Source organism: Streptomyces alfalfae (assembly GCF_004127445.1).
Classification (GTDB): domain Bacteria; phylum Actinomycetota; class Actinomycetes; order Streptomycetales; family Streptomycetaceae; genus Streptomyces; species Streptomyces alfalfae.
The window spans coordinates 113,328-169,207 of sequence record NZ_QEXM01000040.1; the positions used below are offsets into that span (position 1 = coordinate 113,328).

Here is a 55,880-nt window from a genome sequence, read left to right on the forward strand (position 1 = left end):
GCGGCAGTCCGCCGAGCAGGGCCACACCCTCGGGGCGTACGCGCTCGCCGATCTCCTGGAGCACCGCGGGGACGTCGGGGCCGAGCGCTGGATGCGGGTCGCCGCCGAGCGGGGTCACCGCGAGGCCGCGTACCGCCTGGCCCGCGCGCTCGACCGGCGGGCCGCCGCCGAGCGAGGCGAGGCCGTGGAGCCGGGCGAGGACCCCGTACGAGTGATCCGCGAGACGGAGAGCGGCCAGCGCGCGGGCATCGGCAAGGGCGACGACGAGGAAGTACGGGGACCGGCCGGCGAGGCCGAGCAGTGGTACCGCCAGGCCGCCGCGCGCGGGCACCGGCGGGCCGCCCTGCACCTCGGCGCGATCCTGGAGCGGCGCGGCGACCTCAAGGAGGCCGGGCGCTGGTACCTGAACTCCGCCAAGGACGGCGAGCCCAGGGCGGCCTGCGCCCTCGGCTTCCTGCTGCGGGACGCCGGCGATCAGGAGAGCGCCGCCGTGTGGTGGCTCAAGGCCGCCCAGGACGGTGACGGCAACGCCGCGAACGCGCTGGGCGCGCTGCACGCCGAGCGCGGCGAGACCCAGACCGCCGAGCGCTGGTACCGCGCGGCCATGGACGCGGGCGACGTGAACGGCGCGTACAACCTCGGCCTGCTCTGCGCGGAGCAGGGCCGCACCGCGCAGGCCGACCAGTGGTACCGCAGGGCCGCCTACGCGGGACACCGCGAGGCGGCGAACGCGCTGGCCGTGCTGCTGCTCCAGGGCGGCGACGCGGCCGGGGCCGAGCCGTGGTTCGCCAAGGCCGCCGAGGCGGGCAGCGTCGACGCGGCGTTCAACCTCGGCATCCTGTACGCGAGCCGGAACGACGAGGCGTCCGCCCTGCGGTGGTACGAGCGCGCGGCTGCCGCCGGGCACACCGACGCCGCCCTCCAGGTCGGCACCGCGCGGCTGCGCGAGGGCGACGACCAGGAGGCCGAGCGCCATCTGCGGTGCGCGGCGGGCGGCGGCAGCGCCGAGGCGGCGTACCGGCTGGGCACGGTGCTCGACGCCCGCCGCCCGGCGGAGGCGCCGCCGGCGCTCGGTGAACCGGCCACGGAGAAGACCGAGTGTGAGGAGTGGTACGAGCGGGCCGCCGAGCAGGGCCACCGGCGGGCCCAGGTCAGGGTCGGCATGCTGGCCGCGGCGCGGGGCGACGTCGTCGAGGCCGCGCGGTGGTACCGCAAGGCCGCGGAGGCGGGCAGCCGCAACGGCGCGTTCAACCTCGGCCTGCTGCTCGCCAGGGAGGGCAGCGAGCCCGAGGCCGCGCTCTGGTGGACCAGGGCGGCCGACGCGGGTCACGGCAGGGCGGCGCTCCGCCTCGCCCTGCTCTACGCACGGCACGGGCAGCTCGCCCAGGGCCAGCGCTGGGCCACGCGCGCGGTCGAGCTCGGCCCCGCGGAGGTCGCGGAGCGCGCGGGTCGCCTGCGGGAGGCCCTGCGGCAGGAACTGTCGGCATAGACCTTCCGGGGCGGGGCTCTTCCGCCCCGCCCCGGAGGCGCTCCTCGGGTGTTCCACGGGCGCTCCGCGGGTGCCGCGGAAACGAATTTGCACTGGTCGTAGCCGTGACGTACTGTTGTGTTTACCGACGCGGGGTGGAGCAGCTCGGTAGCTCGCTGGGCTCATAACCCAGAGGTCGCAGGTTCAAATCCTGTCCCCGCTACTGAAGGCCGAAGGCCCGGAACCGACAAGGTTCCGGGCCTTCGGTGTTTTCCAGAACCCCGGCGCGACGGAACCTCAGCGCGACAGAACCCCGGCGCGAGGTGACGCGGCCCGGCACGGCCAGGGCATGGTGGTGGCGGCGGACGCCCGCTATCCGTGCCCCACCGCCTCCTCTTACAGCTCGCGGTCGACCGCCTCCGGCTCCGGGACCTTCTCGCCCTCGTGGACGCCCGCCGCGCGGTACGCGTCCTGGAGCCGGTCCAAGGTGCCCGCGCGGATCTCCCGGTCCATGCGGAGCGACGGCGTCGAGAGCAGCACCTCCTCGTCGGTGTCGAGCAGATGGGCCAGTTCCTTCGCGAAGGACTCGTCGGTCTTGTAATCGCCCGCGAAGTAGGTGTTGACCGTACGGATGTACGCGCGCAGCGGCGCGACGCGCGCCTCCGGGTCCTTCTGCAGGAGGTTCGGGCCGAAGAGGAGCCCGCCCAGGGGCTCGCCGAGCGGCTGGCCGCCGAGGAACGCGTACCTCTCGTCGCCGTCGACCTTGCGCCAGACCGGGTCGAGCAGCCAGGCGGCGCCGGTGCCGACGACGCAGGTGAACTCGCCGGGGGCGACGGTCAGGTCCACGGGGCCGAGGGCGTGCACCGCGCGGGCGGCTCGGCCGAAGGCGCGTGTGAGGGCGTGGGCTTCTATCTTCGGGTGCGGATCTCCCACGGGTGTCTCCTCGCGGAGGGCGTGCGGACAGGGGGCCGCCGACCATGTGACGCGCCGTCAGATACTGGAAGCCCGCGGAGTGCCCCGAAGCCCCCGGTGGTCACCGGACGGCATGCCGAAGCCCCCGGCGACCACTGTGGCTGCCGGGGGCTTTCGTGAACGTATGAAAAAGGGCGCGGGAAAGGCGGCGCTACGCCGACGCGCAGTTCGGGCAGACGCCCCGGTAGGTGACCTCGACGTCCTGGACCGTGAAGCCGAAGCGCTCCGAGTCGGGGAGGTCGGTCAGCGGGTCGCCCGTGGGGTGGACGTCCCTGATGGCGCCGCACTGGGCGCAGACCAGGTGGTGGTGGGGGCGGTGCGCGTTCGGGTCGTACCTCTTGGCGCGGCGGTCCGTGGAGACCTCCAGGATCTCGCCGAGGGACACCAGCTCGCCCAGGGTGTTGTAGACGGTCGCCCGGGAGATCTCGGGCAGCTTGCCGACGGCGCGGGCATGCACCTCGTCGGCCGTCAGGTGGACGTGGTCGCCGTCGAGGACCTCGGCCACGACGCGTCGCTGCGCCGTCATGCGCCAACCGCGTCCGCGCAGTCGTTCCAACAGGTCACTCATGAAAACCAGCCTAACAGGCGAGGGAACAAGTCCCGAACAGGTGTGACTTTGGATGTTTGCTTGACTTAGACATTGTCCATTGTAGGATCGGAGTCATCGCAAGCCAAGGGACAGGACCCGAAGGAATGACGCAGGAGGCGCACGTGACGCAGGGACCGCTCACCACGGAGGCCGGAGCACCGGTCGCCGACAACCAGAACAGCGAGACCGCGGGCCTCGGCGGTCCGGTGCTCGTGCAGGACCAGCTCCTGCTGGAGAAGCTGGCCCACTTCAACCGCGAGCGCATCCCGGAGCGCGTCGTGCACGCCAGGGGCGCGGGCGCCTACGGCACGTTCACGCTCACCCGTGACGTCTCGCAGTGGACGCGGGCGAAGTTCCTCTCCGAGGTCGGCAAGCAGACCGAGACGTTCCTGCGCTTCTCCACCGTGGCGGGCAACCTCGGCGCGGCCGACGCGGTGCGCGACCCCCGCGGCTGGGCGCTGAAGTTCTACACCGAAGAGGGCAACTACGACCTCGTCGGCAACAACACCCCGGTCTTCTTCATCAGGGACGCCATCAAGTTCCCCGACTTCATCCACACCCAGAAGCGCGACCCGTACACGGGCTCGCAGGAGGCGGACAACGTCTGGGACTTCTGGGGTCTCAGCCCGGAGAGCACCCACCAGGTGACCTGGCTCTTCGGTGACCGCGGCATCCCCGCGTCCTACCGCCACATGGACGGCTTCGGCTCGCACACGTTCCAGTGGAACAACGAGGCGGGCGAGGTCTTCTGGGTCAAGTACCACTTCAAGACCGACCAGGGCATCAAGAACCTCACGCAGGACGAGGCCAACAAGCTCGCCGGTGAGGACCCCGACTCCCACCAGCGCGACCTGCGCGAGGCGATCGAGCGCGGCGAGTTCCCGTCCTGGACCGTGCAGGTGCAGATCATGCCGGCGGCCGAGGCGGCCACGTACCGCTTCAACCCGTTCGACCTCACCAAGGTGTGGCCGCACGCGGACTACCCGCCGATCGAGATCGGCAAGCTGGAGCTCAACCGCAACCCGGAGAACGTCTTCGCGGAGGTCGAGCAGAGCATCTTCTCGCCCGCGCACTTCGTGCCCGGCATCGGCCCGTCCCCGGACAAGATGCTCCAGGGCCGTCTCTTCGCGTACGGCGACGCCCACCGCTACCGCGTCGGCATCAACGCCGACCACCTGCCGGTGAACCGCCCGCACGCCACCGAGGCGCGCACCAACTCCCGTGACGGCTTCCTGTACGACGGCCGCCACAAGGGCGCGAAGAACTACGAGCCGAACAGCTTCGGCGGCCCCTTCCAGACGGACCGGGCGCTGTGGCAGCCCGTCCCCGTCACCGGCGCCACCGGCAACCACGAGACGCCCCGGCACGCCGAGGACAACGACTTCGTGCAGGCGGGCAACCTCTACCGCCTGATGTCCGAGGACGAGAAGGGCCGTCTGATCGGCAACCTGTCGGGCTTCCTCGCCAAGGTCTCGCGCGAGGACATCGTGGACCGCGCGATCAACAACTTCCGTCAGGCCGACGGAGACTTCGGCAAGCGGCTGGAGGCCGCGGTCCAGGCCCTGCGCGGCTGACCTGCGCCACTTGTCGTAGGAAGACGGCGGGCCGGTTCCCCTTCGGGGGGCCGGCCCGCCGCCGTGCCGTCACCCCGTCAGCTGGGCCGCCGCGCGCCGGACGGGCGCCCAGCAGCGGATGATGTCGCGGACCGAGACGATGCCCGTGGGCTCGTTCCGGTCCAGGACGACGAGGTGCCGGAAGCCGCCGTGCGCCATGGCGTCCGCCGCTTCCTCCAGGGACCACGCCGGGGTGGCGAAGACGACCTCGGTCGTGGTGTGCGTGCCGGCCGTCTCGGTGTCGGGGCACTGGCCGAGGGCGAGCGAGTTGAGGACATCGCGCTCGGTGAGGATGCCGAGGCCGCAGGTGTCGGGGTCGAGGACGACGGCCGCGCCGACGTGGCGCGCGGACATCAGCCGGGCCGCCTGGCGCAGGGTGTGGGTGGGGCCGATGGTCAGGACCACCGTGCTCATGGCGTCGCGGACGAGCATGGGCGTGAGCCACCTCCTTGGTGGAACCACGGCCTCCCGGTGGGCGAAGGATTGCCTCCGTTACCGGCTCGGAGAACGGGTTCACAAGTTCACAAGTGGGAGAACTCCCAGAGTCGCAGCCGAGCCGGATGCCAACAAGGGGGTGCGTGCGGTCAGTTCGGGGCGCGCCCCGCCGCGCCCGCGCCCCCGGGACCCGCGGTGCCCCCGGGACCCGCGGTGCCCCCGGGGGCGGGGGCTCAGTAGCGCTGGTTCAGATGCCCGAGCAGTTCGTCGTGGAGGAGGCCGTTGGAGGCCGCCGCGTTGCCGCTGTGCGGGCCCGGCCTGCCGTCGAGGCCGGTGAACGTGCCGCCGGCCTCCGTCACCACGATCGCGGTCGCCGCCATGTCCCAGAGCGAGAGCTCGGGCTCCGCGCACATGTCCACCGCGCCCTCGGCCACCATCATGTACGGCCAGAAGTCGCCGTACGCCCGGGTGCGCCACACCGAACGGGCCAGGTCCATGAAGCCGTCGAGGCGCCCCTGCTCCTCCCAGCCGGTCAGCGAGGAGTACGCGAAGGAGGCGTCCTCGACACGGGAGACCTTCGAGACGCTCAGCCTGCTCGCCGAGGTGAGGCTGCGCCCGGTGTAGGCGCCGCCGCCCTTCGCCGCCCACCAGCGGCGGCCGAGCGCGGGCGCGGAGACGACGCCGACGACCGGCTGGTAGCCGCCCTCGCCCGCCTCCATCAGGGAGATCAGCGTGGCCCAGACGGGGACCCCCCGTACGTAGTTCTTGGTGCCGTCGATCGGGTCGATCACCCAGCGGCGCGGGCCCGTCCCCTCGACCCCGTACTCCTCCCCGAGGATCGCGTCACGGGGCCTCGTGCGCTTGAGCGAGGTACGGATCAGCTCCTCGGCCGCCTTGTCGGCCTCGCTCACCGGCGTCATGTCCGGCTTGGTCTCGACCTTGAGGTCGAGAGCCTTGAACCGGTCCATGGTCTGGGCGTCGGCGGCGTCCGCGAGGACGTGGGCGAGACGCAGATCATCGTGGTAGTCGGGCATGCATGAACAGTATCGATCTCGAAAGTGCCGAGCCACCACCCCGTGTCGGACGCCATCGGCCGCCTCGCGCCGCAACTATTGACAGTGCCTTAGAGCCCGTCAACTCTGGCACCCGGAGCCGTTGCGGCCCGGGGAGGCGACGATGCCTGCGGCACGGGAATCTCTGCTCGACGCGGCCTACACCGCGCTCGCCCGGCGGCCCTGGCCGGGTGTCCGCATGGTCGACGTCGCGTCCGTCGCCGGGGTGTCCCGGCAGACCCTGTACAACGAGTTCGGCAGCAAGGACGGCCTCGCCCGCGCCCTGCTGAGGCGCGAGACCGACGGCTATCTGCACGGCGTCGAGCGCGCGCTCGCCGAGGAGCGCGAGCCCGCCGACCGGCTCGCCGCCGTGGCCGCCTGGACGGTCGGCGCCGCCCGCGGCAACCCCCTGGTGCGGGCCGTGCTCACCGGCTGCTGGGGCGAGCGGCTGCCCGCGCCGAGCCGGGTCGCCGGCTCCTCGTCCCCCGTGCCCGCGCAGCGCCGCGCGGACGCCGGGGTGCCCAGCTCCGCCGAGCTGCTGGCACTGGTGCGCGACCGGGCGGTGGCCGCGCTCGGCGGCCGTGACCGCGCCGGGGCGCCCGGCCTCGCCCTGGCCTGTGAGAGCGCCGTCCGGCTCGCCCTGTCCTACGTCGTCGCGCCCGCCGGGAGCGACGACGACCCCGCGGAACTGGTGCGCGGGGCCATCGGGCGGTGGGTGGGAGCGGTGTAGGCCGGCCGGGTCAGTGCGCGGAGCCGGAGAGCTGGAGGCCGATCACACCGATGATCACGAGCGAGATCGAGACGATCTTCAGCGTGGAGACCAGGTCACCGAGGAAGACCATGCCGTAGATCGCGGTGCCCGCGGCGCCGATGCCGGTCCACACCGCGTACGCGGGCCCGACGTCCAGCTTCTTCAGCGCGAGCGTGAGCAGGCCGAAGCTGCCGAGCGCGAAGCTGGCGAACGCGATGGTCGGCCAGAGCCTGGTGAAGCCGTGCGACAGCTTCAGACAGACCGCGAAGCCGGTCTCCAGGACTCCCGCCACTATGACCAGCAGCCACGCCATGTCCCTGCCTCCCGCACTACGTTCGGTGACCGCTTCGCCCGGCCGGTTCCGGCTCGGTGCGATTATGCCTTTACCGGTCCCGCGAAGGCGCAAACAACGGGGAGGTCAGTCCTCGTCGCGCCGCTCCCGCGTGGCGAGCAGCCGTCGCAGGGAGTACAGCCGCGCCGGATCCGCCCGGCCGTCCGCCACCCAGGCGTCCAGGGCGCAGTCCTTCTCGTCGTGGCTGCAGCCGCGCGGGCAGTCCACCGTCCCGGGCTCCAGGTCCGGGAAGGCGAGGATCACGCGGGAGGGGTCGACGTGGTTCAGCCCGAAGGACCGCACGCCGGGAGTGTCGATCACCCAGCCGTCCGAGCCCGCGAGCGGCAGGGCCAGCGCGGAGGTCGTGGTGTGCCTGCCGCGGCCGGTCACCGCGTTGACGTGGCCGGTGGTGCGCCGCCGCTCCAGCGGCACCAGCGCGTTCACCAGCGTCGTCTTGCCCACGCCCGAGTGCCCGACGAAGGCCGTGACCTTGCCGTCGAGGAGTTCGTGGACGCGCGCGAGCTCCGCGCCGTCGGTGAACTCCTCGCGGCTCGTCACCACGTAGGGGATGTCGAGCGTCGCGTACGTCTCCAGGATCTTGTCGGCCGAGGCGAGGTCCGACTTGGTCAGCACGAGGACCGGTTCGAGACCGCCGTCGTACGCGGCCACCACGCACCGGTCGATCAGCCGCGGGCGCGGCTCGGGGTCGGCGAGGGCGGTGACGATGGCGAGCTGGTCGGCGTTGGCGACGACCACCCGCTCGTACGGGTCGTCGTCGTCGGCGGTGCGCCGCAGGACGGAGGTGCGCTCCGCGATCCGCACGATCCGGGCGAGGGTGTCCTTCTTCCCCGAGAGGTCCCCGACGACGGCGACCCTGTCGCCCACCACGGCGGCCTTGCGGCCCAGCTCACGGGCCTTCATGGCCATCACGACCCGGTCCTCGACGAGGACGGTGAGCCGCCCGCGGTCCACGGTGAGGACCATGCCCTCGGCCGCGTCCTCGTGCTTGGGCCTGATGTGGGTGCGCGGGCGGTTGCCCTTGCGGTTGGGGCGGACGCGGATGTCGTCCTCGTCGGGGTTCTTGCCGTAGCGGCGCATGGTTCTCGATCCGCCCGTTCAGTTCCCGAGCATTCCGGTCCAGAGCTCGGGGAAGTCCGGGAGCGTCTTCGCCGTCGTGCCGACGTTCTCGATCCGCACGCCGTCCACCGCGAGGCCGATCACCGCGCCCGCGGTCGCCATGCGGTGGTCGTCGTAGGTGTGGAAGACGCCGCCGTGCAGCGGGCGCGGACGGATGTGCAGGCCGTCGGCGGTCTCGGTGACGTCGCCGCCGAGTTCGTTGATCTCCTTGGTGAGCGCGGCCAGGCGGTCCGTCTCGTGCAGCCGCAGGTGGGCGACGCCGCGCAGCGTGGAGGGCGAGTCGGCGAGGGCCGCTGCCGCCGCGATGCCGGGCGTCAGCTCGCCGACCTCGCTGAGGTCCACGTCGAGGCCGTGGATGGACCCCGTGCCGGTGAACACCAGGCCCGCCTGCGTCAGTTCGCAGGAACCGCCCATCTCGGTGAAGATCTCCCGCAGCGCGTCGCCGGGCTGCGTGGTGTGCGCGGGCCAGTCGGGGATGGTGACCGTGCCGCCGGTGACCAGGGCCGCGGCGAGGAACGGCTGCGCGTTCGAGAGGTCGGGCTCGATGGTCAGGTCACGGCCCAGCAGCGCGCCGGGGGTGACCCGCCAGACGTTGGGCTCGCCGCCCGCCTCGGGGGTGTCCACCTGGGCGCCGACCGCGCGCAGCATGTCCACCGTCATCCGGATGTGCGGCATGGAGGGCAGGGCGCCCCCCACATGACGCACCTCCACGCCCTGGTTGAAGCGCGGGGCCGAGAGCAGCAGGGCGCTGACGAACTGCGAGGAGGACGAGGCGTCGATCTCGACGGAGCCGCCGTCCAGCGCCCCGGCGCCGTGCACCGTCAGGGGCAGCGCGCCGCGGTTGTCGTCGTCGATGCGGGCGCCGAGCACCCGCAGGCCGTCGATCACACCGGTCAGCGGCCGCTCGTACGAACGGGGGTCGCCGTCGAAGCGGATCGGGCCGTCGGCGAGGGCGGCGACCGGGGGGAGGAAGCGCATGACCGTGCCGGCGTTGCCGACGTCGACCGTGGCGGGGCCGTGCAGCCCCGAGGGGATCACGCGCCAGGCCTCGCCGGAGCCCTCGGGGGCGCCGGCCACGGTGGAGCTGGAGGAGACGGTCTCCTCGATGCCGACGCCCATGGCGCGCAGTGCGTCGGCCATCAGGAGGGTGTCGCGGGAGCGCAGCGGGCGGCGCAGCCAACCGGGCTCGGCGGCGAGCGCGGCCAGGACGAGCGCCCGGTTGGTGACCGATTTCGAACCGGGTACGTGGACCGTCGCGGTGACGGCTCCGCTTGCGTGCGGGGCGGGCCAGAGGGCGGTGTTCGCCGGGGTTTCGGTCATGCCCTCACTTTAAGGGCTGTCAGCGGCCCCGCTCAGACGGCGAGGAGCCAGCGGGCCCCGCCCATCAGCGAGCAGAGCGAGACGGCGTGGAAGAAGAAGAGCCAGAGCCCGGCAGGGACGTGCGTGAGCCGTGAGAGCTGATCCGCGTCCGAATCGCCCGCGCCCCCGCGCCTGCGCTTGGACTGCAGCTCGAAGGCGGGCCGCACACCGCCGAGGAGCAGGAACCACACCACCGCGTACGCGAACGCCGCCTGCACCTCGGAGCCGGCCAGCCAGGAGACGAGCAGGAAGGCGCCGCCGGTGAGGACGACCGTCAGGACGCCGTACGCGTTGCGGATCATCACCAGCATCGCGACGAGCAGCGCGGTGGCGATCCACAGGAGCGCCGTGATGCGCCTCGAGCCGAGCAGCGCCGCGCCGCCGAGGCCGAGCAGCGGCGGGGCCGTGTAGCCCGCCGCCGCGGTGAGGATCATGCCGATGCCGCTGGGCCTGCCCCGCGAGACGGTCAGCCCCGAGGTGTCGGAGTGCAGCCGGATGCCGTCGAGGCGCCGCCCGGTGAGCAACGCCACAAGGCCGTGGCCGCCCTCGTGCGCGATCGTGATGGCGTTGCGGGCGAGCCGCCAGACGCCATGCGGCACGACCACGGCCAGCGCGACGACGCCGGTGGCTATGACCAGCCATGTCTCGGGCGCCGCCTGCGTACCGAGGATCCGGTCCCAGAGGTCCGTCAGGCTGGCGTCGGCGGCGGTCTCGAGTCCTTGATCCATTGCTGGGACTGACTCCTAGGGGGCAAGGAGGTGCTGCGCGGGGCGCACCGTTGAGAAGTGGTGGTCGGGTGACGGGTGGGCCTGGCAGTCTGGCACGTATGTGCGGACGGTATGCATCGAGTCGTGGGCCGGAGGATCTCGCGGGGATCTTCGAGATCGAGAAGTACGAGCCGGAGGAGGCCCTGGCCCCCGACTACAACGTGGCGCCGACCAAAGAGGTCTACGCCGTTCTCGACCGTCCCCTGAAAGACGCCGACGACCCCGCTCCGGTTCGCCAGCTGCGCACCCTGAAGTGGGGCCTCGTGCCCTCCTGGTCCAAGACGCCCGAGGGCGGGGCCCGGATGATCAACGCCCGCGCCGAGACCGTGCACGAGAAGCCCTCCTACCGCCGCGCCTTCGCCTCCCGCCGCTGCGTCATCCCGGCCGACGGCTACTACGAGTGGGTCACCGCGCCCGAGGAGCGGCAGCTGGAGGTCGAGGGCAAGAAGAAGCGCCCCCGCAAGCAGCCGTACTTCGTGACGCCCGCCGACGGCTCCGTCTTCGCCATGGCGGGGCTCTTCGAGTTCTGGCGGGACAAGACGCTCCCCGACGAGCACCCCCTCGCCTGGTGGGTGACCTGCACGGTGATCACCACGGAGGCCGAGACCGCGCCGCTGGCCGTCGCTCCCGCACAGGGCCCGCGCTCGCTCGCCGACATCCACCCGCGGATGCCGCTGATGCTCACCCCGGACCGCTGGGACGCCTGGCTCGACCCGTCCCGCACGGACGTCGAGGACCTGCGCCCCCTCCTGGAGCCGCCGCCGCACGGACTGATGCGGGCCTTCCCGGTGTCGACGGCCGTCAGCAACGTGCGCAACAACGGCCCGGAGCTGCTGAAGGAGCTGGACGGACCGGAAGAGGGCACACTCTTCTGACGTGACGCACGAGACACGCAGCGGGCCCGGCGAGAGCACCGGGCCCGTCGAGACCATCGAGACCGACACCGGTACGGCGCGGATCACCTGGCGCACGGCACGGGAGCCGCGCCTCCTGCTGGCCGTCAGCCACGGCGCGGGCGGCGGCATCGAGGCCAGGGACCTGAAGGCGCTCGCGGCCGAGCTGCCCGCCCACGGAGTGACCGTGGCCCTCGTGGAGCAGCCCTGGCGGGTGGCGGGCAAGAAGCTGGCGCCCGCGCCCAGGACGCTGGACGCCGGGTGGCGGGGCATCTGGCCCGCGCTGGCGGAGCGGGGGCTGCCCGTGATCTCCGGGGGCCGCAGCGCGGGCGCCCGCGTCGCCTGCCGCACCGCGGCCGAGCTCGGCGCCGCCGCCGTGCTCGCCCTCAGCTTCCCGCTGCACCCCCCGGGCAAGCCGGAGAAGTCGCGCGCCGACGAACTGCTCGGCGCGGGCGTGCCCGTACTCGTCGTGCAGGGCGGCAACGACCCGTTCGGCAGGCCCGCCGAGTTCCCGGCCGGCGACGGCTACGAGCTGGCGGAAGTCCCGTACGCCGACCACGGTTTCGCCGTGCCCAAGCGGGCGGAGATCGGCCAGGACGAGGCCGTGAAGCGCGTCACGGACGCCGTGGTGCGCTGGACGGGAATGTTGGACGCGTGACCTCTGTTGTCGCGAACAGACGGTGAACACCGTCGTCGACCTGTTCGTACGAGAGGGAGTCCGCCGCATGGGTCCGACCATCTGCCCGAACCGCTCCAGCGCCTCTGACCTGGAGTGGACGGTACTGAGCGCACCCAAAAGCGCACCTATTCGGGCGGCGCGCGGAGCGGATCGTCGTCTATCCTCCGATTCGAGTGGGGCTGCTTTCGGCCTCGCCACGTCGTTGGAGGAGGTGGGTCCGGTCACTGGGACCGACGCGGGGACCGAGCACGGTCAGGCGGAGCAGCCCCGAGAGAATCCGGAGAGGTCCGAGACGGCCGCGGAGCGCACGGCCCGCTTCGAGCGGGACGCACTGACCTTCCTGGATCAGATGTACTCGGCGGCGCTGCGCATGACGCGCAACCCGGCGGACGCGGAGGACCTGGTGCAGGAGACGTACGCCAAGGCGTACGCGTCGTTCCACCAGTTCCGTGAGGGCACCAACCTCAAGGCCTGGCTCTACCGCATCCTCACCAACACGTTCATCAACTCCTACCGCAAGAAGCAGCGCGAGCCGCAGCGCAGCGCCGCCGAGGAGATCGAGGACTGGCAGCTCGCGCGGGCCGAGTCGCACATGTCCACCGGTCTGCGCTCCGCCGAGTCGCAGGCGCTGGACCACCTGCCCGACTCGGACGTGAAGAAGGCCCTGCAGGCGATTCCCGAGGAATTCCGCATCGCCGTCTATCTGGCGGACGTCGAGGGCTTTGCGTACAAGGAGATCGCGGACATTATGGGGACACCCATCGGCACGGTGATGTCCCGTCTGCACCGTGGCCGCCGCCAGCTGCGCGGCATGCTGGAGGACTACGCCCGTGAGCGCGGGCTCGTCCCGGCCGGTGCCGGAAAGTCGAACGGAACGAAAGGCTCGGGCTCATGAGCTGCGGAGAGCCGCACGAGACTGACTGCAGTGAGGTCCTGGACCATCTCTATGAGTTCCTGGACCACGAGATGCCGGACAGCGACTGCACCAAGTTCGAGACGCACTTCGAGGAGTGCTCCCCGTGCCTGGAGAAGTACGGCCTCGAACAGGCCGTCAAGAAGCTGGTCAAGCGCTGCTGCGGCTCGGACGACGTCCCCGTCGACCTGCGGGCGAAGGTCATGGGGCGCATCGATCTGATCCGCTCCGGGCAGACCGTGCCCGACCAGGACGTCATCCAGGACGTGACCGCCTCCGAGGCGTGAACGCCCCGCCGGGCGGCGCCCGGCGACCGTAGTCAGCAGCAGGCCGCGCGTTCCGCGCGGCCTGCTTCGCTGTTCCCCCGCCGCCCGTCCTCCCGTTCCCCTCCCGTCACCCGAAGGTGCTAATTCCCCGCGGACGGGAACCGGACCGATGGGCCGCGCACCTAGTCTCCGACCTGCACATAGGGAGGAGACCTCCATGCGGTCGGTGCCGATGTGGGCCCGCGCTTACATCCTGTGCGTCACCCTGGCCGGCGCCTCCTGCGCCGTGTCCGCCCTGGGCCCGCACACCCCCTGGCCCGCGGTGGCGCTCCTCGCGGTGCTCTACGCCGGGTGCGAGCACGAGGCCCTGCTGGACCGCCTCGCGGGCAGGACGGGCGCCGCCGCGCGCCGTCGTGCGCCGCGCGGCCCCGGCACCCTCTTCCCCGTGCTGCTCGCCGGGGTCTTCCTGCTGCCGCCGGCCGCCGCCGCGCTGGTCGCCGTGCCGGGGGCGCTGCTCGCCCGCGCCGACCGGCGCCCCCGGTGGGTGCGGCGCGTCTGGCGCGCGGCGCAGCTCGCCCTCGCCTCCTGGACCTCCGCGCGGCTCTACGCGGCCCTCGGCGGGCCCGCGGCCACCGCCGCGCCGGACTTCCCCTACGTGCTCGGGCCCGCGGGGGCCGCCGTGCTCGCCTTCGCCTGCGTGCTCACCGTCCTGGACGGCGGCATCCTCGCCACCGCGGAGCGGGTGCCCGCGCGGACCGCGTGGCGGGGCCTCTTCGCGCGCTCGCTCGCGCCCGTGGCCGTGCACGGCCTCGCCGGGCTGATGATGGCCGTCCTGTGGACCAGCCCCTACGGGCCGCCCGCCGCGCTGCTCGTCCTGCTGCCGATGGGCGTCTCCTGCTGGGCCTTCGCCCAGTACCACCACGAGCGGGCCGCCCACCAGGCGACCATCCGGGCGCTCGTCCAGGCGGTCGACCTGAAGGACCGGTACACCCGCGGGCACAGCGAGCGGGTCGGCCGCGCCTCCGTGCTGATCGCCGAGGAGCTGGGCATGGACGACGACCGCGTCGAGGTCCTGCGGTTCGCCGGAATCCTGCACGACGTCGGCAAGCTCGGGGTGCCGACCCGGCTGCTGCGCAAGGACGGCCCCCTGACGCCCGAGGAGCGGCGCGTCATCGAGCTGCACCCCGAGTACGGCCACGAGATGGTGCGCGGCATCGGCTTCCTCGGGGAGGCGCGGGAGGCGATCCTGCACCACCACGAGCGGATCGACGGCACGGGGTACCCCTACGGACTCGCCGGGCGGCAGATCCCCGAGAGCGCCCGCGTGGTGGCCGTGGCCGACGCCTTCGACGCGATGACGTCCACGCGGTCCTACAGCAGGGCCAGGCCCGTGGCGGTGGCGCTGGAGGAGCTGGACCGCTGTGCGGGGGCGCACTTCGATCCGGTGATGGTCGCCGCCCTGACGCGGGCGCTCGACCGGCACGGCTGGCATCCCGGGGTCACTTCCGACCTCCCCGGCCGGGTGCCCGATCAGCTCGGTGACCAGCGCGGAAACGTACCGCCTGAGCTGCCGGCGCCCTCGGCGTCCGGCCCAGCGGCCCGGTGACCGCCCTCGCGGCGGCGTCCGGCGGCCCGGAGCGCGCCGGCGCCGCCCCGGCCGCCGAGCCGCCCGCGAGCGAGGACCGGCCGGGACGCCTGCCCGCGGCGCTCGCCCAGGCCGTCGCCGCCCTGCTCGCCCTGACCGCGCTCGCCTGGACCCTCTGGCACGGCATCACCGAGGGGCGCACGGCGCTCGCCTTCGGGGTGCTCATCGGCCTGGGGGAGCTGGCCAGGTGGGGGAGCGCGCGGACCCGGGAGCCCGCGCCGCTCGGGGCCGCGGGCGCGCTGGCGTACGCGCTGCTGGGGGAGAACGCCGGGCACCACACGCACCATGGGGCGCCGCAGGTGATCGCCGTGGTGGTCGCGGCCTCCCTGGTGGCGGCCGTGCCGCACGTGGCGCGCGGCAAGGGCCCCTCACCGGACCAGGTGGCACGGCGGCTGCTGAGCGTCGGCTTCGCCGCCGTCTGCTTCCAACCCCTCTACAACAGCGGCCTGTTGGCGGAGCGGGTCGGCCACGGCCCGTACTTCGCGCTCGTCATCGTCGCCGTGCTCGTCCTCACCGCGCTCTGCGACGCCGTCCTCGCCGCCGCGATGGCGCACGCCCGCACCCGCTGGCCCTTCGGCCCGCTGCTCCGCGACGAGCTGCGGGCCCTGCTCGGCATCGGCTCCGCCGTCTGCGCGACGGGGGCCGTCATGGCGCTCGCGGTGGCCGTGGCCGGGCTCTGGGCGCTGCCCGTGTTCAGCCTCCCGCTGCTGCTCACCCAGCTCTCCTTCCGGCGCTACGCGGCGGTGCGGGCCACCTACCGCCAGACCATCGCGTCGCTGGCCAGGGCCACGGAGATCGCCGGATGCACCCCGCAGGGCCACGCCCACCGCGTCGCGCGGCTCAGCAAGGCGGTCGGGCGCGACCTCGGGCTCTTCGAGCCGGACCTGACCGTCCTGGAGCACGCGGCGCTGATGCACGACATCGGCCAGCTGTCCCTCGTCGATCCGGTGCCGGAGGGGGCGACCGCGGGTCTGCCCGAGGCGGAGCAGCGCCGCATAGCACTGCTCGGCGGCGCCGTCGTGCGGCAGACCGGGGTGGACCCGGCGGTCGCCGTGGTCGTGGAGCGGCAGGCCGACCCGTACCGCGAGCAGCCCCTGGCCGCGCGCATCGTGCGCACCGCGAACGCATACGACGAGATGGCGCGGGGAGAAGGACCCTCGGGGGCACTGGGCGGCCCGCTGCACGCCCTGGAGCGGCTGCGGCTGGCCACCGGCCGCGACCATCAGCCCGAGGTCGTGGAGTCCCTGGCGAGGGTCCTCGCGCGGGAGAGGAGCGGTCCGCGGGGTGTGGGGCGCGGGTGAGGCCGACGGTCGGGCCTTAGCTCGTCCCCGGCTGGGTAACCCATGGGTAATGAGCGGCCGTCCGACCGTACGTGGTTGGATGCGAAGAAGAGGGTGCACGGGGGCATCGGCCCGACGCCGCGCCCTCGCGGGACGGGACTTTCCGAAATCGTGACAGGCGGGAATCAGGCGGGAATCGTGAGGATCTTCGGCAAGGGACGGCACCGGCCCTCCGCCTCATGGCGGCAGGCGACCGACCGCGCGTTCACGCTGATCGGCGACGGCCGGTACGAGGACGCGGGAGCGCTGCTCACGCGCGCGGCGGACCTGGAGCCCTGGCTGTCCGAGTCCTGGTTCAACCTCGCGCTCCTGCACAAGTTCCGGCACGACTGGGAGCAGGCGCGCGCCGCCGGGCTGCGCGCCGTCGCGCTCCTCGACCGCTCGGCCGGTGCCCCTGACTGGTGGAACGTGGGCATCGCGGCGACGGCCCTGCAGGACTGGCCGCTGGCCCGCCGCGCCTGGCAGGCGTACGGACTGCGGGTGCCGGGCGGGGTGACCGCCTCCGGTGAGCCCACGGGCATGGATCTGGGCAGCGCGGCCGTGCGGCTCTCCCCGGAGGGCGAGGCGGAGGTCGTGTGGGGCCGCAGGCTCGACCCGGCCCGCATCGAGCTGCTGTCCATCCCGCTGCCCTCCTCCGGGCGCCGCTGGGGCGAGGTCGTGCTGCACGACGGCGTCCCGCACGGCGAGCGCACGACGGGGGACGGGCACTCGTACCCCGTGTTCGACGAGATCGAGCTCTGGGCCCCCTCTCCCGTGCCGACGTGGGTGGTGCTCCTGGAGGCCGCCACCGAGGAGGACAGGGACGCCCTGGAGCGGCTCGCCGCCGACGCGGGCTTCGCCGCCGAGGACTGGTCGTCGTCGGTGCGGCTGCTGTGCCGCATGTGCTCCGAGTCCCGGATGCCGAGCGACGAGGGCGACGGGGAGCACCTGGACCCGCACGACCACAGTGAGCCCGGCCACCCGGGTCCGCTCGGCCACCGCAGCCCCGGCGCTGTCTGGGTGCCGGAGCGGGAGTGCGGCATCGCCGCGCCCGCCGCCCTGGTGCGCGGGCTCCTGGACAGCTGGGTGGCCGACAGCCCGGACTCCCGCGACTGGCGGGATCTCGAGGAGGTCTGCTGACCCGGGGAGCACCGCCCGACGTTCGCCGTAGGCTGTACCGGCACAAACTCTTGAGGGTTCCAAGGAAGGCGTACGGCGGACATGGCGCAGGACACTGATCAGCAGGCCTCCGGCGGGGTGCTCCCCGTCGACGGCGAGGGCTTCGTCATCGACACGGAGGACTGCGAGGCGCGGGAGACGGCCTACCGCGAGCGCGGCACGTCCCGGCCCATCACGGTCGTCGGCAATCCGGTCCTGCACAAGGAGTGCAAGGAGGTCACGGCCTTCGACGACGACCTCGCGAAGCTGGTCGACGACATGTTCGCCAGCCAGCGCACCGCGCAGGGCGTCGGCCTCGCCGCCAACCAGATCGGCGTCGACCTGAAGGTCTTCGTGTACGACTGCATGGACGACGAGGGCGTGCGCCACGTCGGCGTGGTCTGCAACCCGGTCCTGCGCGAGCTGCCCGCCGACCGGCGCCGCCTCGACGACTCGGGCGAGGGCTGCCTCTCCGTGCCGACCGCCTACGCCCCGCTGGCCCGCCCGGACTACGCCGAGGTGAGCGGCCAGGACGAGAAGGGCAACCCGATCAAGGTCCGCGGCGGCGGCTACTTCGCGCGCTGCCTCCAGCACGAGACGGACCACCTGTACGGCTACCTGTACATCGACCGCCTCTCCAAGCGCGAGCGCAGGGACGCGCTCCGGCAGATGGAAGAGGGCACCCCGCGCTACCCCGTGGTGCCGAACGACTGACGCGCGCGCCGCCTGAGCGGCGTGGGCACCGCGTGACACGAGCGGCCCCTGGACGGGAACCACCCCCCGACCAGGGGCCGTTGGCGTGCGTCGCGCATGCGTACGAGCGGATCGGGCTGCCGAAGATCCATATTCGGTCACGTAAGGGGATGTTCTCGGCGCCCCGTGGGAGTGAATGGCGCAAAACTGTTCCCTGAACGGTCAGTTGTAGTGCTGAATGGAAAGCGCGGGGATACACGACGGCGTGCGCCCGGTACGGCGAGAGGGGCGCGCGCTCAGGCGGCTGAAAGGGGTTTGTTCGTGCCTGCATATTCCAGGAGCACTTCACAGACACAGCCACGCACACAGACGGCAATGGTTCCTCCGGCGCTGGCGGTCCCGGTGATCGAGCGGCAATTTCCCCGGAGTCTGCACCCGTATTGGCCAAAACTTCAGGAGAAGTCAAGGACCTGGTTGCGCGAAATGCGTCTGATGCCGCCGGACAAGGTCGAGCGGTACGCGGACAGCCTCTGCTACACCGATCTGGTGGCCGGTTACTACATCGGCGCGCCCGATGAGCTGCTCACCGCGATAGCGGACCTCAGCAGCTGGTTCTTCGCCTGGGACGACCGGCACGACCGGGACTCGGTGCACGGCAGGGCCGGCCAGTGGCGGCGCCTCTGCCGGGGCCTGCACGACACCCTCGACGACCCCCAGCGGCACCTGACGCACGCGGACCCGCTCGTGGCGGGGTTCGCCGACTGCGTCCTGCGCCTGTACTCCTTCCTGGGCCCGAGCTGGAACGCCAGGTTCGCCCGCCACTTCCACCCGGTGATCGACGCCTACGACCAGGAGTTCAGGAACCGGAGGTCCCGCACCGTCCCCCCGGTCGACACCTACATCGAGCTGCGGCGCCTGACGTTCGCGCACTGGGCGTGGATCGATCTCCTGGAGCCGACCGCGCGCCGGGAGCTGCCGCGCCACATACGCAAGCATCCCGCGTACCGGCGGGCGGCACTCGCGACCCAGGATTTCTCGGCCTGGTACAACGACCTGTGCTCGCTCCCCAAAGAACTCGCGGGAGACGAACTGCACAATCTCGGGATCAGCCTCATCCACCATGAGGGGCTGACGCTCGAAGAGGCCGTACGAGAGGTCCACCGGCGGGTCGTCGGCTGCGTCACGGAATTTCTCCGGGCCGAGGAAGAAGTGCTCGTACTCGCCGGAAAACTGGCGGACGGGACACGAAATGGCGAAGAACTCGCGGACGCATTGAAGTCCTGTGTCTTCAATATGCGGAACTGGTTCTCCTCCGTCTATTGGTTCCACCACGAATCCGGGCGCTACCGAGTGGACAGCTGGGACGACAGGTCAATGCCCCCGTACGTGAGCGAAGAAATCATGGCGGAAAACGAACTGGTAGGTGAGGAATGAGCGTCGATTCCGCGGTACCCGTCCCCACCGCGCCGGGCTCCGGGCCGCTGCGCACCCCGCCGCTCGTGAAGGGCGGCGCGCCCCTGCTCGGTCACGCCTGGAACCTGGTGCGCGACCCGCTCGGCTTCCTCTCGGCGCTGCGGGATCACGGGGATCTCGTACGGATCAGGCTGGGGCCGAAGACCGCCTATGTGGTCTGCGATCCGCGGCTCGTCGGGGCCATGCTGAAGAGCCCGGAGTACATCGTCGGCGGGCCGCTGTGGGACACCCTCGAAGTGCTCCTCGGCAAGGGCGTGGCGACCAGCAACGGCCGGCTGCACCGGCGCCAGCGCCGCATGATGCAGCCCGCGTTCCGGCCCGAGCGGATCGCCGACTACGCCAAGGTGATGGAGGAGGAGGCCCGCGCCACGGCCGCCCGCTGGCAGCCGGGTTCCACGGTCGACGTGGGCGCGGAGATGTTCCGCACGGCCGTGCGCATCGTCTCGCGCTCCCTCCTGGAGGTGGAGTCGATCGGCGCCAAGGCGGACCGCATCGCCGACTCGCTGCACACCGTCTTCGACGGGCTCTACCGCCGGATGGTGCTCTCGGTCGGTCCGCTGCACCGGGTGCCGACCCCCGCCAACCGGCGCTTCGAGAGCGCTCTCGCCGATCTGCACGCCCTCGTCGACGAGATCATCGCCGAGCGCCGCGACGCCGGACCCGGGGGCCCCGACGACCTGCTCGCGGAATTGCTGCGCGCCACGGACGAGGCGGGTGATCCCCTCACCCATCAGGAGATCCATGACCACGTGGTGTCCCTGGTGGTCGCGGGAGCGGAGAATGTCGCCTCGACGCTGGCATGGACGTTCCATCTGCTGACCGAACACCGCGACTATGAAAGGCAGTTGATTGACGAAGTAAATTTCGTGGCCCCGGACCGCGCGATCACTTTCGCCGATCTCGGCGAGTTGCGGCACACCCGCAATGTCGTGACCGAGGCCATGCGTATCCGTCCGGCGGCCTGGATATTCACCCGCAGGTCCACGGCCGAGACCGAACTGGGTGGCTACCGCATTCCGGCCGACGCGGACATCGTCTACAGCGTGTACGCGATGCAGCGCGACCCGCGTTCCTTCGAGCGGCACCTGGAGTTCGACCCGGGCCGCTGGAATCCGGAACGCGCCGCGGAAGTGCCGGAGTTCGCGATGATGCCGTTCAGCGTCGGTAACCGTAAGTGTCCCGGAGACCACTTCAGCCTGGCCGAACTGGCCCTCATCCTGGGGACGGTGGCACCGAAGTGGCGCCTGGAGCCGGTCGAGGAGACCGACACGGACACCCGCGTCGGCATCACCCTGCACCCCAAGAAGCTCCTCATGCGGGTGGAGCCCCGCTGAACCGACGGGTGTGCCCGCTCCCGCCAGGGGAGGGGGCGGGCACACCCGTACCGGGTCCGCGCCGGGGTCAGAACTCGTCGTCGAAGGAGACCGAACCCTCCACCGCGACCTGGTATGCCGAGGGCCGCCGCTCGAAGAAGTTGGTCAGCTCCTGCACGCCCTGGAGCTCCATGAAGGAGAACGGGTTCGACGAACCGTAGACGGGTGCGAAGCCGAGCCGCTCCAGACGCTGGTCGGCGACGCACTGGAGGTACTCGCGCATCGAGTCGGTGTTCATGCCAGGCAGACCGTCGCCGCACAGGTCACGCGCGAACTGCAGCTCGGCCTCGACGGCCTCCTTCAGCATGTCCGTGACCTGCGTCCGGAGCGCGTCGTCGAACAGCTCCGGCTCCTCCTTGCGGACCGTGTCCACCACGTCGAACGCGAAGCTCATGTGCATCGTCTCGTCGCGGAACACCCAGTTCGTGCCGGTCGCGAGGCCGTGCAGCAGACCGCGGCTGCGGAACCAGTACACGTACGCGAAGGCCCCGTAGAAGAACAGGCCCTCGATGCACGCGGCGAAGCAGATCAGGTTGAGCAGGAAGCGCCGGCGGTCCGCCCGCGTCTCCAGCCGGTCCAGCTTCTCCACCGAGTCCATCCACCGGAAGCAGAACTCCGCCTTCTCGCGGATGGAGGGGATCTCCTCCACCGCGTCGAAGGCCGCAGCCCGGTCGTCCGGGTCGGGCAGATAGGTGTCGAGCAGCGTCAGATAGAACTGGACGTGCACGGCCTCCTCGAACAGCTGACGGCTCAGGTAGAGCCGGGCCTCGGGGGAGTTGATGTGCTTGTAGAGCGTGAGCACCAGGTTGTTGGAGACGATCGAGTCACCGGTCGCGAAGAACGCGACGAGGCGGCCGATCATGTGCTGCTCGCCGGGCGAGAGCTTCGCGAGGTCGGCGACGTCGGAGTGGAGGTCGACCTCCTCCACGGTCCAGGTGTTCTTGATCGCGTCCCGGTAGCGCTCGTAGAAGTCCGGGTAGCGCATGGGGCGCAGGGTCAGCTCGAAGCCCGGGTCGAGCAGGTTCTTCTCGGAGCTGGTCGTGTTGCTCATCACTGGCAGGCCTCGCAGGACTCGGGATTTTCCAGGGAGCAGGCGACGGCGTCGGGGTCGGCCGCCTGCCGGGGGACGGGGGTGGCGCCGGCGGCGCTCGGACCGCCGGCCGCGCGGGCGATGCGCGTGGCGGGCCGGGAGCGCAGGTAGTACGTGGTCTTCAGGCCCTGCTGCCAGGCGTAGGCGTACATCGAGGAGAGCTTGCCGATGGTCGGCGTCTCCAGGAAGAGGTTCAGGGACTGCGCCTGGTCGAGGAACGGGGTGCGCGCCGCGGCCATGTCGATGAGGCCGCGCTGCGGGATCTCCCACGCCGTGCGGTAGAGCGCGCGGACGTCCTCGGGGAGCCAGCCGAAGCCCTGCACCGAGCCGCCGGCCTCGCGCAGCGCCTCGCGGGTCCGCGCGTCCCAGACGCCGAGCCGCTTGAGCTCCTGGACCAGGTAGGCGTTGACCTGGAGGAACTCACCGCTGAGCGTCTCGCGCTTGAAGAGGTTGGAGACCTGCGGCTCGATGCACTCGTAGACGCCCGCGATGGAGGCGATGGTCGCCGTCGGCGCGATGGCGAGCAGCAGGGAGTTGCGCATGCCGGTCCTCGCGATGCGGGCCCGCAGCGCGTCCCACCGCTCCGGCCAGGCCGGCTCGACGTCGTAGTGGTCGGGGTGCAGGACGCCGCGCGCGGTGCGGGTCTTCTCCCAGGCCGGCAGCGGGCCGACCGGGGTCCCCCCTGCACCGGAGCCTGCCGAAGGTGCTTGGGGGCGCTCGGCGAGGTCCGCCGACGCCTCGTACGCGGCGAGCATGATCCGCTCGGCGATACGGGTGGAAAGGGCCCGCGCCTCGGGGGCGTCGAAGGGCAGCTTCAGCTGGAAGAAGACGTCTTGGAGGCCCATCGCGCCGAGGCCCACCGGGCGCCACTTGGCGTTGGAGCGGCCGGCCTGCTCGGTCGGGTAGAAGTTGATGTCGACGACGCGGTCGAGGAAGGTGACGGCCGTGCGGACGGTCGCGTCGAGCCGCTCCCAGTCGATGTCACCGACGGCCGGGTCCACGAACGCGCCGAGGTTCACCGAGCCCAGGTTGCAGACGGCCGTCTCCCCGTCGTCCGTCACCTCCAGGATCTCCGTGCAGAGGTTCGAGGAGTGCACGGTGTGGCCGGGCTCCGCCGTCTGGTTGGCGGTGCGGTTGGCGGCGTCCTTGAACGTCATCCAGCCGTTTCCGGTCTGCGCGAGGGTGCGCATCATCCGGCCGTACAGCTCACGGGCGGGGAGGGTCTTCTTCGCGAGCCCGGCGGCCTCCGCCCCGCGGTAGGCGGCGTCGAACTCCTCGCCCCACAGGTCGACGAGGTCGGGCACGTCGGCGGGGGAGAACAGCGACCAGTCCTGGTCGGCGGCGACCCGGCGCATGAACTCGTCGGGGATCCAGTGCGCGAGGTTGAGGTTGTGCGTGCGGCGCGCGTCCTCACCGGTGTTGTCCCGCAGCTCCAGGAACTCCTCGATGTCGGAGTGCCAGGTCTCCAGGTAGACCGCGGCGGCGCCCTTGCGCCGGCCGCCCTGGTTGACGGCGGCGACCGAGGCGTCGAGCGTCTTCAGGAACGGCACGATGCCGTTGGAGTGCCCGTTCGTGCCCCGGATCAGCGAACCGCGGGCACGCACGCGCGAATACGAGAGCCCGATGCCGCCCGCGTGCTTGGAGAGGCGCGCGACCTGGTGGTAGCGGTCGTAGATCGAGTCCAGCTCGTCCAGGGGCGAGTCGAGGAGGTAGCAGGACGACATCTGCGGGTGCCGGGTGCCGGAGTTGAAGAGCGTCGGCGACGACGGCAGGTAGTCCAGGCGGCTCATCAGGCCGTACAGCGCGGCGACCTCGTCCACCGCGCGGGCGCCCTCGTCCTCGGCCAGGCCGCTCGCCACCCGCAGCATGAAGTGCTGCGGGGTCTCGATGACCTGGCGGGTGATCGGGTGGCGCAGCAGATAGCGGCTGTGCAGGGTGCGCAGGCCGAAGTAGCCGAAGCGGAAGTCGGCGCCGTCCGCGAGAGCCGCCTCCACCAGCGCGTCGAGCCGGGCCCCGTGCTCCGTCACGAACGCGGCCGTGCGATCGGCGATCAGGCCCTCGCGGTGGCCCACCGCGATGGACTCGGTGAAGGAGCGCACGCCCTGCGTGGCCGCCTCCTCGCGGATGCCGATCGAGAGCAGCCTGGCCGCCAGCTTCGAGTACTCCGGGTCGTCGGAGATGAGCCCCGCGGCGGCCTCGGTCGCCAGCTCCCGCAGCTCGGTCGCGATCTCGGCGGCACCGCGGGCTGAGCGGCCCCGCAGCGCGGCGGCGGCGACCCGGCCGGGGTCGGCGTCGGGGAGGTCGGCGGTGAGGTCGGTCAGGGTGCGCAGCAGTGCGGCTCCCGGGCCGTCGGTTCCTTCGGCACCCTCGGCGTTCGGCGGCTTCGTCGCTGACACCGGATCGGCAGGCGCGATGGTCACGTGGGGCTCTCCCTCGCTCGGCTCCGGGCCGCGGGAGGGGAGGGCGCACGGGGGCACGCGCGCAGGGCGGTGCACCGCGTCCACCGGCCCATTCCACGAGGCCCGGACGGTCGGCACCCGGGCCGGACGGCACGGGTGCGCTGCCGGCAGGTCTTCGGACTCCGCGTACGCCAAATGCGTACACGTCCACCGTTGCGGGACAGTTCCGGACTTGCACCGGATTCCCCTGCGGCGACAGCGAGCACGAGCATACATCTTGTGCCGGGTCCGGGAAGCGGACCCACATCTTGTGTCGACGGGGGAGGGGTGCGGGGACGGGCGCGGGTACGGCGAAGGGCCGCCGGTTGCCCGGCGGCCCTTCGCGCGGCAGTGGACGAGGCCCTGTGCGGCCCCTGTGAGGGTGGCGCGGTCAGTGCGCGGCGCCCGCGGTGGCCGGGGGCAGTTCCTCGATCACGCCGGGGTCTCCCGCGTCCGCGGTGTAGTCCTCGGGCGAGGTCTCGTCGATGCCGTCGGGAGCCTTCGCGGCCCGCAGGACGAAGGTGAGGACCACCGTCACGATGACGTTCAGGACGAACGCGGTGAGGCCGATGTAGCCGATCTCGCCGATGCCGGGGATCTCGTCGGACGAGCCGCCGAAGTGCTTCTGCGTGGGCGAGGCGACGCCGTACGCGGCCAGGGTGCCGTAGGCCATGCCGACCGCCCATCCCGCCAGCAGCGCCCAGCGGTGGAACCAGCGCGTGAACAGGCCGCCGACCAGCGCGGGCATGGTCTGCAGGATCCAGATGCCGCCCAGCAGCTGGAAGTTGATCGCGACGGTCTTGTCCATGGTGAGGACGAAGGCCAGCGCGCCGACCTTCACCAGGAGCGAGACCAGCTTGGAGACCTTGGTCTCCTGCTCGGCCGTCGCGTCCGGCTTGAGGAAGTCCTTGTAGATGTTGCGCGTGAAGAGGTTCGCGGCGGCGATGGACATGATGGCGGCGGGAACGAGCGCGCCGATGCCGATCGCGGCGAAGGCCACGCCCGTGAACCAGTCGGGGAACATGTTCTCGAACAGCTGAGGGATCGCGAGCTGCCCGTTCTCCACCTTGACCCCGGCCGCGATCGCCATGAAGCCGAGCAGCGCGAGCAGGCCGAGCATCAGCGAATACAGCGGCAGGATCGTGGTGTTGCGGCGGATCACGTCGCGGCTCTTGGAGGAGAGCGTCGCCGTGATCGAGTGCGGGTACATGAAGAGCGCGAGCGCGGAGCCGAGGGCCAGCGTCGCGTACGTCCACTGCCCCGCCTCGCCCGGAGCCAGACCCGCGACGGGCTTGCCCGCGGCGTCGTTGGCGGCGGAGAACTTGGCGTCGGCGGCCTGGAAGATCTCGTCGAAGCCGCCCAGCTTGATCGGGATGTAGATGATCGCCACGGCGATGACCAGGTAGATCAGGCCGTCCTTCACGAACGCGATCAGGGCGGGCGCGCGCAGACCAGAGGAGTACGTGTACGCCGCGAGCACCGCGAAGGCGATCAGGAGCGGCAGGTCCTTGATGAACCAGTTGGTGTCGGGGCCGCCGCCGACGCCCATGACGTCGAGCACCGCCTGGATGCCGACGAGTTGGAGGGCGATGTACGGCATGGTGGCGAGGATGCCGGTGACCGCGACCGCCAGGGAGAGCCCCTTGGAGCCGAAGCGTCCGCGCACGAAGTCCGAGGTCGTCACATACCCGTGCTTGTGCGAGACCGACCAGAGGCGCGGCAGGAAGGTGAAGATGAGGGGGTAGACGAGGATCGTGTACGGCACCGCGAAGAACCCGGCCGCGCCCGCCGCGTAGATCGCCGCGGGGACGGCGACGAAGGTGTACGCGGTGTAGAGGTCGCCGCCGAGCAGGAACCAGGTGACCCAGGTGCCGAACGAGCGGCCGCCCAGGCCCCATTCGTCGAGGCTCTCGGTCTCGGCCTTGCGCCAGCGGGCCGCGAGGAAGCCCATGACCGTGACCGCGACGAAGAAGAAGATGAAGACGGCGAGCGCGATGCCGTTGACACCGCCGGTGCCGGCTGCGAGGACGTTCATCGGCCCGCACCTCCCCGGACCTGCTCGGCCTTGCGGGCGCGCTGGTCACGCTGCCACAGCTGGTAGGCGACCATCGTGAGCGCCGTGGAGATGACGACCCACAGCATCTGGTACCAGTAGAAGAACGGGATGCCGATGAAGGCCGGGTCCACCTTGGCGTAGGAACCCACCCAGAGCATCGCCACGAACGGCGCGACGAGGCAGACGGCGATGACCACGCGGACCGGCGTGACCACCGGTCTGTTCACTTCAGGCGCATCTGACATATCGCGGCTCCGTTCCCTCACTTATCCCATGCTTAACGTGCGGGAAATCTAAGCGACAGTCTCGCGCTATGGAACCCCTGTCCGGATAACGGACGGGACTCGAAGTGTCGCCGCGCTACTCAGCAGCAGCGGAAGCCCTGCCTCGGGTCCGACTCCCGCCGCTCCGTCCGCATGCGCTCGAACGCCCGGCGGTCGGGCACGGCGGTGTGCGGATGCTCCTTGCGCAGGTGCGCCACGTACCGCTCGTAGGCCGACTCGTCGGTGAACTCGCGGACGTACCACCGCAGTCGGCGCAGGGCGCGCAGCAGTGGGGCGGTCATGGGCGGGCCGCCGGTTCCTGCTCCGAGGCCCGCTGCTTCTCCTCGCGGGTGGCGAAGAGCCCGTCGGGGGCGGTCAGCCGGGACTCCACGTACGGGGCCTCGCTCAGCCGTGAGGCGTGCGGGTCGCGGATGTGCCGCAGGCAGACGCGGCCCGCGTCCAGGATCACGACGACGATGAGCAGGGCGAGGACCGCCGAGATCACGCCGTCCACCGTGGAGTTGGTGACGACGGTGTGCATGTCGTCCATGGTCTTGGCGGGCGGCAGGACCATGCCCGCCTCGATGGCGTCCTGGTAGTCGGAGCGCTGCTGGAAGAAGCCCACGCGGGGATCACTGGAGAACACCTTCTGCCAGCTCGCGGTGAGCGTCACCGTGGCGTCCCAGGCGAGCGGGACCGCGGTGATCCAGGCCCACTTCAGGCGCCCGGACTTCACGAGCAGCGTGGTGCAGACGGCGAGGGCGACGGCCGCGAGGAGCTGGTTGGCGATGCCGAAGATCGGGAAGAGCTGGTTGATCCCGCCGAGCGGTTCGTGCACGCCGACCCAGAGGAAGTAGCCCCACAGACCGGTGACGGCCGCGCTGGTCAGGATGAGTCCCGGCTTCCAGCTCACGTTCCTGAAGGGCTTGTGGACGTTGCCGAGCATGTCCTGGAGCATGAAGCGCCCCACGCGCGTGCCCGCGTCGAGCGCGGTGAGGATGAAGAGCGCCTCGAACATGATCGCGAAGTGATACCAGAAGGCCCGCATCGAGTCGCCCGTGACCTTCGAGAAGATCTCGGAGACGCCGATCGCGAGCGTGGGCGCGCCGCCGGTGCGCGAGAGCAGCGACTCCTCCTCCACCTGCTCGGCGGCGCGCGCGAGGTCGGCGGGGGAGATGGAGTACCCGAAGTTCGCGACGGCCTTCGACGCCTCCTGCACGGTGTCGCCGACGACGCCCGCGGGCGCGTTCATCGCGAAGAAAAGGCCGGGATCGATGATCGACGCGGCGACGAGCGCCATGATCGCGACGGCCGACTCCATCAGCATGGAGCCGTAGCCGACCATCCTGACCTGCGTCTCCTTCTGGATCATCTTCGGTGTCGTGCCCGAGGAGATCAGCGCGTGGAAGCCGGAGAGGGCCCCGCACGCGATGGTGATGAAGACGAAGGGGAACAGCGAGCCCGCGAAGACCGGTCCGTCGCCGCGGGAGGCGAAGTCGGTCACGGGGTCCATCTTCAGCGTCGGCAGGGTGAGCACCACCCCGAGGGCGAGCAGCAGGATGGTGCCGATCTTCATGAACGTCGAGAGGTAGTCGCGCGGCGCGAGCAGCATCCACACCGGCAGGATCGAGGCGATGAACCCGTACGCGACCAGCCAGATCACCAGCGTCGAGGGCGCGAGCGTGAAGGTGTCGGCGAGCGAGGACTCCGCGACCCAGCGCCCCGCGACCAGCGCGAGCAGCAGCAGCGCGATGCCGATGAGGGAGACCTCGGTGACCCGCCCCGGCCGCAGGACCCGCAGGTAGAAGCCCATGAGCAGGGCGATGGGCACGGTCATCGCGATGGAGAAGGTGCCCCACGGGGACTCGGCGAGCGCGTTGACGATCACCAGGGCGAGCACGCCGAGCAGAATGATCATGATGGCGAAGGCGGCGAGCAGCGCGGCGGCCCCGCCGAACGGCCCGATCTCCTCGCGCGCCATCTGCCCCAGCGACTTGCCGTCCCGCCGGGTGGAGAAGAACAGCACGACCATGTCCTGCACGGCCCCGGCGAAGATCACGCCGGCGATGATCCAGATGGTGCCCGGCAGATACCCCATCTGCGCGGCGAGCACCGGCCCCACCAGCGGTCCCGCGCCCGCGATCGCCGCGAAGTGGTGGCCGAGCAGCACGCGGCGGTCGGTCGGGTGGAAGTCGATGCCGTTGTCGAGCCGCTCGGCGGGCGTCGCCCGCGTCCTGTCGACCTTCAGCACCCGGTACGCGACGAATCTCGCGTAGAAGCGGTAGGCGATGGCGTACGAGCCGAGGGCCGCCGCCACCATCCACGCGGCCGACACCTCCTCGTCGCGTGCCAGCGCGAGGACGCTCCAGCCCGTGGCGCCGACCAGCGCGACGAGGCTCCAGACGACGATGGTTCGGGGGTTCGCTCTGCGCACCGGGCCGCCTCCCGTTCATCAAGCGATGACGTCAGGAAGGTAGGGCAGCGGAGTGCCGTGCGCCAGACCGCGTACGGAGTCGCGTCAGGGGAGGGAGGGTCAGGGCGGGCCGGGACGGCGGTCTCAGTCGGTCGGCCGCTTCAGGCGGGCCACGAACTTGTAGCGGTCGCCGCGGTAGACCGAGCGCACCCACTCCACGGGCCGGCCGTCGCCGTCCAGGGAGTGCCGGGAGAGCAGCAGCATGGGCAGGCCGACGTCCGTGCCGAGCAGGCCCGCCTCGCGCGGGGTGGCGAGCGAGGTCTCGATGGTCTCCTCGGCCTCGGCGAGGTGCACGTCGTACACCTCGGCGAGCGCGGTGTAGAGCGAGGTGTACTTGACCAGGGAGCGGCGCAGCGCGGGGAAGCGCTTGGCCGACAGGTGCGTGGTCTCTATGGCCATGGCCTCGCCGTTGGCCAGGCGGAGCCGCTCGATGCGCAGGACCCGGCCGCCCGCGCCGATGTCGAGCAGCCCGGCGAGGGTGTCGTCGGCCGTGATGTAGCCGATGTCCAGGAGCTGCGAGGTGGGCTCAAGGCCCTGGGCGCGCATGTCTTCGGTGTACGAGGTCAGCTGCAGCGCCTGGGAGACCTTCGGCTTGGCGACGAAGGTGCCCTTGCCCTGGATCCGTTCGAGGCGGCCCTCGACGACCAGTTCCTGAAGGGCCTGGCGGACCGTCGTGCGCGAGGTGTCGAACTCGGCGGCGAGCGTGCGCTCGGGCGGCACGGGGGTGCCGGGCGGCAGCGTCTCCGTCATGTCGAGGAGGTGCCGCTTCAGGCGGTAGTACTTCGGCACGCGCGCGGTGCGGCCGACGCTCGCGGCGCCCGTGCCGTCCGTCGCCACGGGCGCGCCCGTGGCCGTCCCGGTGCTGCCCGCCTCGGTGCCCATGGTCCGCCCACCCGTCTCCCCGCCGCCGCTCTTCAGCGACTGGTTCGGCTCCTGTGCTGCTGCCGTCACCGGCTCCTCCGTCTGTCGCGGCTCACATCGTGGCACGGTACGGCCCCGGGTCCCCCCGCTCGAACGAAAGTCGCCCGAACGAACGTCGCCCGACGATAAGTCGGCGTGCCAAGAGGGCGCCCCGTTGCTCAGGTGTCGGTCCGATAACGGACGTGACAGCCCTTCTTATACACCCTTGACACCCCTAAAGGTCTAGGCCAAGCTCCCCGTACTGGTCTACACCATTAAAGACCAGGTTCCAGTCCCACGGGCAGATCTCGGTCCATTCGGTCGCTGCGGGTGGGGGGTTGACTGGCATCCCTTGAGGAGGATGACGTGAATCGCAAGCTCATGGCGGCCATTGGTGTCGCGGGCATGTTGGTCTCGGTCGCGGCGTGCGGCGGCGACGGCGACGACAACAAGGCCGGGGGCGCCGACGGCTTCAAGGGCGAGACGCTGACGTTCTGGGCGATGGACGGCTCGACGCCGGAGCAGTGGCAGAAGGACGTCACGGCCGCCTTCGAGAAGAAGACGGGCGCGAAGCTCAAGTTCGAGGTGCAGACCTGGAACGGCATTCAGCAGAAGCTGACCACGGCCCTCTCCGAGGAGAACCCGCCGGACGTCTTCGAGATCGGCAACACCCAGACCCCGGCGTACGCCAAGACGGGCGGTCTCGCCGAGCTGGGCGACCTCAAGGAGTCCATCGGCGCCGACTGGACCGAGTCGATGAACAAGTCCTCGGTCGTGGACGGCAAGCAGTACGCCGCCCCGTGGTTCGTCCTCAACCGCGTCGTCGTCTACAACAAGAAGATCTGGGCCGACGCCGGTATCAAGGAGCTTCCCAAGACGCGCGCCGAGTTCCTCAAGGACCTCAAGCAGATCGGCGAGAAGACCGACGCCGAGCCGATCTACCTGCCCGGACAGAACTGGTACCACTTCGTCGGCCTGACCATCGGTGAGGGCGCCGAGCTGGTCAAGAAGGACGGCGACAAGTACGTCTCCAACCTGGACGACCCGAAGGTCGCCAAGGCCATGAAGACGTACAAGCAGTTCGCGGACCTCTCCAAGGCCCCCAAGAACAAGGACGAGGCCACCCCGCAGCAGGCCGAGGTCTTCGCCAAGGGCAAGACCGGCGCCTTCATCGGCATGAGCTGGGAAGCCCCCACCGCCATCAAGGCCAACCCGAAGATCGAGCAGGACATCGGCTTCTTCACGATCCCCGGCCCCACCGCCGACAAGCCCGAGGGTGTCTTCCTCGGCGGCTCCAACCTCGCCGTCGCCGCGACCAGCAAGAAGCAGGAGCTCGCCAAGGAGTTCCTGAAGATCGCGCTGTCCGACAAGTTCGAGGGCCAGTTCGCCAAGGAAGGCGGCCAGATCCCGAACAAGAAGGCGCTGGAGTCCAACCTCAAGGGCAACCCGGCCGCCGAGGCCGCCGCGCCCGCAGCCGTCGGCGGTGGCACCACCCCGCTGATCCCGGAGTGGGGCGCGGTGGAGAACCCGCCGAACCCGATCAAGAACTACATGACCGCGGTGCTCAACGGTAAGTCTCCCGCGGACGCCGCCAAGCAGGTCGAGGGCGAGCTCAACAAGCGCCTGTCGCAGAAGCAGTAAGAACGCCCCTCTTGCCGGGGCGGCGGGTGAACCGTCCCCGCCGCCCCGGCACACCTCTGCTTACCGCGATGCCCACGAAAGAGATGGCGAGCATGACCGTGCAGAAGACCGAACGGCCGCCCTCCGGCCCGACGGAGGTGCAGACACCGGCAGGCGGGCCACGGCCGAGTGGCCCGCGCAAGGAGCCCAGGCGTCTCGCCGGGCTGACGCCCTATCTGCTCCTTGCCCCCGCGATCGTCGCCACCCTGCTGCTGCTCGGCTGGCCCCTGGTCAACAACGGGATCCTGTCGTTCCAGAACCTCAACATGAGGCAGTTCATTCTGCACCTCACGGAGTGGAACGGGTTCGACAACTACAAGGACGTCCTCACCGGCGAGGACTTCTGGCGGGTCACAGGACGCTCGGTCGCCTTCACCGCCGTCAACGTCGTCCTCATCATGGGCCTCGGCACCCTGGTGGGGCTGCTCCTCGCCCGCCTCGGCCGGAAGATGCGCACCTTCCTCCTGCTCGGCCTCGTGCTCACCTGGGCGATGCCCGTCGTCGCGGCGAGCACGGTCTACCAGTGGCTGTTCGCGCAGCGCTTCGGCGTCGTCAACTGGGTGCTCGCCAAGATCGGCTTCGAGTCGATGGCCGACCACGACTGGCTGGCCACGCAGTACTCGACCTTCTTCGTCGTCCTGCTGCTGATCGTCTGGATGTCCATCCCCTTCGTGGCGATCAACCTGTACGCCGCCACGACCACCATCCCCAAGGAGCTGTACGAGGCCGCGGCGCTGGACGGCGCGGGGGCCCTCAAGCAGTTCACCCAGGTGACGCTGCCGTATTTGAAGCCCTTCCTCTACGCCACGACGTTCCTGGAGATCATCTGGGTCTTCAAGGCGTTCGTCCAGGTCTTCACGATCAACGAGGGCGGCCCCGACCGCCTCACCGAGATCCTCCCCGTCTACGCCTACATCGAGGGCATGGGCAACCAGCACTTCGGCATGGGCGCCGCGATCGCGCTGCTCACCATCGTCATCCTGCTGGCCATCACGTCGTTCTACCTGCGCATCGTGCTCAAGCAAGAGGAGGACGAGCTGTGAAGCGCTCGCCGCTGGGCCGTCTGTGGCCCAACCTGGTCGCCGTCCTTATCTTCATCCTCTGCGTCTTCCCCGTGTACTGGATGTTCGCGACGGCCTTCAAGCCGACCGGCGACATCATCGCCGAGGACCCGGTCTGGTTCCCGACCGACGCCACCCTTGAGCACTTCAAGACGGCGATGGACGCCGACCACTTCTGGACCATGGCCGGCAACTCCCTGATCGTGACGCTCCTCGCGGTCGTCTTCTCCCTCATCATCGGCGTGACCGCGGCGTTCGCCCTCGCCCGGATGCGCTTCAAGGGGCGGCGCGGCTTCATCATCGGCTTCATGCTGGCGCAGATGGCGCCCTGGGAAGTCATGGTCATCGCGATCTACATGATCGTGCGCGACGCGGACATGCTGAACAGCTTGATCCCGCTCACCCTCTTCTACATGGTGATGATCCTGCCCTTCACCCTCCTCACGCTCCGCGGCTTCGTCGCCGCCGTGCCCAAGGAGCTGGAGGAGTCCGCCATGGTCGACGGCTGCACCCGCATGCAGGCCTTCCGCCGGGTGATCCTGCCGCTGCTCGCGCCGGGCCTGATGTCGACCTCGCTGTTCGGCTTCATCACCGCCTGGAACGAGTTCCCGCTGGTCCTCGTGCTCAACAAGGAAGCGGAGGCCAAGACCCTGCCGGTGTGGCTGTCCAGCTTCCAGACCGCCTTCGGCGACGACTGGGGCGCCACGATGGCCGCCGCCTCCCTCTTCGCCGTCCCGATCCTGATCCTCTTCGTCTTCCTGCAGCGCAGGGCCGTCAGCGGCCTGACCGACGGCGCAGTGAAGGGATAACTCCGCACATGACGACACTCACGCACGCCGGTGACACCCTCACCCGCAACGCCCTCGCCGTGCTCCAGCCCGGCTTCGACGGCACCACCACCGCACCGGACTGGCTGCGCCGCCGGATCGGCGAAGGCCTCGCCTCCGTCAGCCTCTTCGGCCGCAATGTCCGCACGGCGGAGCAGGTCGCCGCCCTCACCGCGCAACTGCGCGCCGAGCGCGACGACCTCCTGATCGCCATCGACGAGGAGAGCGGCGACGTCACCCGCCTGGAGGTGCGCACCGGCTCCTCCTACCCGGGCAACCACGCGCTCGGCGCCGTCGACGACACGACGCTGACCCGCGAGGTCGCCGCCGACCTCGGCCGCCGTCTCGCCGCCTGCGGCATCAACTTCAACTGGGCGCCCTCGGCCGACGTCAACGCCAACCCCGACAACCCGGTCATCGGCGTACGCTCCTTCGGCGCCGACCCCGAGCTGGTCGCCCGGCACACCGCCGCCTACGTCGAGGGCATGCAGTCCTCCGGCGTCGCCACCTCCGCCAAGCACTTCCCCGGCCACGGCGACACCGCGATCGACTCGCACCACTCCGTGCCGGTCATCGACGTCGACCGGGACGTCCTGAACTCCCGCGACCTCGCGCCGTTCCGCGCGGCCATCGCCGCGGGCACGCGGGCCGTGATGAGCGCCCATGTGCTGGCCCCGGCCCTGGACCCGGACAACCCCGGGACGCTCTCCCGCCGCATCCTCACCGGCCTGCTCCGCGAGGAGTTCGGCTACGAGGGACTCATCGTCACCGACGGCATGGACATGCAGGCCATCGCCGGCACGTACGGCTTCGAACGCGGCTGCGTCCTCGCCATCGCCGCCGGCGCCGACGCGATCTGCACGGGCGGCGGCCCCTCGGACGAGGGCACCGTGCTGCGGCTGCGGGACGCCTTCGTCGCCGCGGTGCGCTCGGGGGAGCTGCCCGAGGAACGCCTCGCCGACGCCGCCGACCGCGTACGGGCGCTGGCGGGCTGGGCCTCGGTGTCGGGCGCGACCGATCGTTCGGGGGGCGCGCCCGACACCGGGATCGGCCTGGTCGCGGCCCGCCGCGCCCTGACGGTCACCCGCGGCGAGACCTACGCCGCCCCGCTCACCTCCGCGCCCTACGTCGCCACCTTCAGCCCGCTGCCGAACATCGCGGTCGGCGACGAGACCCCGTGGGGTGTCACCGCCGAGCTCGGACGCCGGTTCCCCGGCACCCGCTCGGGCACGTTCTCCGGCGACACGGCGGGCGCCGAGGCCCTGGCCGCGGCGGGGGAGCGGCGCATCGTCGCGGTCGTCCGCGACGCCCACCGGCACGGCTGGATGTCCGCGGCCCTGACCACCCTGCTCGCCACCCGCCCCGACACGATCGTGGTCGAGATGGGCGTCCCGCAGTCCGCCCCGGTCGGCGCCCTCCACATCGCGACGCGCGGCGCGGCGAGGGTCTGCGGCGAGGCAGCGGCGGAGATCATCACCGCGAGCTGAGTCGGCGGCCTCCCCGCCGCCGCCCCGCTCACCGCCCGCCCACCACGCTCAGGCTCACCAAAAAGGAGGGGCGCCCCCCGGCCGGGGGGCGCCCCTCCTCGTACGGCCCGGGTCCGCGTGCGACCCGGGCCGGCCCCCTTACAGCCCCTGCCAGCCCGGCTTGTTGGCATAGGTGTGCCTGAAGTAGTCCGCGAGCTTCAGCTTCGACGCCGCGGCCTCGTCCACGACGACCGTGGCGTGCGGATGCAGCTGCAGGGCCGACGCCGGGACGATCGAGGCGACAGGACCCTCGACCGTCGCGGCCACCGCGTCCGCCTTGCCCTCACCCGTGGCGAGCAGCACCAGGTGCCGCGCCTCCAGGATCGTCCCGATCCCCTGGGTGATCACGTGGTGCGGGACCTGCTCGATGTCCCCGTCGAAGAAGCGCGCGTTGTCCACCCGCGTCTGCTCCGTCAGCGTCTTGATCCGGGTGCGCGAGGCGAGCGACGAGCACGGCTCGTTGAACCCGATGTGCCCGTCGGTGCCGATCCCCAGCAACTGGAGGTCGACGCCACCGGCCTCGGCCAGCGCCTTGTCGTACTGCACGCACGCCGACTGCACGTCCTGGGCGCTGCCGTTCGGGCCCATGAACGAGGCCTCGCTCAGCCCGAGCGGCTCGACGACCTCGCGCAGCACGACCGAGCGGTACGACTCCGGGTGCCCGGCCGGCAGTCCCACGTACTCGTCGAGCTGGCAGATCCGCGCCCGCGACGCGTCCACCTCACCGGCGGCGACCTTGGCGGCCAGCGCTTCGTAGATCGGCAGGGGGGTGGATCCGGTGGCGACACCGAGCAGGGCGTCAGGCTTACGGCGCACCAGGGCGGCCATGGCCTCCGCGATGAGCTCGCCGCCTGCCGTGGCGTCCGGGACGATGACAACTTCCACGCTGGGCCTGCCGATCTGGAGAGGGGCTCTACGGTTGGTGGTATAGACCAATCTAGCAGAGCTGCGCCCAGAGGGCAGTCCTTTCCGCGGTCCATGCCGACCCCTCCCGTCACCCTGCTCACCAATCAACCATCGTGTGCCGTCCGAGGCGACACGAATATTCCTAGCGATCGCTACAGAAAGAACCGTAGTCCATTCCGCCCCCATTTACTAGTGGCCGCTATACAATTCACTCCATGGCGACGAAACAGCGCGGGCGCCCCCGTTCCTTCGACCGCGAGACGGCGCTCGAACAGGCGGTCAAGGCCTTCTGGGAGCACGGGTACGAAGGGACGTCCGTCTCGGACCTGACGCGCGTCATGGGCATCGGCGCCCCCAGCCTCTACGGCGCGTTCGGCGACAAGCGCACGCTCTTCGACGAGGTCGTCGTGCGGTACGACGTCACCCACGGCGCCTTCGGCGAGCGCGCACTCGCCGAGGAACCCACCGTGCGCGGCGGGGTGGCGCGCCTGCTGCGCGAGGCCGCGGCCCGGTTCACCGACCCCGCCCACCCGCGCGGCTGCCTGGTCGTCACCGCCGCCACGAACTGCACGACCCCGGAGGTGGAGGAGTCCCTGCGCGCCCGGCGGAACGCCGCCATCACGGACATCGAGTCCCGTATCGCCGCGGCCGTCGCGGCGGGCGAGCTGCCGAGGGGCGCCGACCCCGCCGCCCTCGCCCGCTATGTGCGCGCGGTCTTCCAGGGGATGTCCCAGCAGGCCAGGGACGGCGCCACCAGACAGGAGCTGGAAGCGGTGGCGGATCTGGCGATGTCGGTGTGGCCGGGGGGTGGACTGCCGGAGAATGGGGCCTGACCCGCGGGGGAGACGGCTCGGAGGAAGCGGCGGGAACAAAGATCTGCCCGCGCGTAGACATCGGAGAATGGTCTAGTCCACAATGCGGGAGTAAAGCCTCCGCTCTCCCCGCACAGGAGAGCGGACCGAGGAACCGGCGCTCTCTGCCCTGACTGCGCCGGGACCTCCCGATCGGCCGTCCAGTACCGCACATTCTGGCGGCCGATGCACCTGAAGGGCTGCGGTGCCGTGGGTGGGTTGAGGGTCCCGCCCTGGCGCCGCGGCTCGTCGGGAGCCGCCGTACGCGAAAGGTACGCTCGCACTCGTGCCCTCCATGAACGACCTCGTACGCCAGCACACCGCCCTCGGTGACTCCGACCTCGAGTGGTTGCATCTGCTGGTCTCGGAGTGGCAGCTGCTCTCCGACCTCTCCTTCGCCGACCTCGTGCTCTGGGTCCCCACCCGTGACGGCACCCGCTATGTCTCGGTGGCGCAGATGCGGCCCAACACGGGCCCCACCTCCTACCAGGACGACATGGTCGGCCACCTCGTGCCGCGCGGCCGGCGCCCCCTCCTCGACGCCGCCCTCGACGAGGGCCGCATCGTCCGCGAGGGCGACCCCGAGTGGCGCGAGGAGGTCCCGGTGCGGGTGGAGTCCATTCCCGTACGACGGGAGGGGCGCGTCCTGGGGGTGATCGCGCGCAACACCAACCTGCTGACGGTCCGCACGCCTTCGCGCCTGGAACTGACCTACCTCCAGTCGGCCTCCGACCTCGCACAGATGATCGCCGCCGGGTCGTTCCCGTTCCCGGGGCAGCAGGTGGACATGGACGCGTCCCCGCGCGTGGGGGACGGCCTGCTGCGGCTCGACGCCGAAGGCATCGTCCAGTACGCCTCGCCGAACGCCCTGTCCGCCTACCACCGTCTCGGCCTCGCCGCCGACCTGGTCGGTCATCACCTCGGCAGGGCCACCGCCGAACTCGCGCCGTCGCGCGGGCCGGTGGACGAGGCCCTGGCCAAGGTCGCCAGCGGCTGGGCGCCGCGCGAGTTCGAGATCGAGGGCGGAGACGGCGTGATCCAGCTCCGCGCGATCCCGCTCAAGCCCAAGGGGCCGCGCATCGGTTCCCTCGTACTCCTGCGCGACGTCACGGAACTGCGCCGTCGCGAGCGCGAGTTGATCACCAAGGACGCGACCATCCGGGAGATCCACCACCGGGTGAAGAACAACCTCCAGACGGTCGCCGCGCTGCTGCGGCTGCAGGCCCGCCGCATCGACTCGGCCAAGGGCAGGGAGGCGCTGGAGGAGGCGGTGCGCCGCGTGGGTTCCATCGCCATCGTCCACGAGACGCTCTCCCAGAACCTCGACGAGCGCGTGGAGTTCGACGAGATCGCCGACCGGGTCCTCGCGATGGTCGCCGAGATCTCGCCCGGCAAGGTCACGGGCCGGCGCACCGGGCGCTTCGGCATCCTCGACGCGGAGGTGGCGACACCTCTGTCGATGGTGCTCACGGAGATTCTGCAGAACGCCCTGGAGCACGGGTTCCGCGAAGGGGACACCGGCACGGTCGAGGTGTCGGCGGTGCGCGGCGGCACCAGCAAGGAGGTGCGGCTGCTGATCACCGTCCAGGATGACGGCGTCGGCCTGCCGGACGACTTCGACCCGCACCGCTCCGGCAACCTCGGCCTCCAGATCGTCCGCACCCTCGTCGAGGGGGAGCTGGGCGGTGTCTTCGACATGGTCCGCGCCGCCGAGCGCGGCACGCGGGTGCTCCTCGACATCCCGATCCGGGGCGACAAGTAACGGCGGCAAGGCACGGCGGCCGAGCGGCGGCGGCGGTCGCGGGCCGCGCACCGGACGGCGCACAGCAGTGAGCCCCGGACCAATTCGGTCCGGGGCTCACTGCTCACGTTGCGATGCGCATCGGGGGTACTGCGCGGCTGCGGCTCGGGGGCGGGAGATGCGTACGCGCTGTACGCGCCGCCAAGCTCAGGCTCGTCGGGGGTGTGGGCGTCAGGCGCTGGCCTGGCGTGCACGGTTGCGAGCGGCGCGGCGCTTCATTGCGCGGCGCTCGTCCTCGCTGAGGCCACCCCAGACGCCGGAGTCCTGGCCGGACTCGAGCGCCCACTGCAGGCACTGCTCCATGACGGGGCAGCGGCGGCAGACGGCCTTGGCTTCCTCGATCTGCAGCAGCGCAGGACCGGTGTTGCCGATGGGGAAGAAGAGCTCGGGGTCTTCTTCGCGGCAAACGGCGTTGTGACGCCAGTCCATGGCTGCTACCTCTCCTTGGTATGACATTCAGGTTGCTTGTGAATGTGAACGCTTTCACGAATCCCTCGACACGGGAAGGGCCGACGCCCAGTTGCCTGGTGTGGACCTGTGGTGGAGGAGGGGTTCTGGCTCTCTGCGGGGCCGATGTTGCGGGCCGTCCCGATCGCCATGTAGAGATTCGCAAACCTCGGCGGCGGATACAACCCCTTCCGGAAAGTTTTTTTGGATTCCTTAGTGTCGGCTGAGTCACAGCCGTACTTCCATGGGGTGGATCCTGGCCTAAACGTTCGACTGAAAGGACTTTAGGCCCTTCTACTCACACAATCACACGCAGTGCACGGCGAACGCCTGTGAACGTCACGCTCGTACGCAGTCCCAAGTGGTCACCGTCCATCTGGAGGGGCAGTGGAACCTTTGAATGCAAGGTGAAGTCGGTGAGGTCGTGGAGTGTGACCGCGTGCTTACCGTGTGGTCCCCGTTCCGGCGTGGACGTCAATAGCTGCGTTCCGTAACGAGCCACGGCGGCCGTCGAGAGCCTCTTCAGTCCCAGCACGTCGAGCGCGGTGTCGAAGGACGCCCGCGGGGACGCGTACAGCGGACGATTGCCCAGGTAGGAGTAGGGCGAGGTGTTGCAGACTATCGACATCACCAGGTCCGTCACCGGGTCCTCGCCGGGCCGCTCCAGGGTGATCATCCCGTGCCGGCGGTGGGGCTCGTCGATGAACTGCCGCAGCACCTGGCGGACGTACAGCGCGTGCGTGGAGCGTCTGCCGAGCTCCCGCTGCTGTTCGACCCTGCCGACCACACCGCCGTCGAAACCGAGCCCCGCGCAGAACGTGAACCAGCGCGAGGGCACCGCCTCGTCCTCCGTGCCCGGCGTGCCGCCCGCGATGCCGAGGCCCACCGTGCGCTCACTGCCCTCGCGCAGGGCGTCGAGGAGGGCGCCCGTGGCCTCCACCGCGTCGTTCGGCAGCCCGAGGGCGCGCGCGAAGACGTTGGTGGAGCCGCCGGGGACGACGGCGAGGCGGGGCAGGTGGTCCGGATCGGGGCCGTGGTGGAGCAGTCCGTTGACGACTTCGTTGACGGTGCCGTCGCCACCGAGAGCGACGACCAGTTCGATGTCCTTGCTCTCCGCGGCCTGCCGGCCGAGGTCTCTGGCGTGCCCCCGGTACTCCGTGGTCACCGCGTCGAGCTTCATCTCGCTCGCCAGTGCGTGGACCAGGACGTCACGCGTACGCGCACTGGTGGTGGTTGCCGCCGGGTTGACCACGAGAAGTGCACGCATGCTCAGCAGGGTACCTAGGGCTCCGCGGGCGGCCCAGACCGAGGTGCCGTGGCGCGGACGCGCGGGGCTACCCTGCTGGAGTGAGTACTGAGCGGAAATCCACCCCCGAAGCCCCGGAGCCGGCCGCGCCGGGTCCGCGTCCCGGACGGCTCACCGCCGCCGCGGCCCTGTCCGCGCTGGAGGGCGTCGCCCTCGCCGCCGGGGGTGTGTACATGCTCGTGATGGGGCTCGCCGGATCGCCCGACGACCCCCGGCAGGCCGAGACCGGCGGCGTCACCCTGATCGTCCTCGCGCTGCTGCCGCTGCTCGCCGCACGCGGACTGCTCAAGCAGCGCCGGTGGAGCCGCGGGCCCGCGATCATCACGCAGATCATGGCGCTGCCCGTGGCCTGGCAGCTGCTCCAGGCCGACAGCGCCGCGATCCCCGCGGGCATCGCCCTCGCGGTCGTGGCGATCGCCTCACTGGTGCTCCTGGTCCATCCGGCGACGACCGAGGCCCTCGGCATCCGGGGCCCCGGCCACGTGCAGGACCAGAAGTAGCACCATCTGCTCGGCAGGGGCCTACTCCTCCACGAGGAGCTTCTCGCGGAGCTGGGCCAGGGTGCGGGCCAGCAGGCGCGAGACGTGCATCTGGGAGATGCCGACCTCCTGCGCGATCTGCGACTGCGTCATGTTCCCGAAGAAACGCAGCAGCAGGATGCGCTTCTCGCGCGGCGGCAGGTCCTCCAGGAGCGGCTTGAGCGATTCGCGGTACTCGACGCCCTCAAGGGCCTCGTCCTCGGCCCCCAGGGTGTCCGCCACCGCCGGCGACTCGTCGTCCGTGTCGGGGACGTCCAGGGACAGCGTGGAGTAGGCGTTCGCCGACTCCAGGCCCTCGAGGACCTCCTCCTCGGAGATCGCCAGCTTCTCCGCGAGCTCGTGCACGGTGGGGGAGCGGCCGTGCATCTGGGACAGCTCGGCCGTCGCCGTCGTCAGGGACAGGCGCAGCTCCTGCAGACGGCGCGGGACGCGGACCGCCCACCCCTTGTCGCGGAAGTGCCGCTTGATCTCGCCGACGACCGTCGGGGTCGCGTACGTGGAGAACTCCACGCCGCGCTCCGGGTCGAACCGGTCGACGGACTTGATCAGGCCGATCGTGGCGACCTGGGTGAGGTCGTCGAGCGGCTCGCCGCGGTTGCGGAAGCGACGGGCCAGGTGCTCGACGAGCGGCAGGTGCATGCGGACGAGCTGGTTGCGCAGCTCCGCGTACTCCCGACTGCTGCTCTCCAGGGCGCGCAGCTCGACGAACATCGCGCGTGCGCTGCTCCGGTCCCGTGGATCGTGCCGGCTGTGCTCGTGCTCGCTCATGTTTCCCGCCCGTCGCCCGCCGCCCCGGCCGGAGAGCTGCTGGAGCTCGTCCTTGGCGGTCGGCTCTGCCTGCTCCGACACATCGGCCACCGTCGGAGGACCCGACTGCTCCGGGTCCTCCGGGTGCGGTTTCGCCTGCTGCTCGGGGATTCCGGTGGTCATACGGCGTGTCCCCTCCCCGCCGTCGACGGGCAGACTCTGTGTGCCGCGCTCTTCGTCCCGCACCGGCCCGTCTCCGTTCACGCCGGCCCGGGTCCCGCGCCGCGCTTCTTGTAGAGGCTGATCGAGACGGTGTTGTCCTCGGCGACGGCGGAGTCCACCTGGCCCGCGAGGGCCGACAGCACGGTCCAGGCGAAGGTGTCCCGCTCCGGGGCCCGGCCGTCGGTCGTCGGCGCCGAGACCGTCACCTCCAGGGAGTCGTCGACGAGCCGGAAGACGCAGCTGAGGACCGATCCGGGCACGGCCTGTTGCAAGAGGATCGCGCAGGCCTCGTCGACCGCGATGCGGAGGTCCTCGATCTCGTCGAGAGTGAAGTCCAAACGCGCCGCGAGGCCGGCCGTCGCCGTCCGCAGCACCGACAGGTAGGCACCCGCAGCCGGAAGGCGGACTTCCACGAAGTCCTGATTTCCGGGCTCGCCTGCGATCTGGGACACCCTCACCTCCAAGGTGGTACAAGCACTTTCGGGGCTCCGGCCCACCGTCCGGCGGCGGTCCGGCCTGCGTCACACGGGTAACGCGCCACGTAGTTATGCGGTGACGCTACCGCGATCCCCGGCTCCATGTCCCGGGGGCCCCGCCCCGATGCCGTCACTCATAGTAAGCATATGAGTACACACGGTGGCTAGGGGTTCGGCGGGCCCAATTGGAAAGAACAGGTGCCGGGTTGACGTACCCAGGCGTCAGACGATCGAACCGTCCACGAAGCACCAGCGCCAGCTCTCGCCGGGCTCGAAGGTCCTCATCACTGCGTGTGAGGTCTCCTCGAAGTGCGCCGTCGCGTGCCGGAACGGCGAGGAGTCGCAGCAGCCCACGTGCCCGCACTCCAGGCAGAGCCGCAGCTGGACGGGGTGACTGCCGGCCGCGCGGCACTCCAGGCACGTGTCGCTCAGGGGTGACACCTCGGGGTGGGGCAGCGCTGCGACGTGCGGGCACTCGTTCATGATTGCCAGGTTACGTCGGGAAAGCGGAAGGCGGAGGGGACTGCCGATGGATGTACTGCCCCTGGTGGCACTGGTCGCGGCGAGCGCCGTGGTGGCGGGCGCCGCGCGCAGGACCCCTGTGCCGGCGCCGCTGCTCCTGGTGGGCGCGGGACTCGTCGCCGCGTACGTCCCCGGAGTGCCCGACTACCACCTCGACCCGCACATCGTGCTGCCGCTGATCCTGCCGCCCCTGCTGCACACCGCCGCGCTGGAGAGCTCCTACCTGGACCTGCGCGCCAACCTCAGACCCGTCGCGTTGCTCTCCGTCGGCTATGTGCTCTTCGCCACGCTCGCCGTCGGCTGGCTGGCCTACCTGCTCATCCCCGACCTGCCGCTGACGGCGGCGCTGGTGCTCGGCGCCGTGATCGCGCCGCCGGACGCCGTCGCGGCGACCGCGATCGCGCGCAAGGTCGGCCTGCCGTCCAGGATCACCACGATCCTCCAGGGCGAGTCCCTGGTGAACGACGCGACGGCGATCACCGCCTACAAGGTCGCCCTCGCGGCGGCGGTCGGCGAGGGCGCGAGCTGGTCGGGCGGTGTCAGGGAGTTCCTGGTGGCCGCGGTCGGCGGGGTCGGCGTCGGCCTGATCCTGATGGTGCCGATCCACTGGTTGCGCACGCACCTCAAGGAGTCGATGCTCCAGAACACGCTGTCGCTGCTCATCCCCTTCGTCGCGTACGCCGCCGCGGAGCAGGTGGGCGCCTCCGGAGTGCTCGCCGTGGTCGTCGTCGCCCTCTACCTCGGGCACCGCTCCTGGCAGGTCGACTTCGAGACGCGGCTGCAGGAGGCCGCGGTGTGGCGGGTCGTCGCGTTCATCCTGGAGTCCGCGGTCTTCGCGCTCATCGGGCTGCAACTGCCGATCGTGCTCAAGGGGCTCGGCGAGTACAGCGTCGGCCAGGCCGCCTGGTACGCCGCCGGGGTCTTCGTCTTCGTCGTGGTGGTGCGCTTCGTGTGGTCCTATCCGGCGACGTACCTGCCGCGCGCCGTGTCGAAGCGGATCAGGGAGCGCGAGGACGACCTGGACTGGCGCAGGCCGCTGATCGTGAGCTGGGCCGGGATGCGGGGCGTGGTCTCGCTTGCCATCGCCTTCTCCATCCCGGTCGTCATGGAGGACGGTGAGCCCTTCCCCGGGCGCAATCTTGTCTTGTTCCTGACCTTCACCACGGTCATCGGCACGCTCGTCGTGCAGGGACTCTCGCTGCCGTGGCTGATCCGTGTCCTGAAGCTGCCGGGCCGGGACGAGCAGGCGCAGACACTGGCCGAGGCGCAGGCGCAGAACGCCGCCTCGCAGGCCGCGGAGGCCCGGGTGCGCACCCTGATGGAGGACGAGCGCAACTGCCTCCCACAGCCTCTCCAGGACCGTCTGAGCACCGTTCTGGAGCGGCGCCGCAACTCCGTGTGGGAACGGCTCGGCCAGCCCAACCCCGTCACGGGCGAGTCCGCGGACGACACCTACCGCCGCCTGGCGCGCGAGGCGATCGCCGCGGAGCGCGAGGTCTTCGTGCGGATGCGGGACGAGCGGCGCATCGACGACGAGATGATGCGGACGCTGCTGCGCAAGCTGGACCTGGAGGAGGCGGCCGTCTACCGCGAGGTCGACGACTGACGTGCGGCCGACGACGGGGCCGGCTCGTCCCGGGCGCCGGTGATGACCGCGGTGAGGCGGGTGCCGGGCGGGAAGGCGCCCTCTTCGACGAGGGTCGTCAGCGCGCGGAGGAGCTTGGCCACGTAGAGCCTCTCCACGGAGAGACCCGTTTCCCGGCCGTGGCGCCGCTCGAAGTCCTCCGCGAAGGCCAGCAGGCTCGGGGGCGTACGGGCGTAGCCGCCGCAGTGGAAGCGCTCGTCCAGGCTCCAGTTGGCGCTCGGCGCGCCGAGCGCCGACTGCTGCAGCGCCCGTATCTCCGGGCCGAGGAAGCCGCCCTTGAGCACCGGTATGCCAAGGGCCCGGCGGTGCGGTCCGATCCCCGCCGCGAGCCCCGCGAGGGTGCCGCCGGTGCCGCAGGCCACGGCCGCCACGTCGGTGTGCTCGCGCAGTTCCTCGCCCAGCGCAGCGCAGCCGCGGACGGCCAGGGCGTTGCTGCCGCCCTCGGGGATCACATAGGCGCCCCGCGCGTCCGTCGCGCGCAGGAGCGCGTGCAGCGTCGCGGGATCGCCCTTCGCGCGGTACGTCGATCTGTCGACGAAGTGCAGTCGCATGCCGTCGGCCGCGCAGCGGGCCAGGGACGGGTTCAGGGGGCGCCCGGCGAGTTCGTCGCCGCGTACGACGCCGATGGTGGCGAAGCCGAGAAGGCGGCCCGCGGCGGCGGTGGCGCGCAGGTGGTGGGAGTAGGCGCCGCCGAAGGTGAGCAGTGTGTCGTGCCCGGCGTCGGCGACGGCCGACAGGTTCAACGCCAGCTTGCGGTACTTGTTGCCCGGCAGCTCCGGGTGGATCAGATCGTCGCGCTTGAGCAGCAGCCGCACACCGTGGCGCTCGAAGCGGTCGTCCCTGACCTCCTGCAACGGTGACGGCAGCAGCGGGGAGAGGCCGGCGGGCGGTGTGGGTCGCACGCCGCCATTGTCCCCCGCGGTCGCCGTACGGTTGGGGTGGGGCGGCGGATAAGCCCGGCGCCGGGCCGTGGGGCGGGCTGGCGGGAGCCCGTCCCGAGTTCCCGGCCGAGTGGGTGGGGGGTGTTCGGGCTCCCGGGGGAGGGGGGTTACTTGAGGCGTTCCTCGATGCGGTCCCGCATCGCGCTCATCGTGAAGCCGCGCGGGTCCACCTTGCCCGGCTGCCACTCCAGGTGGCCGATCACCGAGCGTTCCGTCCAGCCGTGGTGGCGGCAGATCGCCGCGGAGACCCGCTCGATGGCGTCGAGCTGCGCTTCGGGCCACGGGTCCTCGCCGTCGCCGAGGTTCTCGCACTCGAAGCCGTAGAAGTGGCGGTTGCCGTCGGTGTTCGACTCGTTGTCCGGGGGCAGGCGCTTCTCGGCGATGACCGCCCGCAGGACGTCGTCGTCGCCGAGCCCCGCGTGGTTGGCGCGGCCGTACCCGACGAGGTGGACGCGGCCGTCCTTGGTGATCACGCCGTGGCAGAGCGGGCCCGGCAGCGAGGCATGACCCTCGCGGCAGATCTCGACCGTGCGCTCGCCGCCCTCGGTCGCCGTGTGGTGGATCATGACGCCGTGCACGGGCCCCCAGGGGCCCTTGTCGTTGCGGTTGTGGTGCTCCCAGTCGCCTACCTCGACGACGGTGACGCCCTCGTCTCGCAGCGCGTCCAAAAAGCGTCCCGCGGACATGGGTGGGGCCATGACCGCCTCCTTTGCGGGGCGCGACGGCCGCCTGTCGCGAACCGCCTCGTACGCCCTGCTTGTACCGGAAGTCCGGTGCCCGGACCAGCCGTTCGGAAGCAATCCGGGGCGTGTTCGGGCACCGTGCGAGCCGATCCGGTCAGGTGCCGTGCAGGAACCCGTCGCCGTTCGCCGCGACGTGGGCCTCCACGGCCTGCAACGCCTGCGCGGTGGCCTCGGGGGAGCCCGAACCCCGGCGCTCGGCGTAATACGCCGCGCCCAGCTTCTTCAGGAGTGCGTCGCCCGCCCGCTTCTCCTGGACCTCGTCGATCTTCTGCTTGCCCTGCGTGAGGCCGCGCTGCGCCTGCTCCTTGGCGCGGTCCAGGAAGCCCGCCATTGCTGTCTCCTGCCAGTCGATGCGAAAGCGAAAGGGTCGTTGCGAAAGGTCGAAGGGGAGGGAGGGGAGGTAAGGGGTGAAGGGTCCCCAGGGTATGAGAGGTGCGAAAGGTGCGCGCGGCGTGAATGCCCCGCATGTGGCCCAACGGGTGCGCGGGCTCCGGGGTTCCCGCGCGCCGTCCGATGGGCCGAACGAGTGAAAACGCCCTCCATGCCCCGCCGGAGCGAGATCCATTCCCGCTCTTTTGTGTAATGGCGGCGCGACGCTCCGTGCTGGAAGGGTGTCCTGCGAGATCACCGCAGGTACTCGGGAGGGCACAGCCAATGTCGGTAGGCGAAGAGATCCGCGCTGAGTCGGGGAAGCCGCAGCAGAGCCTCGGCACATCGGCCGCGCGGAACCTGGCCACCACCACCAAGTCGGCGCCGCAGATGCAGGAGATCAGCTCCCGCTGGCTGCTGCGGATGCTGCCGTGGGTGCAGGTGCAGGGCGGCACGTACCGGGTGAACCGCAGGCTGAGCTACGCGGTCGGTGACGGCAGGGTGACCTTCGTCAAGACGGGCGACCAAGTCCGGGTCATCCCCGCCGAGCTGGGCGAGCTGCCGTTGCTGCGGGACTTCGACGACCAGGAGGTGCTGGGCGAGCTGGCCTCCCGCTGCCAGCAGCGGGAGTACGCCGCGGGTGAGGTCCTGACCTCCTTCGGCAGCCCCTCGGGCGAGGTCTTCCTGCTCGCGCACGGCCGGGTGGAGAAGGTCGGCACCGGACCCTACGGCGACGACACGGTGCTCGGGACGCTCGCCGACGGCTCCTACTTCGGGGAGCAGGCGCTCCTCGACCAGGAGGCCATCTGGGAGTACACCGCGCGGGCGGTGACGGCGTGCACGGTGCTCGTCCTGCCGCGCCAGGACCTCGAACAGGTCGCCGAGCGCAGTGAGACCCTGCGCGGACACCTCCAGCGGTTGCGGTCCATCCCCGCCCAGCGCACCAACAAGTACGGCGAGGCGCCCATCGACCTCTCGGCCGGCCACGTCGGCGAGGCCGTGCTGCCGGGCACCTTCGTGGACTACGAAACGGCGCCGCGCGAGTATGAACTGAGCGTCGCCCAAACCGTTCTCCGCATCCACTCGCGCGTGGCCGACCTCTACAACCAGCCGATGAACCAGACGGAGCAGCAACTGCGGCTCACCGTCGAGGCGCTCAAGGAGCGCCAGGAGCACGAGCTGATCAACAACCGCGAGTTCGGCCTCCTGAACAACTGCGAGTACGACCAGCGCATCCAACCGCATGAGGGAGTGCCCGGCCCGGACGACTTCGACGAACTGCTCAGCCGCAGGCGCGGGTCCAAGCTGTTCCTCGCCCATCCGCGCGCGATCGCCGCGTTCGGCCGTGAGCTGAACAAGCGAGGACTCGTCCCCGAGACCATCGACGTGGCGGGGAACAGGATTCCGACCTGGCGCGGCGTGCCGGTGTTCCCGTGCAACAAGATCCCGGTCACCGAGGCCGGGACGACCTCCATCATCTGCATGCGTACGGGTGAGGAGGAGCAGGGCGTCATCGGACTGCGCCAGAGCGGCATCCCGGACGAGATCGAGCCGAGCCTGTCGGTGCGGTTCATGGGCATCAGCGAGCAGGCGATCATCTCGTACCTGGTGTCGACGTACTACTCCGCGGCCGTGCTCGTCCCCGACGCGCTCGGTGTCCTGGAGAACGTCGAGATCGGCCGCTGGGGGTGAGGCATGAGCCGTGTCCGTGGCCGCCGCGCGGGGTACACCCCTTCCGTACGCGCCCACAGGCCGAGGAACCGCCACCGTCCGCATCCTTATCGGGGTGAGTCCATGACGGACACGACGACGGACACGGCAGCCACGACGGCGCCGGAGCAGGGGGCCGGTGAGGGCCACGAGGCCGCGGAGATCCTGGACGCGGCACGGGCCCTCGTCGACCCGGAGCTGTGCGCGGCGGTCGAGTCGCTGCCGGCAGCCGTGCGCAAGGTCGCGCGCTACCACCTCGGGTGGGAGCACGCCGACGGCACACCGGCCACGGGGAACGGCGGCAAGGCCATCAGGCCCGCCCTCGTCCTGGCGGCGGTGCGGGCGCTCGGCGGGGAGCCGAAGACGGCCGTCCGCGCCGCCGCGGCCGTGGAGCTGACCCACAACTTCACACTGCTGCACGACGACGTGATGGACCGCGACACCACGCGCAGGCACCGGCCCACCGCCTGGGCCGTGTTCGGCGACGCCGCCGCGATCCTCACCGGGGACGCCATGCAGGCCCTGGCACAGCGGATGCTCGCCGACGATCTCCACCCGGGGGCCATGGAGGCCGCCGCCCGGCTGGCGCTGTGCGTCGAGGAGCTCTGCGAGGGGCAGTTCATGGACTGCTCCCTGGAGAGCCGCGCCCCGGACCAGGTCACGCTCGACGAGTGCCTGGCCATGGCCGAGGCCAAGACCGGTGCGCTGCTCGGCTGCGCGTGCGCGATCGGCGCGGTGTACGCCGGGGCGGGGCGGGAGGCGGCCGACGCGCTCGACGGCTTCGGCCGCCAGGCGGGGCTCGCCTTCCAGCTCATCGACGACGTCATCGGCATCTGGGGGGACCCCGGGCATACGGGCAAGCCCGCGGGCGCCGATCTCACCGCCCGCAAGAAGTCCCTGCCGGTGGTGGCCGCGCTGGCCTCGGACACCCCGGCCGCGGCGGAGCTCGCCGAGCTGTACGGCGGCCCGCCGGGCGAGGGCGACCCGGCGAGGACGGCGAGCGCGGTGGAGCGCGCCGGCGGCCGTGACTGGGCGCAAGGGCACGCGGCCGACCGGATGTCCGGAGCCCTGGGGCAGCTCGCCAAAGCGGTCCCGGACCCGGAGGCGGCGGGCGGCCTCCTCGCCATCGCGGAGTTCGTGACACGACGTAGGCACTGAGACCCGGGAGGGGTGGGGGCCGGGGGGGGGACAAAGGGGGGAACAGGACGCACACGGTGAGGCGTGGGCGACGGGCCTCGTGGCTGCCGGTCGGGCGGTGGTCACGGGGCCCTCACGCGTTCGTGGGCGATCACCTAGGCTGCGACCGGCGCTCCGCCGGACGCGGTGCGGTGTCCGGGGCGGTGCGCCGTTCCGGATGGGTGATCGGGGAGGGGCGGACCGTGGGTGTGGAGATCCGTAGGGCCGGGGAGGGCGACCGGGCCGATGTGGTGCGGTTGCTCGACGAGGCGTTCATGGGCGACCCGGTGAGCTGCTGGGTCTTTCCCGGCGAGGAGCACCGCAGGCGCACGCATGGCGCGATGATGGGCGCCTTCTTCGACATGGCTCTCGCCGAGGGTTACGTCGACGTCACCGAGGACCGCGCCGCCGCGGCCCTGTGGTGGTCCGTCCCCGCGGGCGGCCCCGACGGAGAGGGGCAGGCCGAGCAGGACGGCCCCGCACAGCTGCGGCAGGCCATAGACCCGGAGAACGAACGGGTCGAGCTGATAGGCAGGTTGACCGACGCCTCCCATCCGACCGACCGGGCCCATCAGTACCTCCACATGATCGCCGTGCGGCCGGACCGGCAGGGTGAGGGGCTCGGCACGGCCCTCGTCACCGCCGTCCTCGACCGCTGCGACAGGGAGGGGGAGCACGCCTATCTGGAGGCGAGCAACGCGCGCAGCCGCGACCTGTACGAACGCCTCGGTTTCGGGTTCACGGGCACGCCGCTCGACCTGCCCGGCGGACCGAGGATGTGGCCGATGTGGCGTGAACCGCGGGGCCCGGAGGCCTCGGCGTAGAAGAGAGGGATGCAGGTGGAGGGGGAAGCGGCGGGGTGCGCCCGCGCCGCGGAATGCCCCTCGGCGGCCTGCCCGAATAGAATGGCCGTATGGGCAGCGAAGGGCCGCGACCAGGCCCCGGCCACGATCCGCAGGACGAGCCCGTGTGCGAGGCCTGCGGACGTCCGGTCGGTACGGCGATCCGGCGGCGCAAGGTGCTCGGGGTGTTCGTCCCCGAATGGGGCCCCGGGCCGTGCCGCAACGCGCAGTGTGAGGCCTGTGTGACGGACGAGGACGGCGAGCACTCCGGCGACCATCCCGAGAACCGGGACCGGGCCATGGGCAGACACCGCCGGCCACGGCATCGAAGGCCGCACCCCGGGGCGGTCGGCGGCCCGACGCCGACGCCGACGCCGAAGCACGACGCGCAGCGCGACCCCGAGGTCCCGCCGAGCCCGTTGGCGTAGTCCGTCCCCCCGAGCCCCGGCTGCCCCGGCCCCGTGGCTTGAGAGCCCCCTGTGTGGCCGGTGCGTGCGCTGTCCACAGTCCCTTGTGTGGCCGGTGCGTGCGCTGTCCCCGTCGCCCGCGCGCGGTAGGGTCCGATGATCGACGTCGCGGACCACTGGGGAGGGGTGCGTGAAGAGGCGGTGGGGTGGGCTCGTTCTGGCGCTGCTGACGGTTCCGACAGGGCTGGTCCTGGCGGGGTGCGGCTTCGGGCCGTCGGCGGAGGACGAGGCGCCGGGCTATGCGCGAGAGGCGGGCGTGCCCAGGGTCCGGGGCAAGGACCTCCCCGCGCTGCCGCTGGACCGCTACGACTTCAGCGGCCGTGACCACCGGCGCATCCAGGAGGCGCAGGCGCGCGTCACCCAGCGGTGCATGCGCTCCTACGGGTTCGAGGACTTCCCGCTGCACCCCGGGCGGGGCCCCGCCATGGCCGAGTCGTTCAACCTGGTGGCGATCTACGTGCCGCCCTACGGCTCGCTCGACCTCGCTCACGCCCGCCGCTGGGGCTACGGCCTCGACCCGGCCGTCCTGAAGGAGGGGCGGGACGGCTCCCGGCACGAGGGCCGGACACCGACGGACGCGGAGGAGAGCGTGCTGGACGGCACCGGTGGCCGGAACGGGCGAGCCGAGGTGCTCCGGGGCCGTGCGGTCCCCGAGGGCGGCTGTGAGGCGCTGGCGACGCGCCGGCTCCTTCAGGACGAGAAGAACGCACGGCAGCGCTACTTCGTCTCCGAACGCGCCGAAAAGCTGGACAAGGCCGTGGCCGAGGACCATCGGGTGCGCCGGGCGTTCCGCGACTGGTCGCGCTGCATGGCGGGCAAGGGCTTCACGTGGTACGAGAGCCCGGCGGAGGCCTCCGGCGACAAGGCGTGGCACACGGGCCGCAAGGACGGCAACACCGCTCGTACGAAGAAGGAGCTGGCCACGGCCGTCGCCGACGTCGAGTGCAACCACGCCCTGAACACGGCGGGTGTGTGGTGGGCGGTCAGCGCCGAGAAGCAGCGGGCGGAAGTCCGCGCGCACAAGGGCCGGTACGAGGCCGTGCGGGCGTATCTGGACCGGGTGCGGGCCATCGCCCGCGAGGAGCTGGGCTGAAGCGACGGCCGGGGCTTCGGCCGAAACGGCCACCGAGAGTTCGGCTGAAGCTGTGGCCAGGCCCTGCGGCAGGGCCCCGCAGGCGCGGTGGCCTCGCCGCCGAGAAGGCCCGTGGTGATAAACACGTCGGATGACGATCCCCGGCCGGGCCTTCGACGCCGTACTGAGCGACCTCGACAACGTGATCCGCTTCTACGACATGGCGGAACTCGAACAGCGGGAGGCCGAGGCGGGCCTGCCGCCGGGCAGCACCGCCGAGGTCGCCTTCGCGCCCGAGAACGACATGCCGCTGATGCGCGGGGAGATCACCAAGGAGCGATGGGTCGAGACGATCGCCCGCGGGCTCGCAGGCCGGGTGCCGCTGGAGCGCGGGCGCGAGCTGGGCAACGTGCTGGCCGAGACCAAGTTCTGGGCCGACGAGACGGTGGTCGGGCTGCTCCGTGACGCCCGTGCGGCCGGGCTGCCGGTGCTGCTCGTGACGAACGCGACGCCCTGGCTGGCCGATGACCTCGCGCTGCTGGGCCTCACCGGCGAGGACGGGCTCTTCGACGCCGTGCTCAGCAGCGCGGACCTCGGCGTCACCAAGCCGGACCCCCGTATCTACCGGGAGGCGGTGCGGCGGGCCGGTGTCGCGGCCGACCGCTGCCTGTTCGTGGACGACCGCCGCGAGAACGTGGACGCGGCGGTGGCCCTCGGCATGCGAGGCCTCCTGTACCGCGAACCCGCCGACCTGGCGGCGGTCCTGGCCCCCGTCGTCTACCCCCGCTCCGCGTGATCATCGAGAACGGTGTCCAGGCGCCGCAGGGCCGCCGTCACCCGCCCGGGGACCGCGAAGAACGGGCCGTCCGGCACCGGCAGCGACCCGGCGAGCGCCAGGCCGCGGGCGCGCGCCCAGGTGGCGCCGTCCATGGCGACCGCCGTCCGGAACGCGTCCCGCGCCCGCGCGGGCAGGAACATCCACCTCGGGATGAGGTCGCAGGCCGGGTCGCGATCCAGGGTTCCCGCTGTGTCCGGAACTCCGTGGGGCCTCTCTTCGTATGTCACGTACGGGTGGGGAAGCTCCGTCACAGCCCATGACGGAACGCGACGGGAGAATGTGGCAGATGGATCAGAACCGTTCGGAACAGGCCGGGCCCTCGGAACAGGCCGCTCTGGCAGCCGTGTTCGAGGAGCACAGGCCGCGTCTCAACGCCGTCGCGTACCGGATGCTCGGCTCGCTCGGGGAGTCGGAGGACGCCGTCCAGGAGGCGTGGCTGAGGCTGAGCCGTTCCGACGTCGCCGAGGTGCGGAACCTGGGCGGCTGGCTCACCACCGTGGTCGGCCGGATCTGCCTGGACCTGCTGCGCTCCCGGCAGTCCCGTCGCGAGGACTCCCTCGACGTCTCCCTGGAGACGCATGTGCCCGACCCGGTCCTGAGCCGCCTGGACACTGTCGACCCCGAGCAGGAGGTGCTGCTCGCCGACTCCGTCGGCCTCGCCCTCCTCGTGGTGCTCGACACCCTCGCGCCCGCCGAGCGCCTGGCGTTCGTGCTGCACGACATGTTCGCCGTGCCGTTCGAGGACATCGCGCCCGTGGTCGAGCGTTCCGCCGCCGCGACCCGGCAGCTCGCCAGCCGGGCGCGGCGCCGCGTGCAGGGTTCCGCCCCGGCTCCGGAGACCGACGTGGCCAAGCAGCGCGAGGTCGTCGACGCCTGGATGGCGGCCACCAGGGCGGGCGACTTCGAGGCGCTGCTGGAGCTCCTCGACCCCGACGTCGTGCTGCGCGCGGACAGCGGCGACCTCGTCTCGGGGCTGTCGAAGCTGGTGCGGGGCGCGGCGTCGGTGGCAGGACAGGCGGCGATGTTCGCGAGCCTCGCCGACGTCCAGACCGTGGTGCTGGTCAACGGCCTGCCCGGCCTCATCGCGGCCCCCGGCGGCAAGGTGTTCTCGGTCGGCGCCTTCACGGTCGTGGACGGCAGGATCACCGAGATCAACATCATCGCCGACCCCGAGCGGCTGCGGCGCCTCGACGCGGAGGCGCTGCTGGCCTGAGCGCGGGGGTCCCGGGCAGCGGCGGGGGCGGGATCAGCAGCCACGGTCATCGCCGCCGCCTCCCCGTCCGCCGTCCCGCCCTCCGCCGTCCGTCCTGCGCACGACCCGCAGCAGGTACTCCTTGCGGTGCAGCGGGTCGTCGTCCGTCCGCGCGCGTGTCGGGGCCGTGCCGCGCACCGGCTCGTAGCGGTCGAAGGCCGACTCCAACTCGCCCTCGCCGCGCGTGAGTCCGGGAAGCCGTAGCTCCAGGGCGTGCACCTGGTCGGCGGGGATGTCGCCCTCCAGGCGGTACGAGTCCCCGCTCGTCGTCGGGCTGTGCGGTACGGCCCGCAGCCGCGAGAGGACCGGCAGCACCGCCCCGAAGGTGTCGGCGGGCAGGACGAGCCTGAAGCGGTGCATCGGCTCGTGCACCACCGTGCCCGCCCGGCGCAGCGCGTCCATCAGGACCAGCGGCGTCAGGTGCCGGAAGTCCCCGGCGGTGCTCGACATGCTCTTGTCGAACGTGCCGTGCGCGTGGCTCTGCCGCGGCCAGTACCCCGAGTGCGTCATCGTGACCGTGCAGTCGGGCACCCGCCAGCCGCGGAGCCCCTGGCCCAGCGTCTCCCTGACGGTCTCCTCGACCGCGCGGAAGAACGCGTACGGCATCGAGCCCAGCTCGACGCCGAGCCGGAACTCCACACCGGCCCCGACCGGCGCGGGCTCGACCCGCAGCCCGACCGTGGCGAGGAACGGGTTCGGGTCCTTGTCGATGAACTCGACCGCCTCACCCGTGCCGGCGACCCGCTCCACGCAGATCGTCGTCGTCTCGCGGAAGGTGACGTCGAGGCCGAAGTCCGCGGCGAGGGTCGCCTGGATGACCTCCTTCTGCACCTCGCCGTAGAGCGAGACGGACACCTCCTGGCGCACGTCGTCCTGCCGCAGGGCGATCAGCGGGTCCTGCTCGGCGAGCTGCGTCAGGGCCAGGTGCAGGGCGCCCCGGTCACCGGCCGCGGCCGGGGCGACGACCGTCTCCAAGGTCGGCGGCGCGAAGAACCGGCCGTCGGCCCCCGTCCCCGTACGCGGTACGCCGAGCACGTCGCCGATCCGCACGTCGGTGAGGCCCCACACCTTGCCGATGCGGCCCGCGGTGATCCGCGTGCCGGGCTCGTCGGCGCCGTGTTCGAAGACGCTGACGGCGGTGACCTTGCCCTCCCTGACGTCCGTGCCGTCACCCGCCGCGATGTCGACGCGGTCCCGCGTGCGGACCGTGCCCGCGAACACGCGTACGTACGCGATCTTCTCCCCTGCCGTGCCGCGCTCGACCTTGAACACGCTGCCGGAGAGCGGAGCCTCGGCATCCCCCGGCTCCGAGGGCAGGAACTCGGCGATGCCGGACGCCAGTTCGCCGACGCCGGCGCCCGTCGTGGCGGAGCCGAAGTAGACGGGGTGGACCAGGGCGCGCCGGGTCTGTTGGGCCAGTTCACGGCGCAGCCGCCCGTAGGTGAGGGAGGCGGGCTCCGTCACGTACGCCGTGAGCAGGTCGTCGTCGTGCCCGGCGAGCAGTTCGGCGAGGCCAGGGGCCGCCGCGGTGAACGGCGCGAAGCGCGCCTCGCGGGTGCCGAGCGCCTCGACCGTGCCCATCGGCGCGACGTCGGGGGTGAGCCGCCGGGCGATGTGCTCCAGGACGCCCTCGTGACGGGCGCCGGCGCGGTCGGCCTTGTTCACGAAGATCAGCGTGGGGATGCGCAGCCGCCGCAGGGTGCGCAGTAGGACGCGGGTCTGCGCCTGGACGCCCTCCACGGCGGAGACCACGAGCACGGCTCCGTCGAGCACGCTCAGGACCCGCTCCACCTCGGCGATGAAGTCCG

Annotated in this window: 53 protein-coding genes, 1 tRNA gene, 1 pseudogene and 1 riboswitch (2 of these 56 cut by a window edge); of the genes and pseudogenes, 29 read left to right on the top strand and 26 right to left on the bottom strand. The window is 71.4% G+C overall.

Annotation, left to right across the window (positions count from 1 at the left end; all coding sequences use genetic code 11):
- A protein-coding gene (locus DCW30_RS18895) for an SEL1-like repeat protein (RefSeq protein WP_076684639.1) crosses the window boundary here: on the top strand, positions 1 to 1,489 show its 3' portion. It extends 389 nt beyond the left edge of the window; only the last 1,489 of its 1,878 coding nucleotides appear in the window; its start codon lies off the left edge, out of view; its stop codon occupies positions 1,487 to 1,489.
- 128 nt (positions 1,490 to 1,617) lie between these two features.
- Positions 1,618 to 1,691: transfer RNA gene (locus DCW30_RS18900), tRNA-Met, on the top strand.
- A 173-nt stretch (positions 1,692 to 1,864) separates the two neighbouring features.
- Here DCW30_RS18900 and DCW30_RS18905 read toward each other — a convergent pair.
- Together DCW30_RS18905 and DCW30_RS18915 are read right to left on the bottom strand one after the other, a co-directional pair.
- Positions 1,865 to 2,272, bottom strand: a pseudogene (locus tag DCW30_RS18905) (ABC transporter substrate-binding protein); the annotation flags it as partial.
- 319 nt (positions 2,273 to 2,591) lie between these two features.
- The gene (locus tag DCW30_RS18915) at positions 2,592 to 3,008 is read right to left on the bottom strand and encodes a Fur family transcriptional regulator (RefSeq protein WP_076684637.1); all 417 of its coding nucleotides are present in this window, start codon (positions 3,006 to 3,008) and stop codon (positions 2,592 to 2,594) included.
- A 143-nt stretch (positions 3,009 to 3,151) separates the two neighbouring features.
- Here DCW30_RS18915 and DCW30_RS18920 point away from each other — a divergent pair, with 143 nt between their 5' ends.
- A complete protein-coding gene (locus DCW30_RS18920) occupies positions 3,152 to 4,603 on the top strand; it encodes a catalase (RefSeq protein ID WP_198503577.1) in 1,452 nt (483 codons plus the stop codon).
- Between the two features lie 69 nt (positions 4,604 to 4,672).
- On the opposite strand, the gene DCW30_RS18925 is transcribed toward DCW30_RS18920, so the two are convergent.
- Together DCW30_RS18925 and hisN are read right to left on the bottom strand one after the other, a co-directional pair.
- On the bottom strand, positions 4,673 to 5,074 hold the full coding sequence (locus DCW30_RS18925; protein WP_062782318.1) for a CBS domain-containing protein: 402 nt from the start codon (positions 5,072 to 5,074) through the stop codon (positions 4,673 to 4,675).
- A 236-nt stretch (positions 5,075 to 5,310) separates the two neighbouring features.
- Positions 5,311 to 6,111 (bottom strand): histidinol-phosphatase, encoded by an 801-nt coding sequence (gene hisN / locus DCW30_RS18930; protein ID WP_062782314.1) that lies wholly within the window; start codon positions 6,109 to 6,111, stop codon positions 5,311 to 5,313.
- A gap of 142 nt (positions 6,112 to 6,253) precedes the next feature.
- Here hisN and DCW30_RS18935 point away from each other — a divergent pair, with 142 nt between their 5' ends.
- A complete protein-coding gene (locus tag DCW30_RS18935; protein ID WP_076684635.1) occupies positions 6,254 to 6,859 on the top strand; it encodes a TetR/AcrR family transcriptional regulator in 606 nt (201 codons plus the stop codon).
- 10 nt (positions 6,860 to 6,869) lie between these two features.
- Here the strand turns inward: DCW30_RS18935 and DCW30_RS18940 are convergent, their stop codons facing one another.
- The 4 genes from DCW30_RS18940 to DCW30_RS18955 form a co-directional block, all read right to left on the bottom strand.
- A complete protein-coding gene (locus DCW30_RS18940) occupies positions 6,870 to 7,193 on the bottom strand; it encodes a DMT family transporter (protein WP_076684633.1) in 324 nt (107 codons plus the stop codon).
- A 105-nt stretch (positions 7,194 to 7,298) separates the two neighbouring features.
- Positions 7,299 to 8,309 carry a ribosome small subunit-dependent GTPase A gene (gene rsgA / locus DCW30_RS18945; protein ID WP_062782305.1) on the bottom strand — a complete coding sequence of 337 codons (1,011 nt, stop codon included), beginning with the start codon at positions 8,307 to 8,309 and terminating at the stop codon, positions 7,299 to 7,301.
- An 18-nt stretch (positions 8,310 to 8,327) separates the two neighbouring features.
- Positions 8,328 to 9,668 (bottom strand): 3-phosphoshikimate 1-carboxyvinyltransferase, encoded by a 1,341-nt coding sequence (gene aroA, locus DCW30_RS18950; RefSeq protein WP_076684631.1) that lies wholly within the window; start codon positions 9,666 to 9,668, stop codon positions 8,328 to 8,330.
- A 32-nt stretch (positions 9,669 to 9,700) separates the two neighbouring features.
- Positions 9,701 to 10,435 carry a M50 family metallopeptidase gene (locus DCW30_RS18955; RefSeq protein ID WP_076684630.1) on the bottom strand — a complete coding sequence of 245 codons (735 nt, stop codon included), beginning with the start codon at positions 10,433 to 10,435 and terminating at the stop codon, positions 9,701 to 9,703.
- A gap of 98 nt (positions 10,436 to 10,533) precedes the next feature.
- On the opposite strand from DCW30_RS18955, the gene DCW30_RS18960 reads away from it, so the two are divergent.
- From DCW30_RS18960 to DCW30_RS19005, 10 genes are all read left to right on the top strand, one after another.
- On the top strand, positions 10,534 to 11,349 hold the full coding sequence (locus tag DCW30_RS18960; protein WP_062782296.1) for an SOS response-associated peptidase: 816 nt from the start codon (positions 10,534 to 10,536) through the stop codon (positions 11,347 to 11,349).
- A gap of 1 nt (position 11,350) precedes the next feature.
- Positions 11,351 to 12,025: an alpha/beta hydrolase family protein gene (locus DCW30_RS18965; RefSeq protein WP_076684627.1), complete on the top strand. Its 675-nt coding sequence runs from the start codon at positions 11,351 to 11,353 to the stop codon at positions 12,023 to 12,025.
- Between the two features lie 232 nt (positions 12,026 to 12,257).
- Positions 12,258 to 12,941: a sigma-70 family RNA polymerase sigma factor gene (locus DCW30_RS18970; protein WP_205576593.1), complete on the top strand. Its 684-nt coding sequence runs from the start codon at positions 12,258 to 12,260 to the stop codon at positions 12,939 to 12,941.
- Positions 12,938 to 13,246, top strand: a complete 309-nt coding sequence (rsrA, locus tag DCW30_RS18975) for a mycothiol system anti-sigma-R factor (protein ID WP_076684623.1) — start codon at positions 12,938 to 12,940, stop codon at positions 13,244 to 13,246. The genes DCW30_RS18970 and rsrA overlap by 4 nt, the downstream gene beginning before the upstream one ends.
- A 196-nt stretch (positions 13,247 to 13,442) precedes the next feature.
- Positions 13,443 to 14,831, top strand: a complete 1,389-nt coding sequence (locus DCW30_RS18980; RefSeq protein ID WP_076684622.1) for an HD-GYP domain-containing protein — start codon at positions 13,443 to 13,445, stop codon at positions 14,829 to 14,831.
- Between the two features lie 89 nt (positions 14,832 to 14,920).
- A complete protein-coding gene (locus DCW30_RS18985) occupies positions 14,921 to 16,171 on the top strand; it encodes an HD-GYP domain-containing protein (RefSeq protein WP_076688902.1) in 1,251 nt (416 codons plus the stop codon).
- Between the two features lie 177 nt (positions 16,172 to 16,348).
- Positions 16,349 to 17,329 (top strand): tetratricopeptide repeat protein, encoded by a 981-nt coding sequence (locus tag DCW30_RS18990; protein WP_062782280.1) that lies wholly within the window; start codon positions 16,349 to 16,351, stop codon positions 17,327 to 17,329.
- Positions 17,330 to 17,410: 81 nt separating this feature from the next.
- On the top strand, positions 17,411 to 18,061 hold the full coding sequence (gene def, locus DCW30_RS18995; RefSeq protein ID WP_076684620.1) for a peptide deformylase: 651 nt from the start codon (positions 17,411 to 17,413) through the stop codon (positions 18,059 to 18,061).
- A 300-nt stretch (positions 18,062 to 18,361) separates the two neighbouring features.
- Positions 18,362 to 19,474: an epi-isozizaene synthase gene (gene cyc1, locus DCW30_RS19000; protein ID WP_335755776.1), complete on the top strand. Its 1,113-nt coding sequence runs from the start codon at positions 18,362 to 18,364 to the stop codon at positions 19,472 to 19,474.
- Positions 19,471 to 20,847: a bifunctional albaflavenone monooxygenase/terpene synthase gene (locus DCW30_RS19005; protein WP_076684618.1), complete on the top strand. Its 1,377-nt coding sequence runs from the start codon at positions 19,471 to 19,473 to the stop codon at positions 20,845 to 20,847. Before cyc1 ends, DCW30_RS19005 begins: the two co-directional genes overlap by 4 nt.
- A gap of 67 nt (positions 20,848 to 20,914) precedes the next feature.
- Here the strand turns inward: DCW30_RS19005 and DCW30_RS19010 are convergent, their stop codons facing one another.
- The 7 genes from DCW30_RS19010 to DCW30_RS19040 all read right to left on the bottom strand — a co-directional run bounded on the left by DCW30_RS19010 (position 20,915) and on the right by DCW30_RS19040 (position 30,088).
- Positions 20,915 to 21,937 (bottom strand): ribonucleotide-diphosphate reductase subunit beta, encoded by a 1,023-nt coding sequence (locus DCW30_RS19010; RefSeq protein ID WP_062782267.1) that lies wholly within the window; start codon positions 21,935 to 21,937, stop codon positions 20,915 to 20,917.
- Entirely contained in the window at positions 21,937 to 24,396 is a 2,460-nt protein-coding gene (locus DCW30_RS19015; protein WP_076684616.1) for a ribonucleoside-diphosphate reductase subunit alpha, read from the bottom strand. The genes DCW30_RS19010 and DCW30_RS19015 overlap by 1 nt, the downstream gene beginning before the upstream one ends.
- 128 nt (positions 24,397 to 24,524) lie before the next feature.
- Positions 24,525 to 24,647: riboswitch (cobalamin riboswitch) on the bottom strand.
- Positions 24,648 to 24,805: 158 nt separating this feature from the next.
- Positions 24,806 to 26,449, bottom strand: a complete 1,644-nt coding sequence (gene mctP / locus DCW30_RS19020; RefSeq protein ID WP_076684613.1) for a monocarboxylate uptake permease MctP — start codon at positions 26,447 to 26,449, stop codon at positions 24,806 to 24,808.
- Positions 26,446 to 26,715 carry a DUF3311 domain-containing protein gene (locus DCW30_RS19025; protein WP_076684611.1) on the bottom strand — a complete coding sequence of 90 codons (270 nt, stop codon included), beginning with the start codon at positions 26,713 to 26,715 and terminating at the stop codon, positions 26,446 to 26,448. Before DCW30_RS19025 ends, mctP begins: the two co-directional genes overlap by 4 nt.
- Before the next feature lie 119 nt (positions 26,716 to 26,834).
- Positions 26,835 to 27,035, bottom strand: a complete 201-nt coding sequence (locus DCW30_RS19030) for a YbdD/YjiX family protein (protein ID WP_062782253.1) — start codon at positions 27,033 to 27,035, stop codon at positions 26,835 to 26,837.
- The gene (locus tag DCW30_RS19035) at positions 27,032 to 29,167 is read right to left on the bottom strand and encodes a carbon starvation CstA family protein (protein WP_076684609.1); all 2,136 of its coding nucleotides are present in this window, start codon (positions 29,165 to 29,167) and stop codon (positions 27,032 to 27,034) included. Before DCW30_RS19035 ends, DCW30_RS19030 begins: the two co-directional genes overlap by 4 nt.
- A 123-nt stretch (positions 29,168 to 29,290) precedes the next feature.
- On the bottom strand, positions 29,291 to 30,088 hold the full coding sequence (locus DCW30_RS19040) for a GntR family transcriptional regulator (protein ID WP_076684607.1): 798 nt from the start codon (positions 30,086 to 30,088) through the stop codon (positions 29,291 to 29,293).
- 384 nt (positions 30,089 to 30,472) lie between these two features.
- On the opposite strand from DCW30_RS19040, the gene DCW30_RS19045 reads away from it, so the two are divergent.
- The 4 genes from DCW30_RS19045 to DCW30_RS19060 all read left to right on the top strand — a co-directional run bounded on the left by DCW30_RS19045 (position 30,473) and on the right by DCW30_RS19060 (position 35,161).
- A complete protein-coding gene (locus DCW30_RS19045) occupies positions 30,473 to 31,747 on the top strand; it encodes an extracellular solute-binding protein (RefSeq protein WP_076684605.1) in 1,275 nt (424 codons plus the stop codon).
- Between the two features lie 92 nt (positions 31,748 to 31,839).
- Complete coding sequence (locus DCW30_RS19050; protein WP_062782483.1) at positions 31,840 to 32,829, top strand: carbohydrate ABC transporter permease; 990 nt, start codon at positions 31,840 to 31,842, stop codon at positions 32,827 to 32,829.
- Complete coding sequence (locus DCW30_RS19055; protein ID WP_062782240.1) at positions 32,826 to 33,656, top strand: carbohydrate ABC transporter permease; 831 nt, start codon at positions 32,826 to 32,828, stop codon at positions 33,654 to 33,656. Before DCW30_RS19050 ends, DCW30_RS19055 begins: the two co-directional genes overlap by 4 nt.
- A gap of 8 nt (positions 33,657 to 33,664) precedes the next feature.
- Entirely contained in the window at positions 33,665 to 35,161 is a 1,497-nt protein-coding gene (locus DCW30_RS19060; protein ID WP_119271239.1) for a glycoside hydrolase family 3 protein, read from the top strand.
- Positions 35,162 to 35,299: 138 nt separating this feature from the next.
- On the opposite strand, the gene nagB is transcribed toward DCW30_RS19060, so the two are convergent.
- A complete protein-coding gene (nagB, locus tag DCW30_RS19065) occupies positions 35,300 to 36,085 on the bottom strand; it encodes a glucosamine-6-phosphate deaminase (RefSeq protein WP_076684601.1) in 786 nt (261 codons plus the stop codon).
- Between the two features lie 236 nt (positions 36,086 to 36,321).
- Between nagB and DCW30_RS19070 the strand changes: the two genes are divergently transcribed.
- Positions 36,322 to 36,939: a TetR/AcrR family transcriptional regulator gene (locus DCW30_RS19070; protein ID WP_076684598.1), complete on the top strand. Its 618-nt coding sequence runs from the start codon at positions 36,322 to 36,324 to the stop codon at positions 36,937 to 36,939.
- Positions 36,940 to 37,252: 313 nt separating this feature from the next.
- Positions 37,253 to 38,719, top strand: a complete 1,467-nt coding sequence (locus DCW30_RS19075; RefSeq protein ID WP_205576665.1) for a PAS domain-containing sensor histidine kinase — start codon at positions 37,253 to 37,255, stop codon at positions 38,717 to 38,719.
- Between the two features lie 210 nt (positions 38,720 to 38,929).
- Here DCW30_RS19075 and DCW30_RS19080 read toward each other — a convergent pair whose 3' ends face one another.
- Together DCW30_RS19080 and DCW30_RS19085 are read right to left on the bottom strand one after the other, a co-directional pair.
- Positions 38,930 to 39,187, bottom strand: a complete 258-nt coding sequence (locus DCW30_RS19080) for a WhiB family transcriptional regulator (RefSeq protein ID WP_016639615.1) — start codon at positions 39,185 to 39,187, stop codon at positions 38,930 to 38,932.
- 316 nt (positions 39,188 to 39,503) lie between these two features.
- Positions 39,504 to 40,472, bottom strand: coding sequence for a diacylglycerol/lipid kinase family protein (locus DCW30_RS19085; protein WP_062782219.1), 969 nt, complete (start codon positions 40,470 to 40,472; stop codon positions 39,504 to 39,506).
- 80 nt (positions 40,473 to 40,552) lie between these two features.
- On the opposite strand from DCW30_RS19085, the gene DCW30_RS19090 reads away from it, so the two are divergent.
- A complete protein-coding gene (locus DCW30_RS19090; protein ID WP_062782215.1) occupies positions 40,553 to 41,011 on the top strand; it encodes a hypothetical protein in 459 nt (152 codons plus the stop codon).
- 21 nt (positions 41,012 to 41,032) lie between these two features.
- Here DCW30_RS19090 and DCW30_RS19095 read toward each other — a convergent pair whose 3' ends face one another.
- The 3 genes from DCW30_RS19095 to DCW30_RS19105 form a co-directional block, all read right to left on the bottom strand.
- Positions 41,033 to 42,169: an RNA polymerase sigma factor SigF gene (locus tag DCW30_RS19095; protein ID WP_373569038.1), complete on the bottom strand. Its 1,137-nt coding sequence runs from the start codon at positions 42,167 to 42,169 to the stop codon at positions 41,033 to 41,035.
- On the bottom strand, positions 42,058 to 42,471 hold the full coding sequence (locus DCW30_RS19100; RefSeq protein ID WP_062782207.1) for an ATP-binding protein: 414 nt from the start codon (positions 42,469 to 42,471) through the stop codon (positions 42,058 to 42,060). The genes DCW30_RS19095 and DCW30_RS19100 overlap by 112 nt, the downstream gene beginning before the upstream one ends.
- Positions 42,472 to 42,717: 246 nt before the next feature.
- Complete coding sequence (locus tag DCW30_RS19105; protein WP_076684592.1) at positions 42,718 to 42,978, bottom strand: UBP-type zinc finger domain-containing protein; 261 nt, start codon at positions 42,976 to 42,978, stop codon at positions 42,718 to 42,720.
- A gap of 46 nt (positions 42,979 to 43,024) precedes the next feature.
- Between DCW30_RS19105 and DCW30_RS19110 the strand changes: the two genes are divergently transcribed.
- Positions 43,025 to 44,623: a Na+/H+ antiporter gene (locus tag DCW30_RS19110; RefSeq protein ID WP_076684590.1), complete on the top strand. Its 1,599-nt coding sequence runs from the start codon at positions 43,025 to 43,027 to the stop codon at positions 44,621 to 44,623.
- Here DCW30_RS19110 and DCW30_RS19115 read toward each other — a convergent pair.
- The 3 genes from DCW30_RS19115 to DCW30_RS19125 all read right to left on the bottom strand — a co-directional run bounded on the left by DCW30_RS19115 (position 44,602) and on the right by DCW30_RS19125 (position 46,677).
- Positions 44,602 to 45,564, bottom strand: coding sequence for a 1-aminocyclopropane-1-carboxylate deaminase/D-cysteine desulfhydrase (locus DCW30_RS19115; RefSeq protein ID WP_076684587.1), 963 nt, complete (start codon positions 45,562 to 45,564; stop codon positions 44,602 to 44,604). The genes DCW30_RS19110 and DCW30_RS19115 overlap by 22 nt on opposite strands.
- 146 nt (positions 45,565 to 45,710) lie before the next feature.
- A complete protein-coding gene (locus DCW30_RS19120; protein ID WP_076684585.1) occupies positions 45,711 to 46,301 on the bottom strand; it encodes an N-acetylmuramoyl-L-alanine amidase in 591 nt (196 codons plus the stop codon).
- A 139-nt stretch (positions 46,302 to 46,440) separates the two neighbouring features.
- Positions 46,441 to 46,677 (bottom strand): hypothetical protein, encoded by a 237-nt coding sequence (locus tag DCW30_RS19125; protein WP_062782190.1) that lies wholly within the window; start codon positions 46,675 to 46,677, stop codon positions 46,441 to 46,443.
- A gap of 323 nt (positions 46,678 to 47,000) precedes the next feature.
- Between DCW30_RS19125 and DCW30_RS19130 the strand changes: the two genes are divergently transcribed.
- The 6 genes from DCW30_RS19130 to DCW30_RS19155 all read left to right on the top strand — a co-directional run bounded on the left by DCW30_RS19130 (position 47,001) and on the right by DCW30_RS19155 (position 52,778).
- Complete coding sequence (locus DCW30_RS19130) at positions 47,001 to 48,407, top strand: family 2B encapsulin nanocompartment shell protein (RefSeq protein ID WP_076684582.1); 1,407 nt, start codon at positions 47,001 to 47,003, stop codon at positions 48,405 to 48,407.
- A 102-nt stretch (positions 48,408 to 48,509) separates the two neighbouring features.
- Complete coding sequence (locus DCW30_RS19135; protein ID WP_076684580.1) at positions 48,510 to 49,583, top strand: family 2 encapsulin nanocompartment cargo protein polyprenyl transferase; 1,074 nt, start codon at positions 48,510 to 48,512, stop codon at positions 49,581 to 49,583.
- Positions 49,584 to 49,804: 221 nt separating this feature from the next.
- On the top strand, positions 49,805 to 50,425 hold the full coding sequence (locus DCW30_RS19140) for a GNAT family N-acetyltransferase (RefSeq protein ID WP_076684577.1): 621 nt from the start codon (positions 49,805 to 49,807) through the stop codon (positions 50,423 to 50,425).
- Positions 50,426 to 50,514: 89 nt separating this feature from the next.
- Positions 50,515 to 50,871, top strand: coding sequence for a hypothetical protein (locus DCW30_RS19145; protein WP_123985597.1), 357 nt, complete (start codon positions 50,515 to 50,517; stop codon positions 50,869 to 50,871).
- A gap of 169 nt (positions 50,872 to 51,040) precedes the next feature.
- Positions 51,041 to 52,003: a hypothetical protein gene (locus DCW30_RS19150; protein ID WP_079250008.1), complete on the top strand. Its 963-nt coding sequence runs from the start codon at positions 51,041 to 51,043 to the stop codon at positions 52,001 to 52,003.
- Between the two features lie 130 nt (positions 52,004 to 52,133).
- A complete protein-coding gene (locus DCW30_RS19155; protein WP_076684573.1) occupies positions 52,134 to 52,778 on the top strand; it encodes an HAD-IA family hydrolase in 645 nt (214 codons plus the stop codon).
- Here DCW30_RS19155 and DCW30_RS19160 read toward each other — a convergent pair.
- Positions 52,760 to 52,960 carry a hypothetical protein gene (locus DCW30_RS19160; protein WP_076684571.1) on the bottom strand — a complete coding sequence of 67 codons (201 nt, stop codon included), beginning with the start codon at positions 52,958 to 52,960 and terminating at the stop codon, positions 52,760 to 52,762. The two genes, DCW30_RS19155 and DCW30_RS19160, sit on opposite strands and share 19 nt — an antisense overlap.
- Before the next feature lie 146 nt (positions 52,961 to 53,106).
- Between DCW30_RS19160 and sigJ the strand changes: the two genes are divergently transcribed.
- Entirely contained in the window at positions 53,107 to 54,033 is a 927-nt protein-coding gene (gene sigJ, locus DCW30_RS19165; RefSeq protein WP_076688898.1) for an RNA polymerase sigma factor SigJ, read from the top strand.
- 33 nt (positions 54,034 to 54,066) lie between these two features.
- On the opposite strand, the gene DCW30_RS19170 is transcribed toward sigJ, so the two are convergent.
- Positions 54,067 to 55,880: the 3' portion of an elongation factor G gene (locus DCW30_RS19170; protein WP_076688896.1), read on the bottom strand. 247 nt of this gene lie beyond the right edge of the window; the window shows 1,814 of its 2,061 coding nt (coding positions 248-2,061); its start codon lies beyond the right edge, outside the window — the gene reads right to left on this strand; the stop codon is at positions 54,067 to 54,069.

Coding starts and splice junctions, on each gene's coding strand:
- DCW30_RS18980 (WP_076684622.1), top strand. CDS start 13,443: ATGCGGTCGGTGCCGATGTGGGCCCGCGCTTACATCCTGTGCGTCACC.
- DCW30_RS19010 (WP_062782267.1), bottom strand. CDS start 21,937: ATGAGCAACACGACCAGCTCCGAGAAGAACCTGCTCGACCCGGGCTTC.
- DCW30_RS19060 (WP_119271239.1), top strand. CDS start 33,665: ATGACGACACTCACGCACGCCGGTGACACCCTCACCCGCAACGCCCTC.
- DCW30_RS19135 (WP_076684580.1), top strand. CDS start 48,510: ATGACGGACACGACGACGGACACGGCAGCCACGACGGCGCCGGAGCAG.
- DCW30_RS18925 (WP_062782318.1), bottom strand. CDS start 5,074: ATGCTCGTCCGCGACGCCATGAGCACGGTGGTCCTGACCATCGGCCCC.
- aroA (WP_076684631.1), bottom strand. CDS start 9,668: ATGACCGAAACCCCGGCGAACACCGCCCTCTGGCCCGCCCCGCACGCA.
- DCW30_RS19155 (WP_076684573.1), top strand. CDS start 52,134: ATGACGATCCCCGGCCGGGCCTTCGACGCCGTACTGAGCGACCTCGAC.
- DCW30_RS19125 (WP_062782190.1), bottom strand. CDS start 46,677: ATGGCGGGCTTCCTGGACCGCGCCAAGGAGCAGGCGCAGCGCGGCCTC.
- DCW30_RS19080 (WP_016639615.1), bottom strand. CDS start 39,187: ATGGACTGGCGTCACAACGCCGTTTGCCGCGAAGAAGACCCCGAGCTC.
- DCW30_RS19085 (WP_062782219.1), bottom strand. CDS start 40,472: ATGCGTGCACTTCTCGTGGTCAACCCGGCGGCAACCACCACCAGTGCG.
- DCW30_RS19040 (WP_076684607.1), bottom strand. CDS start 30,088: ATGGGCACCGAGGCGGGCAGCACCGGGACGGCCACGGGCGCGCCCGTG.
- DCW30_RS19105 (WP_076684592.1), bottom strand. CDS start 42,978: ATGAACGAGTGCCCGCACGTCGCAGCGCTGCCCCACCCCGAGGTGTCA.
- DCW30_RS19160 (WP_076684571.1), bottom strand. CDS start 52,960: ATGTTCCTGCCCGCGCGGGCGCGGGACGCGTTCCGGACGGCGGTCGCC.
- DCW30_RS18960 (WP_062782296.1), top strand. CDS start 10,534: ATGTGCGGACGGTATGCATCGAGTCGTGGGCCGGAGGATCTCGCGGGG.
- hisN (WP_062782314.1), bottom strand. CDS start 6,111: ATGCCCGACTACCACGATGATCTGCGTCTCGCCCACGTCCTCGCGGAC.
- DCW30_RS18935 (WP_076684635.1), top strand. CDS start 6,254: ATGCCTGCGGCACGGGAATCTCTGCTCGACGCGGCCTACACCGCGCTC.
- DCW30_RS19050 (WP_062782483.1), top strand. CDS start 31,840: ATGACCGTGCAGAAGACCGAACGGCCGCCCTCCGGCCCGACGGAGGTG.
- DCW30_RS19030 (WP_062782253.1), bottom strand. CDS start 27,035: ATGACCGCCCCACTGCTGCGCGCCCTGCGCCGACTGCGGTGGTACGTC.
- DCW30_RS19025 (WP_076684611.1), bottom strand. CDS start 26,715: ATGTCAGATGCGCCTGAAGTGAACAGACCGGTGGTCACGCCGGTCCGC.
- DCW30_RS19130 (WP_076684582.1), top strand. CDS start 47,001: ATGTCGGTAGGCGAAGAGATCCGCGCTGAGTCGGGGAAGCCGCAGCAG.
- rsgA (WP_062782305.1), bottom strand. CDS start 8,309: ATGCGCCGCTACGGCAAGAACCCCGACGAGGACGACATCCGCGTCCGC.
- rsrA (WP_076684623.1), top strand. CDS start 12,938: ATGAGCTGCGGAGAGCCGCACGAGACTGACTGCAGTGAGGTCCTGGAC.
- sigJ (WP_076688898.1), top strand. CDS start 53,107: ATGGATCAGAACCGTTCGGAACAGGCCGGGCCCTCGGAACAGGCCGCT.
- DCW30_RS19075 (WP_205576665.1), top strand. CDS start 37,253: ATGAACGACCTCGTACGCCAGCACACCGCCCTCGGTGACTCCGACCTC.
- DCW30_RS19110 (WP_076684590.1), top strand. CDS start 43,025: ATGGATGTACTGCCCCTGGTGGCACTGGTCGCGGCGAGCGCCGTGGTG.
- DCW30_RS19070 (WP_076684598.1), top strand. CDS start 36,322: ATGGCGACGAAACAGCGCGGGCGCCCCCGTTCCTTCGACCGCGAGACG.
- DCW30_RS19145 (WP_123985597.1), top strand. CDS start 50,515: ATGGGCAGCGAAGGGCCGCGACCAGGCCCCGGCCACGATCCGCAGGAC.
- DCW30_RS18955 (WP_076684630.1), bottom strand. CDS start 10,435: ATGGATCAAGGACTCGAGACCGCCGCCGACGCCAGCCTGACGGACCTC.
- DCW30_RS18915 (WP_076684637.1), bottom strand. CDS start 3,008: ATGAGTGACCTGTTGGAACGACTGCGCGGACGCGGTTGGCGCATGACG.
- DCW30_RS18940 (WP_076684633.1), bottom strand. CDS start 7,193: ATGGCGTGGCTGCTGGTCATAGTGGCGGGAGTCCTGGAGACCGGCTTC.
- def (WP_076684620.1), top strand. CDS start 17,411: ATGGCGCAGGACACTGATCAGCAGGCCTCCGGCGGGGTGCTCCCCGTC.
- DCW30_RS19005 (WP_076684618.1), top strand. CDS start 19,471: ATGAGCGTCGATTCCGCGGTACCCGTCCCCACCGCGCCGGGCTCCGGG.
- DCW30_RS19120 (WP_076684585.1), bottom strand. CDS start 46,301: ATGGCCCCACCCATGTCCGCGGGACGCTTTTTGGACGCGCTGCGAGAC.
- mctP (WP_076684613.1), bottom strand. CDS start 26,449: ATGAACGTCCTCGCAGCCGGCACCGGCGGTGTCAACGGCATCGCGCTC.